Source organism: Rhizobium sp. SG741 (assembly GCF_012275435.1).
Lineage (GTDB): Bacteria > Pseudomonadota > Alphaproteobacteria > Rhizobiales > Rhizobiaceae > Rhizobium > Rhizobium lusitanum.
In genome coordinates this window covers 114,504-171,471 of record NZ_JAAZQP010000014.1, presented here as the reverse complement: position 1 = coordinate 171,471, position 56,968 = coordinate 114,504, and the positions used below count along the sequence as shown (strand labels likewise).

Annotated in this window: 54 protein-coding genes and 1 riboswitch (2 of these 55 only partly in view); of the genes, 24 read left to right on the top strand and 30 right to left on the bottom strand. The window is 59.2% G+C overall.

Annotated features, from left to right (window positions below; genetic code table 11):
- The 4 genes in view from FHT29_RS28770 to FHT29_RS28755 are tightly spaced (at most 35 nt apart) and all read left to right on the top strand, a layout consistent with a single transcriptional unit that may run on beyond the window.
- Positions 1-985 carry the 3' portion of a CoA transferase gene (locus FHT29_RS28770; protein WP_047561649.1) on the top strand. 173 nt of this gene lie to the left of the window's left edge, so 985 of the gene's 1,158 nt are visible here — the last part of the coding sequence; its start codon lies beyond the left edge, outside the window; it ends in the stop codon at positions 983-985.
- On the top strand, positions 982-1,758 hold the full coding sequence (locus tag FHT29_RS28765) for an enoyl-CoA hydratase-related protein (protein ID WP_168600700.1): 777 nt from the start codon (positions 982-984) through the stop codon (positions 1,756-1,758). The genes FHT29_RS28770 and FHT29_RS28765 overlap by 4 nt, the downstream gene beginning before the upstream one ends.
- Positions 1,759-1,793: 35 nt before the next feature.
- A complete protein-coding gene (locus FHT29_RS28760; protein ID WP_037191769.1) occupies positions 1,794-2,717 on the top strand; it encodes a LysR family transcriptional regulator in 924 nt (307 codons plus the stop codon).
- A gap of 12 nt (positions 2,718-2,729) precedes the next feature.
- The gene (locus tag FHT29_RS28755; protein WP_168600711.1) at positions 2,730-4,124 is read left to right on the top strand and encodes an amidohydrolase family protein; all 1,395 of its coding nucleotides are present in this window, start codon (positions 2,730-2,732) and stop codon (positions 4,122-4,124) included.
- Positions 4,125-4,142: 18 nt separating this feature from the next.
- Here the strand turns inward: FHT29_RS28755 and FHT29_RS28750 are convergent, their stop codons facing one another.
- The 3 genes from FHT29_RS28750 to FHT29_RS28740 form a co-directional block, all read right to left on the bottom strand.
- The gene (locus FHT29_RS28750) at positions 4,143-5,033 is read right to left on the bottom strand and encodes a dihydrodipicolinate synthase family protein (RefSeq protein ID WP_168600699.1); all 891 of its coding nucleotides are present in this window, start codon (positions 5,031-5,033) and stop codon (positions 4,143-4,145) included.
- 21 nt (positions 5,034-5,054) lie between these two features.
- Positions 5,055-5,396 (bottom strand): ferredoxin, encoded by a 342-nt coding sequence (gene fdxA, locus FHT29_RS28745; protein WP_168600698.1) that lies wholly within the window; start codon positions 5,394-5,396, stop codon positions 5,055-5,057.
- Between the two features lie 162 nt (positions 5,397-5,558).
- Positions 5,559-6,455 carry an EamA family transporter gene (locus tag FHT29_RS28740; protein WP_037191776.1) on the bottom strand — a complete coding sequence of 299 codons (897 nt, stop codon included), beginning with the start codon at positions 6,453-6,455 and terminating at the stop codon, positions 5,559-5,561.
- An 86-nt stretch (positions 6,456-6,541) separates the two neighbouring features.
- On the opposite strand from FHT29_RS28740, the gene FHT29_RS28735 reads away from it, so the two are divergent.
- Entirely contained in the window at positions 6,542-7,471 is a 930-nt protein-coding gene (locus tag FHT29_RS28735; RefSeq protein WP_168600697.1) for a LysR family transcriptional regulator, read from the top strand.
- 74 nt (positions 7,472-7,545) lie between these two features.
- Here the strand turns inward: FHT29_RS28735 and FHT29_RS28730 are convergent, their stop codons facing one another.
- From FHT29_RS28730 to FHT29_RS28715, 4 genes are all read right to left on the bottom strand, one after another.
- Positions 7,546-8,196 carry a glutathione S-transferase family protein gene (locus tag FHT29_RS28730; RefSeq protein ID WP_168600696.1) on the bottom strand — a complete coding sequence of 217 codons (651 nt, stop codon included), beginning with the start codon at positions 8,194-8,196 and terminating at the stop codon, positions 7,546-7,548.
- A 262-nt stretch (positions 8,197-8,458) separates the two neighbouring features.
- Complete coding sequence (locus FHT29_RS28725; RefSeq protein WP_168600695.1) at positions 8,459-9,223, bottom strand: ABC transporter ATP-binding protein; 765 nt, start codon at positions 9,221-9,223, stop codon at positions 8,459-8,461.
- Positions 9,220-10,257 carry an iron chelate uptake ABC transporter family permease subunit gene (locus FHT29_RS28720; protein WP_168600694.1) on the bottom strand — a complete coding sequence of 346 codons (1,038 nt, stop codon included), beginning with the start codon at positions 10,255-10,257 and terminating at the stop codon, positions 9,220-9,222. Before FHT29_RS28720 ends, FHT29_RS28725 begins: the two co-directional genes overlap by 4 nt.
- Positions 10,258-11,274: an ABC transporter substrate-binding protein gene (locus tag FHT29_RS28715; protein WP_168600693.1), complete on the bottom strand. Its 1,017-nt coding sequence runs from the start codon at positions 11,272-11,274 to the stop codon at positions 10,258-10,260. It lies immediately after the preceding gene.
- Positions 11,275-11,438: 164 nt separating this feature from the next.
- Positions 11,439-11,696: riboswitch (cobalamin riboswitch) on the bottom strand.
- A gap of 263 nt (positions 11,697-11,959) precedes the next feature.
- Here FHT29_RS28715 and FHT29_RS28710 point away from each other — a divergent pair.
- The 5 genes from FHT29_RS28710 (at position 11,960) to FHT29_RS28690 (ending at position 17,990) form a co-directional block, all read left to right on the top strand.
- Positions 11,960-12,667: a methyltransferase gene (locus FHT29_RS28710; protein WP_162693769.1), complete on the top strand. Its 708-nt coding sequence runs from the start codon at positions 11,960-11,962 to the stop codon at positions 12,665-12,667.
- Positions 12,668-12,687: 20 nt separating this feature from the next.
- Positions 12,688-13,143: a hypothetical protein gene (locus FHT29_RS35000; protein ID WP_168600692.1), complete on the top strand. Its 456-nt coding sequence runs from the start codon at positions 12,688-12,690 to the stop codon at positions 13,141-13,143.
- A gap of 212 nt (positions 13,144-13,355) precedes the next feature.
- On the top strand, positions 13,356-13,943 hold the full coding sequence (locus FHT29_RS28700; RefSeq protein ID WP_210255574.1) for a metalloregulator ArsR/SmtB family transcription factor: 588 nt from the start codon (positions 13,356-13,358) through the stop codon (positions 13,941-13,943).
- A 581-nt stretch (positions 13,944-14,524) separates the two neighbouring features.
- Positions 14,525-15,850, top strand: coding sequence for an MFS transporter (locus tag FHT29_RS28695; RefSeq protein WP_168600691.1), 1,326 nt, complete (start codon positions 14,525-14,527; stop codon positions 15,848-15,850).
- A gap of 505 nt (positions 15,851-16,355) precedes the next feature.
- Positions 16,356-17,990, top strand: coding sequence for an acyl-CoA synthetase (locus FHT29_RS28690; RefSeq protein WP_348644907.1), 1,635 nt, complete (start codon positions 16,356-16,358; stop codon positions 17,988-17,990).
- A gap of 107 nt (positions 17,991-18,097) precedes the next feature.
- Here the strand turns inward: FHT29_RS28690 and FHT29_RS28685 are convergent, their stop codons facing one another.
- The 4 genes from FHT29_RS28685 to blh are packed head-to-tail and all read right to left on the bottom strand — an operon-like array spanning position 18,098 to position 20,572.
- Positions 18,098-18,538 (bottom strand): YeeE/YedE family protein, encoded by a 441-nt coding sequence (locus FHT29_RS28685; RefSeq protein ID WP_047561670.1) that lies wholly within the window; start codon positions 18,536-18,538, stop codon positions 18,098-18,100.
- Positions 18,535-18,942 (bottom strand): YeeE/YedE family protein, encoded by a 408-nt coding sequence (locus FHT29_RS28680; protein ID WP_047561672.1) that lies wholly within the window; start codon positions 18,940-18,942, stop codon positions 18,535-18,537. Before FHT29_RS28680 ends, FHT29_RS28685 begins: the two co-directional genes overlap by 4 nt.
- Entirely contained in the window at positions 18,939-19,283 is a 345-nt protein-coding gene (bigR, locus tag FHT29_RS28675) for a sulfite-sensing transcriptional repressor BigR (RefSeq protein ID WP_037191802.1), read from the bottom strand. Before bigR ends, FHT29_RS28680 begins: the two co-directional genes overlap by 4 nt.
- Positions 19,277-20,572 (bottom strand): bifunctional sulfur transferase/dioxygenase Blh, encoded by a 1,296-nt coding sequence (blh, locus tag FHT29_RS28670; protein WP_168600690.1) that lies wholly within the window; start codon positions 20,570-20,572, stop codon positions 19,277-19,279. The genes bigR and blh overlap by 7 nt, the downstream gene beginning before the upstream one ends.
- A 452-nt stretch (positions 20,573-21,024) precedes the next feature.
- Between blh and FHT29_RS28665 the strand changes: the two genes are divergently transcribed.
- From FHT29_RS28665 to FHT29_RS28650, 4 genes are all read left to right on the top strand, one after another.
- Entirely contained in the window at positions 21,025-23,382 is a 2,358-nt protein-coding gene (locus FHT29_RS28665) for an Orn/Lys/Arg decarboxylase N-terminal domain-containing protein (RefSeq protein WP_168600689.1), read from the top strand.
- A 22-nt stretch (positions 23,383-23,404) separates the two neighbouring features.
- The gene (locus FHT29_RS28660; protein ID WP_037191807.1) at positions 23,405-23,965 is read left to right on the top strand and encodes a GNAT family N-acetyltransferase; all 561 of its coding nucleotides are present in this window, start codon (positions 23,405-23,407) and stop codon (positions 23,963-23,965) included.
- 11 nt (positions 23,966-23,976) lie between these two features.
- Positions 23,977-24,129, top strand: a complete 153-nt coding sequence (locus FHT29_RS28655) for a hypothetical protein (protein WP_210255568.1) — start codon at positions 23,977-23,979, stop codon at positions 24,127-24,129.
- 96 nt (positions 24,130-24,225) lie between these two features.
- Positions 24,226-25,188 (top strand): GlxA family transcriptional regulator, encoded by a 963-nt coding sequence (locus FHT29_RS28650; RefSeq protein ID WP_168598603.1) that lies wholly within the window; start codon positions 24,226-24,228, stop codon positions 25,186-25,188.
- A 7-nt stretch (positions 25,189-25,195) separates the two neighbouring features.
- Here FHT29_RS28650 and FHT29_RS28645 read toward each other — a convergent pair whose 3' ends face one another.
- Positions 25,196-25,846: an HD domain-containing protein gene (locus FHT29_RS28645; protein WP_037191811.1), complete on the bottom strand. Its 651-nt coding sequence runs from the start codon at positions 25,844-25,846 to the stop codon at positions 25,196-25,198.
- Positions 25,847-26,161: 315 nt separating this feature from the next.
- Positions 26,162-27,232, bottom strand: a complete 1,071-nt coding sequence (locus FHT29_RS28640) for a LacI family DNA-binding transcriptional regulator (RefSeq protein WP_244655298.1) — start codon at positions 27,230-27,232, stop codon at positions 26,162-26,164.
- Positions 27,233-27,696: 464 nt separating this feature from the next.
- Here FHT29_RS28640 and FHT29_RS28635 point away from each other — a divergent pair, with 464 nt between their 5' ends.
- The 6 genes from FHT29_RS28635 to FHT29_RS28605 all read left to right on the top strand — a co-directional run bounded on the left by FHT29_RS28635 (position 27,697) and on the right by FHT29_RS28605 (position 35,161).
- Complete coding sequence (locus FHT29_RS28635; RefSeq protein ID WP_037191814.1) at positions 27,697-28,659, top strand: sugar-binding protein; 963 nt, start codon at positions 27,697-27,699, stop codon at positions 28,657-28,659.
- A 117-nt stretch (positions 28,660-28,776) separates the two neighbouring features.
- The gene (locus tag FHT29_RS28630; RefSeq protein ID WP_168600688.1) at positions 28,777-30,318 is read left to right on the top strand and encodes a sugar ABC transporter ATP-binding protein; all 1,542 of its coding nucleotides are present in this window, start codon (positions 28,777-28,779) and stop codon (positions 30,316-30,318) included.
- 29 nt (positions 30,319-30,347) lie between these two features.
- Positions 30,348-31,343 (top strand): ABC transporter permease, encoded by a 996-nt coding sequence (locus tag FHT29_RS28625; protein WP_037191819.1) that lies wholly within the window; start codon positions 30,348-30,350, stop codon positions 31,341-31,343.
- 258 nt (positions 31,344-31,601) lie between these two features.
- Positions 31,602-32,894 carry a DUF882 domain-containing protein gene (locus FHT29_RS28620; protein ID WP_168600687.1) on the top strand — a complete coding sequence of 431 codons (1,293 nt, stop codon included), beginning with the start codon at positions 31,602-31,604 and terminating at the stop codon, positions 32,892-32,894.
- 424 nt (positions 32,895-33,318) lie between these two features.
- Positions 33,319-34,182, top strand: coding sequence for an AraC family transcriptional regulator (locus FHT29_RS28610; protein WP_168600686.1), 864 nt, complete (start codon positions 33,319-33,321; stop codon positions 34,180-34,182).
- Positions 34,183-34,282: 100 nt separating this feature from the next.
- A complete protein-coding gene (locus FHT29_RS28605; protein ID WP_168600685.1) occupies positions 34,283-35,161 on the top strand; it encodes an NAD(P)H-binding protein in 879 nt (292 codons plus the stop codon).
- A gap of 10 nt (positions 35,162-35,171) precedes the next feature.
- Here FHT29_RS28605 and FHT29_RS28600 read toward each other — a convergent pair whose 3' ends face one another.
- The 3 genes from FHT29_RS28600 to FHT29_RS28590 all read right to left on the bottom strand — a co-directional run bounded on the left by FHT29_RS28600 (position 35,172) and on the right by FHT29_RS28590 (position 38,637).
- Entirely contained in the window at positions 35,172-36,779 is a 1,608-nt protein-coding gene (locus FHT29_RS28600; RefSeq protein WP_168600684.1) for a DHA2 family efflux MFS transporter permease subunit, read from the bottom strand.
- A 1-nt stretch (position 36,780) separates the two neighbouring features.
- Positions 36,781-37,923, bottom strand: coding sequence for an HlyD family secretion protein (locus FHT29_RS28595; protein ID WP_168600683.1), 1,143 nt, complete (start codon positions 37,921-37,923; stop codon positions 36,781-36,783).
- A gap of 63 nt (positions 37,924-37,986) precedes the next feature.
- Positions 37,987-38,637, bottom strand: a complete 651-nt coding sequence (locus FHT29_RS28590) for a UdgX family uracil-DNA binding protein (protein ID WP_168600682.1) — start codon at positions 38,635-38,637, stop codon at positions 37,987-37,989.
- Positions 38,638-38,782: 145 nt separating this feature from the next.
- On the opposite strand from FHT29_RS28590, the gene FHT29_RS28585 reads away from it, so the two are divergent.
- The 3 genes from FHT29_RS28585 (at position 38,783) to FHT29_RS34765 (ending at position 40,366) form a co-directional block, all read left to right on the top strand.
- The gene (locus tag FHT29_RS28585) at positions 38,783-39,124 is read left to right on the top strand and encodes a hypothetical protein (RefSeq protein ID WP_168600681.1); all 342 of its coding nucleotides are present in this window, start codon (positions 38,783-38,785) and stop codon (positions 39,122-39,124) included.
- Positions 39,125-39,400: 276 nt separating this feature from the next.
- Entirely contained in the window at positions 39,401-39,658 is a 258-nt protein-coding gene (locus FHT29_RS28580) for a DUF2934 domain-containing protein (protein WP_168600680.1), read from the top strand.
- Positions 39,659-40,102: 444 nt separating this feature from the next.
- Complete coding sequence (locus FHT29_RS34765; protein WP_047561701.1) at positions 40,103-40,366, top strand: hypothetical protein; 264 nt, start codon at positions 40,103-40,105, stop codon at positions 40,364-40,366.
- Between the two features lie 325 nt (positions 40,367-40,691).
- Here the strand turns inward: FHT29_RS34765 and FHT29_RS28565 are convergent, their stop codons facing one another.
- From FHT29_RS28565 to FHT29_RS28500, 14 genes are all read right to left on the bottom strand, one after another.
- On the bottom strand, positions 40,692-41,237 hold the full coding sequence (locus tag FHT29_RS28565) for a hypothetical protein (RefSeq protein WP_348644906.1): 546 nt from the start codon (positions 41,235-41,237) through the stop codon (positions 40,692-40,694).
- A gap of 362 nt (positions 41,238-41,599) precedes the next feature.
- On the bottom strand, positions 41,600-42,073 hold the full coding sequence (locus FHT29_RS28560; RefSeq protein WP_168600708.1) for a transposase: 474 nt from the start codon (positions 42,071-42,073) through the stop codon (positions 41,600-41,602).
- Positions 42,074-42,273: 200 nt separating this feature from the next.
- Positions 42,274-42,612 carry a hypothetical protein gene (locus FHT29_RS28555; RefSeq protein WP_168600678.1) on the bottom strand — a complete coding sequence of 113 codons (339 nt, stop codon included), beginning with the start codon at positions 42,610-42,612 and terminating at the stop codon, positions 42,274-42,276.
- 20 nt (positions 42,613-42,632) lie between these two features.
- Positions 42,633-43,187 (bottom strand): ATP-binding protein, encoded by a 555-nt coding sequence (locus FHT29_RS34760; RefSeq protein WP_246703164.1) that lies wholly within the window; start codon positions 43,185-43,187, stop codon positions 42,633-42,635.
- A 4-nt stretch (positions 43,188-43,191) separates the two neighbouring features.
- Entirely contained in the window at positions 43,192-45,552 is a 2,361-nt protein-coding gene (locus FHT29_RS28545) for a SpoIIE family protein phosphatase (RefSeq protein WP_168600676.1), read from the bottom strand.
- Positions 45,549-46,724, bottom strand: coding sequence for a class I SAM-dependent methyltransferase (locus FHT29_RS28540; protein WP_047561708.1), 1,176 nt, complete (start codon positions 46,722-46,724; stop codon positions 45,549-45,551). The genes FHT29_RS28545 and FHT29_RS28540 overlap by 4 nt, the downstream gene beginning before the upstream one ends.
- Positions 46,721-47,236, bottom strand: a complete 516-nt coding sequence (locus FHT29_RS28535; RefSeq protein ID WP_168600675.1) for a ubiquinone biosynthesis methyltransferase UbiE — start codon at positions 47,234-47,236, stop codon at positions 46,721-46,723. The genes FHT29_RS28540 and FHT29_RS28535 overlap by 4 nt, the downstream gene beginning before the upstream one ends.
- A gap of 35 nt (positions 47,237-47,271) precedes the next feature.
- Positions 47,272-48,975, bottom strand: coding sequence for an EAL domain-containing protein (locus FHT29_RS28530; protein WP_047639057.1), 1,704 nt, complete (start codon positions 48,973-48,975; stop codon positions 47,272-47,274).
- Between the two features lie 518 nt (positions 48,976-49,493).
- Positions 49,494-49,844, bottom strand: a complete 351-nt coding sequence (locus tag FHT29_RS28525) for a hypothetical protein (protein WP_168600674.1) — start codon at positions 49,842-49,844, stop codon at positions 49,494-49,496.
- A 714-nt stretch (positions 49,845-50,558) separates the two neighbouring features.
- Positions 50,559-50,873, bottom strand: coding sequence for a curli-like amyloid fiber formation chaperone CsgH (gene csgH, locus FHT29_RS28520; protein ID WP_092574215.1), 315 nt, complete (start codon positions 50,871-50,873; stop codon positions 50,559-50,561).
- 61 nt (positions 50,874-50,934) lie between these two features.
- Positions 50,935-51,294: a hypothetical protein gene (locus tag FHT29_RS28515; RefSeq protein WP_047639060.1), complete on the bottom strand. Its 360-nt coding sequence runs from the start codon at positions 51,292-51,294 to the stop codon at positions 50,935-50,937.
- 191 nt (positions 51,295-51,485) lie between these two features.
- A complete protein-coding gene (locus FHT29_RS28510) occupies positions 51,486-52,616 on the bottom strand; it encodes a hypothetical protein (protein WP_113109004.1) in 1,131 nt (376 codons plus the stop codon).
- 190 nt (positions 52,617-52,806) lie between these two features.
- Positions 52,807-53,847 (bottom strand): hypothetical protein, encoded by a 1,041-nt coding sequence (locus tag FHT29_RS28505; protein ID WP_168600673.1) that lies wholly within the window; start codon positions 53,845-53,847, stop codon positions 52,807-52,809.
- Positions 53,848-54,279: 432 nt separating this feature from the next.
- A complete protein-coding gene (locus tag FHT29_RS28500; protein ID WP_081999545.1) occupies positions 54,280-55,476 on the bottom strand; it encodes a glycosyltransferase in 1,197 nt (398 codons plus the stop codon).
- Between the two features lie 372 nt (positions 55,477-55,848).
- On the opposite strand from FHT29_RS28500, the gene FHT29_RS28495 reads away from it, so the two are divergent.
- Positions 55,849-56,968 carry the 5' portion of a polysaccharide biosynthesis/export family protein gene (locus tag FHT29_RS28495; RefSeq protein ID WP_348644905.1) on the top strand. The gene runs 161 nt beyond the window's last position, so 1,120 of the gene's 1,281 nt are visible here — the first part of the coding sequence; the start codon lies at positions 55,849-55,851; its stop codon lies beyond the right edge, outside the window.

Genomic DNA, 56,968 nt, shown 5'->3' with positions numbered 1-56,968 from the left:
CAATCCCGTCTTCTGCTCGTTGAACCGTAACAAGAAGAGCCTGGCGCTGGACCTGAAAGATCCGGCGGCACAAAAGTCCGTGCTGACGCTGATCGAGACGGCCGATGTCGTCGTCAACAATTTCCGCCCTGGCGTCATGGAACGCATGGGCTTCGGCTACGAAGACCTGAAAAAGATCAACCCGCGCCTGATCTATGCCGTCGGCACCGGCTTCGGCTTAAGCGGCCCCTACCAGCACAAGGGCGGCCAGGACGTGCTGGCGCAGGCCGTCTCCGGCGTCATGCGCCGCAAGTCCGACAGCAGCCATCCGACGTCAATCTACGCGACGCCGCTCGCCGACTATTCGGCCGGCATGCATCTCGTCCAGGGGATTCTGCTCGCTCTCCTGCAGCGCGACAAATCAGGCGAAGGCCAGCAGGTGGCCGTCAGCCTCTACAATTCCATGATCGCCATGCAGATGCAGGAAGGCACGACGCATCTGATGCGGCAGAAGGACCTGAACTGGGGCGCCTTCCCGCTGACCGGCGTTTTCGAAACCACGGATGGCGCCATCGTCATGGTCGGGGCCTTCAAGCCAAATCCGCTGCGCGATATCTGCGAGGCGCTCGAAATTGAGGACCTGTCGCAGTATCCGCACTACAAGGATTTCGACGCCCAGATGGCGCGGCGGCCGGAATTGCAGGCGATCTTCCGCGACAATTTCGCCAAAAACAGTACGGCGCACTGGATCGAGCGGCTGGAGGGTGTCGATATCCTTTGCGCGCCGGTGCGCTCACTGCCGGAGGCGCTGAAGGACGAACAAACCGTCATCAACAAGATGATCCTTGAAGCCGGCGAGACGGCGGCTGGTCCGATCCGCCTCATCGGCTCGCCGATCGATATGTCTTCAGCGCAGGTGACCGTGCGGATCGCGCCACCGCGACTTGGCCAGCACAATGACGAAATCCTGGCTTCGCTTTCCGAACTCCAGGGAGACGCGGCATGAGCGTCGCCTTTTCAGTCGAGGATCGGGTCGCGCGCGTGACGCTCGACCGGCCGGACCGGATGAACGCCGTCGACGCCGAGACCGAGGCGGAGCTTGACGCGATCTGGTCCGAGATAGAACGGCGCGACGATATCAGCTGCGTTGTCCTGACCGGTGCAGGCGAGAGAGCCTTCTGCGCCGGCGCCGACCTAAAAGGCGGCAGCGGCAGTTCCGGGGTCGACTATTGGGCTGTCGGACGCGAGAACGGCTTTGGTGGCCTCGCTTTTCGCCGCTCACTCGACGTGCCTGTCATTGCCCGCGTCAACGGCTATGCGCTTGGCGGCGGCTTCGAGATGGTGCTCGGCTGCGATATCGTCGTCGCCGTGGAAACCGCCCGCTTCGGCCTGCCTGAGGCGCGCGTCGGCCGCATGCCGCTTGATGGCGGCATGATCCTGCTGCAGCGCAAGATCGCCTTCAATCGCGCCATGGCCGTCATGCTGACAGGACGGCAATTCAGCGCCGACGAGATGGCGGGCTTCGGCATCGTCAACGAGGTCGTGCCGGCTGCAGAGCTTGACGCCGCCGTCGATCGCTGGGTCTCGGATATCGTCGCCTGCGCGCCGCTGTCGTTGCGCGCCATCAAGCAGACGGTGAACCGCACCGCCCATCTGAGCCCGGCGGAAGCCCAGGCCCTGAGAACGCCGGCCCTGATCAAGGCACTGAAAAGCGAGGATGCCATGGAGGGTGTCGCTGCCTTCAAGGAGAAGCGCGCTCCGATTTGGCGCGGCAAGTAGGCATGCTATAGCTTCGAGATTGCCGAGGGCTTTTCATGCATGCCAGCATCCTGAAGTATTTCGCCGAGGTCGCGCGCTCCGGATCGATCCGCAAGGCATCCGACGAGTTGCATGTCGCAACCTCCGCCGTCAGCCGCCAGATCAAGAAGTTGGAGGACGAGCTCGGCACACCGCTGTTCGAGCGCTTCTCCGATGGCTTGCGGTTGACGTCGGCAGGAGAAATCGTGCTGCGGCACGCCAAGGAAACGCTGCATGAATACGAGATCATGAAATCCAATCTCGGCGATCTCCACGGCAAAAGCACCGGCCGCGTCCACATCGCCGCGCTCGACAGCCTCGCCATTCAGTTCCTGCCGGAATTCGTGTCCAGCTTCCACAAGAAGCATCCGGCAGTGGATTTTCGGATCCGCACCGACAACTACAACAATATTTTCCGCTTCCTCGCCGAGGGAGACGTCGATATCGGCGTGACCTTCGATCTCGCCCGTCCGCATGACATGAAGCTCATCCATGGCGTGCCCATGCCGTTGATGGTGATCGTTTCCAGAACCCATCCGCTCGCGCGGCAAAGGTCGGTGACCTTGCAGGAATGCGCCCAGTTCAACATGCTGCTGCAGCTCGACAACGAAGTCATGAGCTCGATGATCGCGGTGGAGCTCGGCGCGCTCAACCGAGTCGGCCGCACGCTGGTCGCCACAAACAATCAGATGATGCTCAAGCCCCTGATCCTCTCCGGCGAAGGCGTCGCCTTCTTTACGCCGCTCGGCCTCCTGCGCGAGCTGGAGGCGGGAGAGGCCGTCGCGATCCCGATCGCCGGCTCGAAACTGCACAATCTTGAGGTCGGCATCGTCGTGTCGCGCAGGCGCCAGCTCACCCACGCGACCGAGGTCGTCGCCAAGGCGATGGGCGAGGAGCTGGCGAAATTCGGTGAAAAGATCAATGCCGTGGTCGGAAGATAAAGGAAAGCGGTGATATCGGTGCGGTTGCTGCTCAATCCCGGCCATGCGCCGGCCCGAAGGATCGAGAGCGAGGCGGAGCTACCGCCGGCGCTGAAATCCGCCAACGTCGGATCCGGCGATCTGGTGTTGCCCTCGCCGGTCAACGCGCATGATCACGGCTACGGTATCCGCACACTGGATTTCGGCGCCCTCGACGATGCTTTGGAGGCGTGGATACCGGGTCTGAGACTGCGTCCGCGCACGGACCCTTACCTGGAGGCCTTTGTCGCCTTCGGCCGGCTCGCCAGAACCGGCGTCGGCGCCACCATGCATTGCCATAATTCACTGAATGTCGACCGTCTGGTCGACGAGGCAAAGGATGTCATACGCGCCGCCAGCGATATCGGCATTCGGCTTGCGCTGTCCTGCCCGCTGCTCGACCACGATGCCTGGGCCTATGACGGAGGGCCGCAACGGCTCAAATCCTTCCTGTCGGCAAGCGATTGGCAGGCCTTGGAGCCGACCATTCCTGCCTATGCGCCGATCCGCACGCAACTTGCAGCGGTCGAGGCAGTTGCGGCAGCAAACTCCAGCTCGCTGGTCGATGTGCAATATGGACCCATCGGGCCGCAATGGTGCTCAAACGCGCTGCTGGCGTCGATTGCGGAGGCGTCCGCCGTAAACAACAGGCGCATCCACATGCATCTGCTGGAAAGTCCGCGCCAACGTATCTGGCTCGACCGGCGCTTTCCTGAAGGCGTGGTCAACTATCTCGACAGGATCGGCTTCCTGTCGCCGCGCTTGGCAGTCGCGCATGGTGTGCAATTGCGCCCCGACGAATATGCGTTGTTGGCCGAGCGCGGCGTCCAGCTTGTCAGCAATCCTACAGCCAATCTGCGCCTGCGCTCTGGGGTGGCGCCGGTCGCTGCGATCGCCGAAGCCGGCGGCCCTGCCTTCGCCGTCGGCCTCGACGGCACCGGGTTTGACGACGATCAGGACCTCTGGCGGGAGATGCGGCTGCTCCATCTCCTGCATGGAGGCCGCGGACTGATCCGCCGGCTGACGGCAGGACAGCTATTCGACGCCGCCATCCGGACCGGCGCCCAGGTCATCAATGCACAAGACGCCGATGACTTTACCGTCGTGGACTATCAGGCCCTGATCGCTGACGCGCTATTCGACGACATCGACGAGGCGGAAGTCCTGCTGACGCGCATGAGCGCCGCATATGCCAAGGGACTGATCGTTTCGGGACGTGAGGTGATGCGCGACGGGCAATTGACCGGCGTCGATTTCGATGCCGCCCTGCGGGAGTTGAAAGCACAGGCGAAGACCGATTTGCCTAGGCTCGAGCAGCAACGCCCCCTCGTCCGCGCCTTGTCCGAAGCGACGAAAGCCTATTACGCGGCCTGGCCTGGTGTCTCCTGATGTTGCTCCACTGCAGCCTCATGCATCGACCGACGCTCCAATCCGCAATGCATCGAGGCTCTCGAGCCTGACCCTATCGGTGATCTGCAATTGCGGCGGAAGCACCTTGTTCCAAATCGCATTTCCGCTGCGTTTGCCGACGAGATATTTGACGGCGGGAATAAGGGGGTGGGAAGCAATGACTTGCCGCAGATTGCGAACGCGTTCGGAGAGCAACGCATCCTGCTGACCACGCCATAGCCGTTGCGACGAGCGAGGGTCGATGTTGACTGTCGCCGAGATGCAGCCGGCATAGCCATCGCGATCGGCATCGGCAAGCGCCGCCTCGCTGCTGGGAAAGACGGCAAAATCGCTGATCCTTGCAAGCTCGCGCGCATAGGCGAGATTGCCGGAGCTGTCCTTTGCGCCATTGATCCGCTCCGGAAAGGCCTGTGCGAGCCGCGCCGAAAGCGCTGGCGAGAATTCGATGCCGGTCAATTGCGGAAAATTATAGAGATAGATCGCGATCGGCGTCTCGGCCGTCATCCTCACGAGTTCGGCAAACCAGGCGAACAGCCCATCCTCGTCCACGGGCTTATAATAATAGGGCGGCAGGACGAGAGCGGCGGCAAAGCCGAGGTCGAAGGCCCGCCTCGTCAGCGCGACCGTGGTTTCCAGATCCGGTGTACCGGTGCCGACCATCAATCTGCCGCCGTCCAGCCCACGGGCCGCGGTCGCCATCAGCGCACTGCGCTGAGAGGCCGAGAGGGAATTGGCCTCCCCGGTCGTCCCCAGCACGTTCAAAAAATCGCAGCCATTATCCAGGCACCAGCGAGCATGCTCGATGAAAGCATCGCCATCGATATCGCCGCGATGGTCAAAAGGAGTTGGCACGGCGGCAATCACGCCGGCTATCCGGGTCTGCGTCACGAGAAGGCTCCTCACATGGTATCACAAGCGGTTTTCGGAAGGTCCGCGATAGGCGGCGACGAAGGGATGGTCCTGGCTGGTCGTCCGGCTCTTGTCCCAGCCGCCGGGGGCACCCCAGCCGGTCACTTCGTCGGCAAAGAAATCACGGTTGACGTCACGGAGGAGCAGCCGCTCCGCCGGCATTTCCTGATCCCACAGAATAGCGTCGACGGGACAGACGGAAAGACAGAGCCCGCAATTGATGCACTCCTGCGGCTGGATATAAAACATCCGGCCGCCTTCGTAGATGCAGTCAACAGGACAGGCGACGGTGCAGTCGCCATCCTTGATATCGATGCAGGGTTCGGTGATGACATAAGCCATGAAATTCGCCTCGCGGCGCGCTCTGCGGCCGCCTTGAGCCAAACTATGACAAACAAAGGCGTTCTGAAGAAGCGCTGATTTGCGGCTCTTTCATTGCCGAAACGGCAACGGTAAAACGGCAAACATGCAGCATGGTGCCGGCTGTCATCTACGCCACGCTCTCTACTTCCGCCGTCTCATGTTGACGACGACGACCCCAAAGATCGCCAGGGCGCCGCCGATCGCGCCGATTGTCGAGGGAGTTTCTCCCAGCCAGAGGAAGCCGATAAGCGTTGCTGTCGGCGGTACCCCGTAGAGGAAGTTGGATGCCCGTGCAGCCGAAAGCCGCTTCAGGGCGATGGCCCAGGTAACGTAGCCGACCGCGGTCGGAAAGATCACGAGATAGGCAACGCCCCAGTTCACATCTGCCGGCGCGGCGGCCAAGGCTCTGAGGGTGGCGGGCACGGCCGGAAGAAGCGGAATGGAGCCGATGAACAGCACCCAGGCAGTCACCGTCAATGCCGGCAGCCGCCCGAGAACGGGCTTTTGCAGGACGCTGGCGATTGCCGAGCAAAGAGCAGCGCCGAGGATCAGCATGGCGTTTGGATCGAAGCTGAACCCATCGCCCGTTCCGGCAGCGATCAACGCCACGCCGCCGAAGGAAACCGCCGTGCCGATCCACCCCCAGAAGCCGAAGCGCTCTCCGAGAGCAAACATGGCGATCAATGCCGTGAACACCGGCATGGTGTTGATGATGAAGCTCGCAGGCCCCGCCGGCACGGTCTGTTCGCCTGTATTCAGCAGCACCGCATAGGTGGCGATGAAAAGGATTGCGGCAATCGAGATCCGCAGGAGATCCCCTCTTGTCGGGACGCTCCATCTGAATGCCAGATAGCCAAGAGCGATGACGCCCGCCGTCACATAACGGGCCGTCGCAAGTTCTATCGGCGTCAGGGGCCCGAGACAGATGCGGATGACGACGAACGAAGAAGCCCAGAAGATGATCGTGACGACAACAGCCGAAAAGGCCACCAGATCAAACCTGCCCTTTACCCCCACGTCGCTCGTCAACATGCTCATGCTCGCCTCCCATCCATTTGCATGGGAGTGGAATAGGCCCCCAATACGTGCTTGAAAAGCACCGCAATCAATGATCAGCTGTGTTTATGGTTCACAGCTCGCAAGCACTGCCGCCGCTCGATACACTTGAAACCTTTGCACGCGCGGCACGCCTTGGCTCCTTTTCGGCAGCTGCCGAAGAAGGCGGCATCACCCATGGCGCCGTCTCAAGACAGATATCGCGGTTGGAGCGCTGGCTCGGTGTGCGGCTCTTTGCGCGGCAGCCGCGCGGCGTAAGCCTCACTCCGGAGGGCATGCGCTTCTTTGCCCGCGCTGAGGAGGCCCTTGCCCTTCTCAGCGACAGCGGCGAGCGCTGGCTTCCCCGGCGCAACAAGGCGACGGTTCGTCTTTCCCTCACACCTTCCGTCGCGTCGCTATGGCTGTTCTCCCGCCTGCCGAAGCTCGAAGGCAACGACATTCATCTCGAGCTGATCCTTGAACATCGTCTGGCGGACTTTGGCGAGGGAACGGATCTCGCCATCCGCTGCGGCAAGGGGCCGTGGGCCGGTGTGCGCGCTCTGCCCCTCTGGCACGAAAGATCCTTTCCGATCGCGGCGCCTTCGCTGGCGGAAAGGCTTGGGCAGAATCGCGATGCGCAATCGCTGCTCGCCATGCCGATCCTGCACGATTCGAACATCGAGGGCTGGCGGCGCTGGCTCGCTCCGGAGGGCGTCGAATACCTGCCGCGCGGACAGGACCGGCGGTTCGAGGACTACAATCTCGTCATCGATGCCTGCGTTCAGGGCGTGGGCGTTGCATTGGCACGACCGCCGCTATCGGATGCGGCAATTGAAAGCGGCAGGCTGGTACCGGTTTCCGACAGGGCTATAGACTACCACGTCTCGTTTCACCTGATCCGGCCCGACAATGCCCTGAGTGGCCCCGCCACGGAACTTGCAAAGCGCCTCCTCGGCGAAGCGGGCCATGACGAGATGACGATCGCAGCCTTTACCGCACCAACGCGGGCGCGCGCATAGGCGGACGCTATATTGTTCCGGTCTTATGCAGCAAGCGCCCCTAACGGCAACACCCGGTCGAAAGCTGAGCTTCGTCAGCCAGTCGACGCGGCGGTAAAAACCGCCAACTGAGCCTCGAAAGCACGCTTGTATGCGGGCCGCGCCTCACCGCGAGCAACATAGGCGGAGAGGTTCCGATATTCGTCCAGTAGACCCGAGCTTTTCAACCTGAGCAGCACCGACACCATCAGAAGGTCACCGGCGCTGAACTTGCCGTCGAGCCAGTCGGCATCGCCGAGGTGACCGGAAAGTTCGCTCAGCCGCTTGCGGATGCGTTCCTCGACCATGGGCAGGCGCTGCTCGTACCAGGTCTCGTCACGCTCCAGGAGCCTGGCGACTTCGCGATCGACGATCGGCGGCTCCATCGTGGTAAGCGCGGCAAACATCCATGTGATGGCGCGCGCCCGGGCCTTGGCATCGTCCGGCAGCAGGCCTTGATAGTGCTCCGCGATATGGAGCACGATCGCCCCCGACTCGAACAGGACGAGATCGCCTTCTTCATAGGTCGGAATCTGCCCGAAAGGATGAAGCGCGAGATGCGTGGGTTCCTTCATCGCTTTGAACGAAAGAAGACGAACGTCGTAAGGCTGACCGACTTCTTCGAGCGCCCAGCGAACGCGCATGTCACGCGCCAGACCCTTGCCGCGATCGGGCGACCGTTCAAAGGCGGTAATAGTAATCGTCATCGCCGTTCTCCATAGCTTGTCTGTCTTGAAGACGATTGGCTAAACGAGATTCCGACACGACATGCTCGAGATAGCCGTCACGGTCGGTTCAAATGCAGCTCAAGGAATGCGCTCCATGCACATCAGCCAGCATCCTTCTACACGCGCACGGCGCCGGTGAAAACGACATGGGCGGCGTGCAAAGACGACACTGCGAAAGTCGAACATTGGCCCGAACTCCATTCGCGTGGAACCACGCGGTATCGTGACTGTGCGAATACATTCAACCCGTCATGTATTGAATGTTGCAGCGGCCGTGGACCAAAGATTTCTGGACATGGGCGCGCACGCCGAAGACCCGGCCGATCAGTTCCTCCGTCAGAACATCTTCGGGAGCTCCGGCCGCAACCACCTCGCCCTCCTGCAGCACGGCTAGGCTGTCACAGAACATGGCCGCCAGATTGAGATCGTGCAGGGCAATGATGCAGGTGACGTCGAGCTTCGAGACCAGTCCCAGAATATCAAGCTGATGCTGGATATCGAGATGGTTCGTCGGCTCGTCCAGGAGCAGTTCGCTGGGGGTCTGCGCGAGGGCTCTGGCGATATGGACGCGCTGGCGCTCGCCACCCGACAAGGTCTGCCAGAGCTGCGCCGCCCTGCCCTGCATGCCCACACGCCCAAGCGCATCGAGGACGGCCGCATCGTCACGAGCGCTCCAGGCCGACAATGGGCCGCGATGCGGCGTGCGACCAAGGCGAACCACGTCCATCACGGTCACCTGCGTCTCCGTCGTCGCCTGCTGCTCAACCAGCGCGATCCGGCGGGCGATATCGCCGCGCGGGATGGCCGCGATATCGTTGCCGCCGAGCCGGATGATGCCGCTGCGTACTTTTCTCAAGCGGCAGATCAGCCGCAGGAGGCTGGACTTCCCGGAACCGTTCGGTCCGAGCAGACCGAGGACCTTTCCCTTCTCCACCGTCAGGCTGATGCCGTTGACGATCAGCGTATTGCCGGCCGCGAAGGTTACCTTGTCGACCGCGATGCTCATGCCGTCCTCCGGGCGCGATAGAGAATGATTGCGAAGGCCGGGGCACCGAACAAGGCGGTGACCACGCCGATCGGCAGGATCTGCTGAGGTATGATGATCCTCGAGACGATATCGGCGCCGACCATGAAGATCGCGCCGGCAAGCGCCGCCGCCGGCAGCAGCCGATCATGACTGGGGCCGACCAGAAAACGGGCCGCATGCGGGATGACGAGACCGACAAAGCCGATCGAGCCGACGATGCTGACGACCGCCGCCGTCATGAGCGCCGTCGTCCCAAGCAGGACGATCTGCGCGCGCCGCACCGCAATGCCGAGCGAAGCCGCAGCATCGGTGCCAAAGACGAAGGCGTCCAGAACCCGGACATGTCCCATGCAGATTGCAAAGCCGACAATGGCAACCGGCCCCGAAAGATAGACATCCGGCCAGCGCACGCCGCTCAACGAGCCGAGCAGCCAGAACATGACACCCCTCGCCTGCTCGGCATTCGCCGATGTGGTGACGATATAGGAGGTGAGTGCATTGAAGAGCTGCGAGCCGGCGACGCCGCACAGGATGATCCGCTCGCTTGTGCCGGCGACGCCCGTAGCCAGGAGGCCGACGAAGAGAAAGGCCGCGATCGCGCCGAGGAAGGCCCCACCCGAAAGGCCCAGGATTCCCGAGCCGAGACCGAGGATCATGACGCAGACCGCGCCGGTCGAGGCGCCTGCTGAAATGCCGAGCACATAGGGTTCGGCGAGCGGATTACGCAGCATGGCCTGCAGGATCACGCCGCTCAGCGCCAATGAGGCGCCGGCGCTGGCGGCCACAAGCGCCCGGCTCAGCCTGTAGTCCCAGACGATACCCTGATGGATCCGGCTCAACTCGAAATCCGTCCCCAGCAGCCGGTTGGCAACGGCCTTGGCTGTGGTGGCCAGCGGAATGGAAATCTCGCCGATCGACACGGCAAGGCTGATCATGAGCGCCAGAAGCACGATTGCGGCGATGGTGAGCGCCAATAGCGCCCACCGCTTCTGCCGTCTTGCGATCCCGCGCATCTATTGCGCCAGGCCGAAGGACTTGATGCCCTTGGCCAGGGTCTCGATGCCGTCGATGGTCCGGATGGTGGGATTCATCGACTGCGCGTCCATCATCACGAAGTGCTTGTTCTTGACCGCATCGAGCTGGCTCGTGACCGGGTCCTTCTCGAGGAAATCGAGTTTGACCTTGGGATCGTCGGCCGCGTAGCGTCGGCGATCCATCGTCGCGATGACGACCACGGCCGGATTGGCCTGCGCGATCGTCTCCCATCCCACAAGCGGCCATTCCTCCTCCGTCGTGACGACGTTCCTGGCGCCGAGTGTCTTGAGGATATAGGCCGGCGCACTGTTCTTGCCGGCGATGAAGGCATCGCCGTTGACTTCCTTGCTCGAGAACCAGAACACGATCGGCAGGTTCTTGGCCTGTGCGCCGGCAATTGAAGCCACTGCTTCCGCCTGACGCTTCTTGAGGTCAGCGATCAGCGCATCGCCGCGATCCTTGACGTCGAAAATCCGCGCGAGTTCATCGATCTCCTGATAGATCAGGTCCATCGTGAAGAGTTCCTTGCGCACGCCGTCACCGCCGTCGGCATTGACCTTGGCAACGCAGTCGGTCGGCGCGATGTAGGTGTTGATGCCAAGCCCGGAGAACTGCTCGCGCTTGCCGACCGAACCTTGCGGACCGACATGCCATTCGAATTCGGCGGCAACGAGGTCCGGTTCCTTGCCGACAACCGCTTCGAAACTCGGGTCATTATCGGCAAGACGCGGGATCTTGCCGTTGGCTTCGGCATATTGTGGCAGAACAGGCCCGACCCAGACGGCCGTTCCGACGATCTTGTCGGCAAGGCCGAGCGACAGCAGGATCTCGGTCATGCCTTGACCGATGGACAGGATCCGAGCTGGAGCCTTTTTAAAGGTGACCTGCTGGCCGCAATTGCTGATGGTGAGGGGATACTGGGTCGCTGCAAAACCGGGAGCTGCGAAGCCGGCAAGGCCGAGCGCAAATGTAATGGTCGTCAGAAAATGGCGCATGAAAGATCTCGATAGGGATGAAAAACTGAGTGACGTCAGCGCAACAGCGCTCAGGCACACCGCAGCCGGTTGCGGAAATCCCAATCAAGAACGAAGAGTGCCGGGTAATATCGAAGGCTCAGGTCAATCATTCTCTGTCCCTTTCCGGGCATCCCCGCCCGGCTGATTGGATCGTGATTGACGGCAGGTCTCCTGGCTCGCGGATGTCTGACAATCATCTGCCTTCCCGCGCCGTTTCCGCGCAGTGGCATGGTCCGAAGACCCTGGGAGATGACCAGCAAGCTGGTCGCTCCGGGATGACCGCAATCCGCTTACAGTTGCGGGGGCAGCCACGGTCTAGGTCCCCTTTGGGTCGCCCTCACCGTGTTCCCTATTAATCCCCGTAGAGTCTTCCTTGGGGAACCGTCGCATCCAGTTATGTCGGACGACCGCTCGCCGTCAAGCACATCCATCGACAAAAGCCGCGCAATGTTTCTTCTCTTCTCCACCTCGACGACGAGTTGCTCGACATTGAAGAACACACTCGTCTCGTTGTATGAGAATGAAATGGATGCGTTCACATCCGGCGAAGTTCATTTATCGATCTGCATAATGGAATTCATATCTAAAACGCCCTGCGGGCCAATATATCGACATTATCACTGCTCACCAGACGGCGTGAGCCTAACCAAAATGATGGATGAAAATGCAACAGGGGACGTTTCCGGTCGAGCTGGCTGAATTGGCAGCGGCGTTACAGGCAAAGTCGGGAATCTTCAAAGCCGATCAGGAGGCTTTGGCGCTCAGAGAAGAGGTCGAAAGCGCAGCAAGAATTTTCATATTTGACCACGAGACGCAGGCTGAGACTTTTACGAAGGCGTATGGAATTAAAAACGCTCTCAAATGCTGCCTGGCTTTGCTCTCCGCGAATATCGAACCGGTGAAATACGAAAACGTGCGCGACCTAGGCTGCGGCTCGGGCGTCTTCGGATTGACGTTCGCATTTCTCGCTACGAACCCGAGGCTGCACCTGACCTTCGTCGATCAATCGCCCCTACACTTGAACATCGCGCAAACGGTGCTGACGGATTCCGGTTGCGCCGGCAATTTCAGCTTTCTCAACCAGACCCTGCCTCCCGATTTGCCGTCGAATTCGGAGCTGGACCTCATATCCTATTGGTTTTGCGAAAACGGCCACGTGGCGAGCGATGCCAGTTTGATCGATCGCCTGATCGGTCGCGAAGCGATCATTGTAGACTACGAAAAGGTCATCTCGGGCATCGTCGACCATCTTCCAGAGCACCTTGTTGTAAAAGACCGCTGGTCGGTGGAATCGGACGTGCCCTTGCATATGAGGGACATCGTGGGAGATGAGAGCGTGAGGAGTTACGGGATCCACATCGTCAGGGCTTGATCCCATCACCGGGCATTTCGATGCATAGGCAGGCTATTCGGATCAGTCGATCGAAACAAATCCGGCGTCTCGCAATATCTCCTGCCCCTGTCGCGACAGCTTCCTTTCCTGTCCCTTTGCCGGAACAGCGGCGCGAAAGCGGTTTCCTCCCACTGACCGCTGCCGAGTTTCGCCGAACGAACCGCGATGCCGCAGAGCGCTTCGAGCTGGACGGCGATGTTGAGGGTCTGGTGCTGCAGGATGATGACGCGGTTCACGACATCCGGAATATGCACCTGACGGTCGATCTGATCGGTCACCACACGGTCAGCTCAGGCGGGCGTCGAGAACACTATGCTGCCGAGTTCAATAGCGATTTTCCCGACAGGGATCGGGCGGTGGAGTCTGATTATGGGATTCTCCTGGAAGAGGTCCAACCACTGGCATTATATTTTTCCGGATACAATGGTATCGCTCAGGCTCGAATATCGAGTTGATGGAGAGGCAATCCGGTCAGGCATCCGTGCGCGGTGAAATTGAATCATCATCCAAAGTCGAGTTAGAGGCGCCCATCGGGATTGATGGCTGTTCGAGGCTCGACTATATACCAAGCATGGCTTTGGAATATTACCTCGCTGGCTCGACTGACACGGAAGCGGAGAAGCGCCAGGGGCGGCCCGCATCCGAGCGGATTCTCACGCTTTTGAAGATGCGCGGTTCGCAAACCTCATCGGCGCTCGGCGCTGCTCTTGGAACAACCGGGGAGAATGCGCGCCAGCAGCTTGTCAAGCTGGCAGCGGATGGCCTCGTCGAGGCTCGTTCTCAAGCCAAGGGCGTCGGCCGGCCGCAACAGGAGTGGGAGCTGACGGAGCGCGGGCACGGATTTTTTCCCGATACGCATGGAGAGCTTGCCGTCAGCCTGATCAAGGCGGTTCGCAACACGCTCGGTGAAGCCGCGCTTGACCAATTGATTGCCGCAAGAGAAGGCGAGACGCGGGCCACCTATGCAGCCGTCCTCGAAGGCGTCGATGATCTCGAGGCGCGTATTGCAGCCCTTGCGGCGCAACGATCCGCCGAAGGCTATATGGCCGAATGGCGTCGGACGAATGAAGGCGACGCATGGCTCCTGATTGAGAACCACTGTCCGATATGCGCGGCCGCAACGACCTGCCAGGGCTTCTGCAGATCGGAACTGGCGGTATTTCGCGATGTCCTTGGCGACGGCTGCACGGTAGAACGTGAGGAGCACATTCTTCACGGCGCTCGCCGTTGCGCTTATCGCATTTCGCCGCACTAGACGCCGGCTGAGGCGCGACCGCCACGACAGAAATTTCGTTAGAGCGTTGTCAAGCAAGGCGGGACAATTATGCAAGAAGACTGGTCCACATTCATCGTTGGAAAAGGCAACGTGAACGAGGGTCTCGTCCGCATCGCGTTGTACATTTGTGTATTCGGGACGCTGTTTTGGTGGCTGATAGGCTAGTCGGCCGACCGTCGCCTTCATCAGCGGGCGTTCGATTCCGGCAGGACGCATGGTATGCTCCGGGACTTTGACCCTGCCCGCATGCGAATGCGGGTCGCTCGTCGCAAGCCCTATGTGAACGATCAAAACCAGTCAATCACACCCCCTCAAGAAGCAACATTGGGTGGATTTGGGAGCATCGCAACGGCGCTGCGTCCTCGTTTCACGGCTTTCCCCGGTGCTTCGATCACGCGAAACGACTCCTATTGACCTTTTTACAGATGAATATAGTCTGCGTATATGCAAACTGGCAAACCGCCATGGCGGGCCGATGTGGAGGTGCCCGACCTGTCAAGTCCGGTGTGAGGACGGAAAGCGGTCTCGGGCAGGAGGCGCCGCGTTCCGGGAGGAGTGACATGACAGACGACAATCCGGCGCTGCAGAGCGCCGTCCGCAAGGCGACCATCCGTCTTCTGCCCTTCCTGGGCTTGATGCTGATCCTTAATTTTCTCGATCGATCGAATGTCGGCTTCGCCAAGACGGCCTACCAGGCCGACACTGGTCTTTCGGATGCGGCCTATGCATTCGGGGCCGGTATTCTCTATCTTGGCTACGCCACCTTCGAAGTACCGAGCAACCTGATCATGCAGCGCGTCGGCGCCCGTCTCTGGCTCAGTCGGATCATGATCACCTGGGGTATCGTCTCGGCCTGCATGGTCTTTGCCCACACGGCGACGAGCTACTACATCGTCCGTTTCCTGCTCGGCGTCTGCGAAGCCGGCTTCTATCCGGGCGTGTTGCTCTATCTGACCTACTGGTTCCCTGCCAAGCAACGGGCGCGGGCGACCGGTCTTTTCTATCTCGGCGTGCCCCTGGCGCTGGTGATCGGCGCGCCCCTTTCCGGCTGGCTTCTCACCCATCACGATGTGCTGGGTCTTACCAACTGGCAATGGATGTTTGCGGTCGAAGGCCTGTCGGCCACGATCGTCGGCATCCTGGCGCTGTTCTTCCTGACGAGTCGCCCCGGCGAAGCGAAATGGCTGACCGCAGAGGAAAGAAAGGCGCTCGTCACCGTTATCGAATCGGAAGAGCGCGGCAAGCTCTCCGAGGTGAAGCATTCCGTCTTCAGCGTGCTTAGGGATTGGCGGGTCCTAACCTTCATCGGCATCTATCTCTTCATTCAGGTGGGCGTCGGCCCGATCACCTTCTACCTGCCGGCGCGGCTGGCGCAGGCCATGGGCGGCGGCGTCAATACCTGGGTCGGCGTGCTGCTGGGTCTGCCGTGGCTCTGCGCCCTGATCGCAACGCGCTTCTTCACTGTTTATGCCGACCGGCACGACAATCACCGCATCGTCTGCATCGCCATGCTGACGGTCGGGACCATTGCACTGGGTATGATCGGGCTCACCATGAACCCCTGGGTCATGGTAATCGCCGCCTGCATCGCGGTGCCGGGGCTCGCCTCATCGCAGCCGGTGTTCTGGAGCCTGCCCACCCGCTATCTCGGTGGCGTCGGTGCCGCAAGCGGCATCGCCTTCATCGTCTCGCTCGGCAATCTCGGCAGCTTCGCCTCGCCGCAGATCAAGGCCTATGTCGATGCCGCAACCGGCAATGGCGATATCGGCTTCTATATTCTCGCCGGCTGCTGCTTCCTGTCCGTAGTGCTCCTGCTGGCGCTCGGCCCGCACCGCCGCTGGATCGTCGACAGCCACCCGGCCGCCGGCAACAGCAGCACGCACTGAGATGACAATGGCGGCGGCCTGATTATCCTTACCCGACACCGTCGCCTTCATCCCGATCGCATCGGGATGAAGGCAGGGATCGATGATCGACGGATCGAGAGCGATCAAGCAAGGGTGCCTCAGGAGCGCTCCTACGGCAATGGACGGTGCCACCGACCGCGCCTGCAATGCCAGCACCTATCGACATCGCTTAGAGCGAGATTGCGGAAGCGCTGCGCAAGCCCCCAAATAAAGCGTGCCGGAGCTTTCGACGCTGGCCTCGAATGGCATTGACCGCAGCGGAAGCGTTTGGCGATCTTTCACGAAAAACCTTGATTTAAAAGGCTTCGGGCGTGATCACTAAGATCGACGTAACAATCAATCGTAACATGCTTGCGGAAGATATCATCCCGAAGCGAAGATGTTGCATATGATTGGGGGTGGAGGGGCGACGGTCGCCATCACAAAATATCATGAGGGGTACAGCGGCCGTCTAGTCTCATTGCAATCTGGGAGGAGCGCAACAGTGAACAAGTATGACGACAATCTGGGTCGGCGCGAGGCAAACCATAGCCCGATGACGCCTATATCCTATCTGGAGCGGGCGGCCCGCACATTTCCCGAGCGAACGGCAGTCATTCACGGAAGCCAGCGAATAAGCTATTCGCAATTCTGGAAGAATTGCCGGAAGCTCGCCTCCGCGCTTTCACGTCACGGCATTGGAAAAGGCGATACGGTGACCGTGATGCTGTCCAACACGCCACCGATGCTGGAAGCGCATTACGGCGTCCCGATGGCAGGCGGCGCCGCGCTGCACTCCATCAACACAAGGCTGGATGCGGACTCAATCGCATTCCAGCTCGACCATGCCGAATCCAGGGTCGTCATCGTGGATACCGAGTTTTCCGACGTCATGCGGCAGGCGCTGGAGAAAGCCGCGGTCACCCCGCTGGTGATCGGCTTCGACGATGCCGAATTTCCTGCGGACGCACCGTTCAAGAAGGGTGCGCCAATAGGGACCATGAATTATCAGGCGTTTCGAGCTGGTGGTGACGAGGCCTTCGAATGGGCCGAGCCCGTTGACGAGTGGGATGCCATTTCCCTGAATTACACATCCGGCACCACCGGAAACCCCAAAGGCGCAGTCTACCATCACCGCGGTGCCGCACTCGCATCGCTCGGAAATGTCATTCACGCCGGCATGGGCAAGCATCCCGTCTATCTCTGGACGCTGCCGATGTTTCACGCCAATGGCTGGTGCTTCACTTGGACGGTCGCCGTGCAGGCCGGCACGCATATCTGCCTGCGATGGGTGCGCGCCAAGCCGATATTCGATGCCATTGCCGATCACGGCGTTACGCATCTGTGTGGCGCACCCATCGTCATGTCCTCGCTGGTCAACGCGCCGGACAGCGATAGGCGCGCATTTTCCCAAAGGGTCGTTTTCAATACGGCCGCTGCACCGCCGCCGGAAGCGGTTTTGGCAGCAATGGCCAATGCAGGCTTCGAAGTGACACACCTTTACGGACTGACGGAAACGTATGGTCCGGCCGTGGTCAATGAATGGAACACTGCCTGGGATAACCTTAGCGGCGCCGAGCAGGCTGCCAAGAAAGCACGGCAGGGAGTTGCCTATATCGCCCTCTCCGAACTGAATGTCATCGATCCCGAAACCATGACCCCTGTGCCGGCGGATGGAACGACCATTGGCGAAGTCATGCTTCGCGGCAACATGGTGATGAAGGGCTACCTCAAAAATCCGGCGGCGAATGACGAGTGCTTTGCCGGTGGATGGTTCCACTCGGGCGATCTTGGCGTGATGCACGAGGACGGCTATGTCCAGATCAAGGACCGCTCGAAGGACATCATTATTTCCGGCGGCGAGAACATCTCGTCGATCGAGGTCGAGGATGCGCTCTACAAGCATCCGGCCGTAGCGGTAGCCGCTGTTGTGGCCAAGCCTCACGAGAAATGGGGGGAAACTCCGATTGCCTATGTGGAGCTCAAGCCCGGCGGGCAAGCAACCGAACAGGAGCTGATAGACCACTGCAAAACAATCATCGCCCGCTTCAAATGCCCCACGCGCATCGTGTTTGCAGAGATACCGAAGACGTCCACCGGCAAGATTCAGAAGTTCCTTCTGCGTCGGATGCCGATCTGACCTCATCGATGTCCAGTCGGTCGGAAGAACGCGGCACGACGTCCTTGCCTGATCTCAAAGAGCGGTGAAGCCGGCCGAGCCGATTGCTGCGAGAATGGAAACGGTCGTCACAGCCGCTTCCTCATCAAGAGCCGGTCATGGAGGATCATGCCCGCCGCCATGGCGACAACGAACAGCGGGACGGACGGCAGCCCGATCGAAAGCGCGGAGACAGCCGGCCCCGGGCAGAAGCCGGCACTTCCCCAGCCGATGCCAAAGATCGCAGAGCCCACGATGAGGCGCGTGTCGACGGCGGACTTTTCAGGCAGGTGGAACCGCGTGTCCAGGGCGGGCTTTTTCATGCGGCGCTGGAGCATGACGCCCGGCACCGCGATGAGTACCGCACCGCCGAGCACGAACATCAGGCTCGGATCCCAATGGCCACTGGCCAAATTGAGGAAGCCGAGGACGCGCGCGGGGTCGACCATTCCGGAGAGCGACAGGCCGAAGCCAAAGATCATCCCCGAAAGGAAGGCAACAGCGAGGCGCGCGTAGGATAGACCTGTCATCTCAGTATCCCCATGGTGGTCGCCGTGATGATTCCCGCGGCCAGGAAGGTCGCGGTCGCCGCGAAGGAGCGCTTCGAGAAACGAGCGAGGCCGAGAATCCCATGACCGGAGGTGCAACCTGAGCCCATGCGGGTGCCGATGCCGACAAGCAGCCCGGAGGCAAGCACAAGGTACCAAGGGGCCGCGATCGTCACTGCGGGGTAACGATCATAGGTTGCGGCGTAAAGGAGCGGGCCGGCCATGAGACCGACGACGAACGCGATGTTGGCTGGAACCTGATATCCGCCGAGGAGACGGCCGACGATCCCACTGATGCCGGCGATCCGACCGTTGACAACGAGCAGCAGAACGGCGGAGGCACCGAGGAGCATCCCGCCGAAAAGTGAGGGTAGATAAGGCGTCATCTCCGCCCCTCCGGTCCGCAGAAAATAGCGTAGAGCGCTTGGATGAGTTGCGCCGCCTTCTCTTCCGTCAGACGATAGAAGATCTGCTTGGCCTCCCGGCGTGTTTCGACGATGCCCGCCTCACGCAGCACGCCGAGTTGCTGGGAGAGTGTCGGCTGATGGATGCCAAGTTTCTCCTCCAGCGCGCTAACCGAATATTCGCCTTCGGCGAGCGCGCAGGCGAGCATCAGCCGCACGGGATGCGCCAGCGTCTTCAAGAGTGTCGCGACCTCGCCTGCCCGGCCTGCCATCTCCTCAGGCGCCAAAGCGGCGGGCGCCGATCTTTCGATTCCCGTCACCATGCGGCCCCCTCCAGCGCGTCAAGCGGGAATTTGAGGTAGCGCCGACCGTTATCCTCCGGTTCCGGCAACCGACCGCCGCGAATATTCACCTGAAGCGCATGGAGGATCAGCTTCGGCATCGACAACGTCCGGTCTCGTGCTTCGCGAAGCGCGACGAATCGGTCCTCCGTCATGCCAGACAAATGCGCGTTGTCGCGCTTCTGTTCGCCCACCGTGCTTTCCCACTTCGCATTTCGCCCGCCCGGCTGGTAATCGTGGCCAGTGAAGAGCCGCGTTTCGTCGGGAAGCGCCAGAATCCGCTGGATCGAGTTCCAAAGAGCCTTGGCGCTGCCGCCTGGGAAATCCGCGCGTGCCGTGCCTGAATCTGGCATAAAGATCGTATCGTGGATGAAGGCGGCGTCGCCGATGACATAGGTGACGGAGGCGAGTGTGTGGCCGGGCGAGAACATCACGCGGCCTTCAAGGGTACCGACACTGAATGTGTCGCCATCGGCGAAAAGCCTGTCCCATTGCGAGCCGTCCGTGGCCAACTCCGGCCAGTTGTAGATGCCCTTCCAGAGCTTCTGCACGTCGACCACGCGGGAGCCGATCGCCGTTGGCGCTTCGGTCTTCTGCTTCAGATAGTGTGCAGCCGAGAAGTGGTCGGCATGGGGGTGGGTGTCGAGAATCCATTCGACCGTAAGCCCCTCGGCCCGCACATAGTCCAGGATCGCATCGGCATGAACGGTCGCGGTCGTGCCGGACTTCTCGTCGAAGTCGAGCACGGGATCGATAATGGCGCAGGCTCTCGTCGCCGGATCGGTGACGACATACTGGATGCTGCCGGTGCGTGCATCGTAGAAACCCTTGACGCGCGGCGCTTTCCCGGCCTGCCGCTTAAGCCAGCCTGCCGCGCCGGACAGGTCAAAGCCGTGGCCTTTGCCGAAAAGTTCGATATCCTCGCTCTTCATCCGCCCATCGAGCACCTCACCAAGCGCGTAGAGCGTGAGCGCCCGTGTCCCGCTCTTGCAATGGGCCAGGACTGGCCCTTTCGCATCGGTTATCGCTTTCTGGAAGGCGCGGATATCGGCCTCGGTGATGGTCCGACCCGTGACCGGCACGAACGCATAGCCAAGGCCGGCCGATCGCGCAGCGGCGGATTCCGAGGCATTGCCCGGTTGGCCTGCCTCTTCACCATCCGGCCTGGCGTTAATGACGGCGGCGAACCCCTGTTCGACAAGGGAAACGAAGGCAGTAGGGTCTGGTTGATCCGACACCGTCACCAGGTCGCTGACGTTAACAAGGTTCATAACACGGCTCCAAACAATCATTATATAATTTCATATAATATATATTGATTGTTTACAAGACCCTTCATAGCCCCGGACCAGCATAAAGCGCTTGCCCGCCACACATCAGTGTAAACAGGCGCAGAACGCCGACCCGTTGAAAATCTCGACAACGATTTGAAATTGATAGCAAAATCAGGTCATCTGCGAGATCGTGACCGATGCCTGTCGTGATCCCCATCAGTCCGGAAAGCCGAATCTATTTCAATAGCTTAAGCGCCCTCTCGACGGGGTCTTTCTTCGATGCTTTTTCACAGAGGTAGCTGTCCCTTCGCGCCAAGTGCGGAGATTTGCAGTCCTCACAGCTCTGTCTCCGAAAAGACTGTTGCGGTCTCTCGGACATTCGGTACCCTGTCACAACCACGTCATGAAATGCGTCGACACCTCGTGCCGAATCAAGAACGGGTGGCCAGATGGAATATTTCAGACGTTTTAACTTTTTGTTCGCGACGCCGGCCTTCGACAACGAGGATTTGGAAGGAACCCGTTATAACCAGATCGTTGAGGAAATCGAACGCTCAGGTTTCGAGGTTGTGCGCGCGCGCAATCTGGAAGACGCAGAGATCGCCGTACAGACGGACGCCGCCATCGGCTGCATGATGGTCGACTGGGGCAAGAAGGGGCTCGAGGGCAAGACTGCCTCTCTCATCAATTTGATGCGCCGCCGCGGCCTCGAATTCCCGATCATCCTGCTTATCCGCCGTAAACGCTTCGAGGACGTGCCGGTGGAGGTGCTCGACTTCATCGACGGCTATGTCTTCCTCTCCGAGGAAACGCCTGCCTTCATCGCCAAGAACCTTATCAGCCGGCTCAAGCAATATGCCGAGACGTTGAAGACACCGTTTTTCGGCGCGCTGGTAGACTATGCCGAGGAAGGTAACCAGCTTTGGACCTGCCCTGGGCACAATGGCGGCGTGTTCTACAGCCGCAGCCCCATCGGTCGGGTGTTCATGGAGCATCTGGGTGAAGCGGTGTTCCGCGACGATCTCGACAATTCGGTGCTCGACCTCGGCGACCTGCTGACCCACGAGGGGCCGGCACTTGCTGCACAGAAGGAGGCAGCCAAGATCTTCGGCGCCGAGAAGACCTATTTCGTACTGAACGGCACCTCCACCTCCAACAAGGTTGCGCTCTCCGCACTCGTGACCGACGGCGATCTGGTGCTGTTCGACCGCAACAACCACAAAGCAGCCCATCACGGCGCTCTGATGATCTCCGGCGGCATTCCGGTCTACCTGCCGACCAAACGCAACGTCCATGGGCTGATCGGTCCGATAGATTTCTCAGCCTTGGACGAGGAGGCCCTGCGAGAGCGCATCCGTACTCATCCGCTGGTGAAAGATCCCGATGCCTATAAGAAGCCGCGTCCGTTCCGCGTCGCGGTGGTGGAGCAGTGCACCTATGACGGCACGATCCACAATGCCGAGATGATCCTCAAGCGCATCGGGCACCTGTGCGACTATATCCTCTTCGACGAGGCATGGGCGGGCTTCATGAAATTTCACCCGCTATATACCGGACGCTTTGCCATGGGCCTTGGTGATCTTGGCCCCGACGCGCCGGGCATCATCGCCACGCAATCTACCCATAAACAGCTCGCGAGCTTCTCGCAGGCGTCCCAGATACACATGAAGGATCGGCATATCTCCGGCCAGAAGCGCCGCGTGGAGCATCGGCGGTTCAACGAGAGCTTCATGCAGCACGCCTCGACCTCGCCCTTCTACCCGTTGTTTGCCTCGCTCGACGTGGGCGCGCAGATGATGAAGGGTCGCTCGGGCGTGGTGTTGTGGGACGACACGATCCGTCTCGGCATCGAGCTGCGCAAGAAGATCCGGGCCGTGCGACGCGAGTTCGAGGAAAAGGAGCATCGCCCCGAGCGTCGCTGGTTCTTCGAACCTTTCGTGCCCGACCGGGTGGCGATCCCGGATGTGTCCAGCCCCGGTGCGGTTCATGATGTGCCCTGGGAGAGCGTCACCACCGACCAACTCGCCACCAATCCTGCCTTCTGGCACCTGACTCCCGACGCGGCATGGCACGGGTTTTCCGGGATGGAACCGGGCTTCGCCATGACAGATCCCAACAAGCTCACCCTGCTCACCCCGGGCTTTGATCGGGCGAACGGCACCTATGCCGAGCATGGCATTCCAGCGCCTGTGGTCGCGCAATATCTGCGGGAAAACCGTATCGTGGCGGAGAAGAACGACCTCAACTCCCTGCTGTTCCTCCTCACCCCCGGCGTGGAAGCCAGTAAAGCCGGTACATTGATCAGCGGCCTCGTCGCCTTCAAAAAACTCCACGACGACAATGCGCTGCTGGAGGAGGCAATCCCCGAATTCTATCGCCGCCGGCCGGACCGCTATGCAGGGGTGCGGCTACGCGATCTGTGCGGAGAAATGCACCGCTTCTTCCGCCAAGCCAATGTCAGCGCGCTTCAGGCAATGCAGTTTTCCGCTGCACACCTACCGCCGATCGTGCTCTCGCCCCATGATGCGGCGCGCTGCCTGGTGCGCAATGATGTGGAGTATCTGCCGATCGACGCCATCGCCGGCCGCATCGCAACAACGCCGTTCGTGGTCTATCCCCCGGGCATCGCCACCATTGTGCCGGGCGAACGCTTGACGGACAAGGCACAACCCATGATCGATTATCTCAAGATGTTTGAGACCAGCTTCAACACCTTCCCCGGATTTGAGGTAGAGATTCAAGGGCTCTATCGCGAGACCGATGCATCTGGCCGCGTCCGGCTCTATACCTATGTCGTTGCCGAATAGGCTGGGAAATTCAGGTTCAATCATGGAGCAGGACAAAACAATCGTCATTCGCCCGTCCCGGGAAACCGACGTCGATGCCATGTTGGCGATCTATCGCCGCCACATTCGCCGCGGCATCGAGGATGGGGTGGACGATAGCGACACGCCGCAACCGGACGATCTGCGGGAGCGGCGCAAGAATTTGAAGAACCGCCGCTTCCCCCATGTCGTCGCGATCAAAGGCGGAGTGGTGGTAGGCTACGCCTATGTGGTGCTGTTCCGCAAACGCCCGGCCTATCGTTACACCGTCAAGCACTCGATCTATGTGCATCACGACCATATCGGCCAGGGCGTCGGGAGCCTGCTCATGCGCGGGCTGATCGACGCCTGCGCAGCCGCCGGTTTCCGGCAGATGATCGGTTATATCGATGCCGATAACGTTGCTTCGCTCGCCCTGCACGAACGGTTCGGCTTCGCGCGCGTTGGTTTATTGCCAGGCGTCGCCTATCGTTACGGCCGCTGGGCCGACAGCGTGATGGTCCAGCGCTCGCTCGGCTCCGGCACAACCGCTGCGCCGCCGCCGCCAGCGCTTTCAACCCGCTGAAACGAACGGGAATGATGCGCGATGAGTATGCTGACATCTCTATCCCAGGAGACGCGGCCGTCAGGGACCGCCCCTCGGTGTCGCCAGGCCAGTCCGTCTCGCTCAAGATCGATGTGAAGAAAGCGCATCTGTTCGAGCCGGTACGCGGCAACCGGCTGCCTTGAGCGGATCATCATGAATATGCTGGCATTTTAGCCGTGGCCGATTTTACATTGGCGTTACGCACCCAAAAGTGGCCAAGGGGCGTGATGGGGATGCGGATGCGTACGGTAGCAATGTTGATTTTTCCCGGCGTTCAGATGCTGGATGTGGCCGGACCTCTCGATGTCTTCGCCGAGGCGACCGTCTTTCTCACCGGCGACGATGGATACCAGGTGACATTGATTGGTCCCGACCGAGCTCCCCTTTGCGCATCGAATGGCATGACGCTGGTCGCGGATCTATCCTATGACGAAGCAGCCGGGCCCTACGACCTGTTCCTGATCGCGGGCGGCCCCGCCCTTCCGGATACCAAGTTCCCGCAAAACCTGATCGATTGCGTCCGCCGCCTGTCCGCCGCCAGTCGGATCTTCGGTTCGGTTTGCACCGGGGCATTCTGTCTGGGAGCGGCGGGGCTTCTCGATGGGCGCAAGGTTACCACGCACTGGCAAAATGCGCGGCGTCTTGCATCCACCTTTCCGAAGGCGGATGTTGAAGTCGACCGGATCTATCTGCGCGACGGGCCGATGATTACCTCCGCCGGAGTGACGGCCGGCATCGACCTTGCCCTGTCGCTGATCCGCGACGATCACGGATCAGCATTGGCGCTTTCTGTCGCAAAGCGACTGGTCGTCGTGGCCCAGCGTCAGGGCGGCCAATCGCAGTTCAGCCCCTATGTGGAAACGCTCTCGGACGAGAAATCTCCGATCTCCGTTGCGGCTGCGTTTGTCATGTCCAACCTGAGAGAGCGGCTCTCGGTGGCGGACCTTGCCACTGCCGCCTCCATGAGCGTCCGCAGCTTTGCGCGGGCATTCGTTGCCGGCACGGGACATCCCCCAGCCGAATTCGTCGAAAAGGCCCGCATCGACGCCGCGCGCAACATGCTCGAGCGAACGGACGACCCTCTCAAAGTGATCGCGTACGAATGCGGCTTCGGCAACCCGAAGCGCATGCGTCAGGTCTTTGCACGAAATCTCGGCATCTCGCCGGTGCAATACCGAGATCAGTTCAAGGCTCCGAAGTGAAGCCCGATCAACTTTCCCACGGAGAGCTGAGGATCATCTCGACAAAATCTCCGCGCTTGTAGGTCGGGTCCATCTTGGAAAGCACATCGGCCTTGACGTTGCCGAACGTCGTTTCAGGCTTACGGATCGTGCCAAGGCAGAAGGACGTCAGGATGCCGTGCTTGAACTTCAGCCCGCGCGGATGGCAACGGCAAACTTCTTCGCGCTGGCCATCGCTGACGTCATGATAGCCGATGCCCAGCACGTCCATTTCCACGCCGGCGGTCACGAGCGCCACGGTTGGTCTCTTGTGCTGCGGGATCCCGGGAGTGGTATGAAGCGCGATCGAATCCCAGACGTCATCGACATCGCGCTCGGAGACGTCATAGGAGGTCAGGAACGCTCGGGCTGCATTTGCGCCGTCGACCTCGAAGCGGTCCGTCTCGCTGGCATATTCGTCCATGATGCCCATGTCATGGAACATGGCGCCGATATAGAGAAGCTCCGGATCATAACCGAGCCCCTTTCGATTGCCCGCCAGGGCGCCGAAGAGGAAAACGCGACGCGAGTGGTGGTAGAGGAGATCCGTTTCCGTATCCCGTACCAGCTCGGTTGCGGCCCTTGTCATTGCGCTGTCCGGGATAGCGATGCCCGCGATCATCTTCGGTTCGTCTGCCATCGATGGGTTCCTTTGAGAAAGATTGAACGATACCGAGATCGAGGTTGCCGGGTGCTGAAAAGGCTGCGGGGCGAACCGTCTCGTTGGCCGCAACATGGCAGTCGGCACCCGCCCTCGGCAATCGATCCGAGGGGGCGGTTCCTGCCAATTCGAGCCCGTTTTCGGCCGATGGCATATGCTGAAGAAGTCGCCGTGCAGTTCAGGATTGCCGATGAAGCGATGCTGTGGCTTGGCGGCCAATGGGCTTAGCCCCTAGACAATCCACCGATGTGGAGAGCGATCTCGTCTTTCCGCGAAAGCCGAGCTGCCAATGCATCAGACTTTTCGCGCTCTGCGATTGGCCGCCCTTGCGCCAGCAATCGCATGCACACCGGCGGGGGCAGCGACGGACGCCCGTTTGACAAGCGAACATTCCAGCTTGGTAATCTGATAACGGCGCTCCCGCGGCAATATCGCTGTCTCAAGATGTTCGATCGCCCATTGGCCCATTGCCATGTGCGGAAGGACGGAGGTCGTCAGAGGAGGCACGAGATGACGGGAAATGTCTTCGTCATCGTAACCTATCACTGACATATCCTTCGGGATATGCAGCCCCGCCTCTTTGAGAGCCTCATAACATCCGATGGCGGTGCGGTCGTTCTGGCAGAAGATTGCAGTCGGGCGCTCGGCAAGCGAGAGCAACTTCATCGTCGCGGAATAGCCGGCACTCGCCGACCAGTCGCCCTCGATCACCAGTTCGGGGTCGAATGGAATGTCGGCCGTTGCCAGAGCCCTGCGATAGCCCGTCAGCCGGTCCTGAGCCGCCTGCATCCATGGCTCGCCGGTGATCGTCGCGATCCGATGATGGCCGTGCGAGATCAAATGCCGGGTGGCCGTCTGGCCGCCCGCGATTTCGCTCGGGATGACCGCCGGAAACGCATAGTCCGAGGTGTAGCAATTAAGGAGAACAAGCGGAATATTGAGGTCGTACAAATAGTCGGGGAGTTCCACCTCGCGGGTGAATATCGTCATGTAGATAAGGGCCGAAATCCCGCTATTGGTAAGCGCCTTTATTGCCCGCGGCTCCATGACCGGATCGCTCATCGTCTGGGCGACGAGCAGGACATTGCCGGCATTCCACGACGCCTGACGCGCGCCTTCTATGGCAACGACCGCCTCCGGGCTGGTTGCAAGCTGGTCGACCGCAAAGCCGATGACGCCATCCAGTTTCGACTGGGATGCAAGCGCCGGCGGCGTGGTAAACACCGGGGCGACATAACCGAGCTGACGGGCCGCTTCGATGACCCTGTCGCGGGTCTGTTGTGACAGGCGCATGCCGGGCGTATTGTTGAGGACGAAAGAGACGGCAGCCTGCGAACATCCGGCAGCCTTGGCTATGTCTGTCATCGTAACCCTGCTGCCCAGACGGCGGCCCTTCCGCTTCGGCGCCGTGTTGCCGTCGGCCGCTTGCCCACCGTCTGCGGCGATTGTTCTTTTCATAGCGATATCTCGTCTCCCCTGAAGCGAAACTGGCGGACATTTCCCCACCGCCTTGCCCCGCGCTAATTTTTATTAGCACTGTTGAGAGGATTTCGGCAACTGTCGAAGGGTAGAATAGCGAATTGTCAACGTATCAAAGCCGTCCTTTGCCCAAAAGCTTGATGGAAAACGACACTTGTGTCGCAACGTCGGAGGAAATGCCCCATGGTCATTAAGGTAATACTATTTACTAATTGAAATTAGTTGTATACCGTTGACCGCGTGGTTGGACGTGCCGTGTCTCGCTTGCGAGAGGCCCTAGGAGGGGGTTCAGGACCGGTCTGCCGCGAGTTGCAACTGGATCCTGCTAACGGGTCTATGGGAGGATTATCATGAAATACGTAACACGTGGTGCTGCCGCCTTTGCGGCAGGGCTGATGCTGAGCTATGCAACGGCCACGGTCGCCTATGCTGCCGACAAGCCGACGCTGGCATTCGTCGTCAACGGCGCGTCCGACTTCTGGAAGGCCGCCGAAGCCGGCGTCAAGAAGGCACAGGCCGAGCTGCCGGATTTCAACTTGGAACTGAAATATCCCGAGCAGTCTTCCGTCGCGATTCAGCAGCGATTGATGGAAGACCTGGTTTCAGCTGGCGTCAAGGGCATCATGGTTTCGGCTGTCGATCCCAAGACCTCGACGGATGGCCTGAACAAGATCGGCTCGCAGACCGCCCTGTTTACGACTGATAGCGATGCGCCGGATACGAACCGCGTCGCTTATATCGGCTCGTCGAATGTCGATGCCGGCAAGCAAGCTGCCGAAATCGCCAAAAAGGCCATGCCGAACGGTGGCAAGTGCATCGGCTTCGTCGGCCTGCTCGGTGCCGACAATGCCAAGGAGCGTATCAAGGGCATGAAGGACGGTATCGCCGGCACGAAGATCGAGCTGACAGACGTGCGCGGCGACGATATCGACCAGACCAGAGCCAAGAAGAACGTCGAGGATGCACTTGTTGCCAGCCCTGACGTCACCTGCATGGTCGGCTTCTATTCCTACAATACGCCACGCATCTACGAGGCGCTGCGCGAAGCGGGCAAGCTCGGCCAGATCACCGTCGTCGGCTTCGATGACGATCCGATCACGCTCGGCGGTGTCAAGGAAGGCACGATTGCCGCCACGGTGGTGCAGCAGCCCTACCTGTGGGCCTATCAGGGCATGAAACTGATGGCCGCCTATCTGAAGGGCGACAAATCGGGTATTCCTGCTGGAAAGCTGATCATCATCCCGACGAAGATTATCGGCAAGGATGACGTCGACGCCTATGCCGCAAATTTGAAGGCGATGGCCGGCAACTGAAGATCATCTCCTGTAACAGCGCCGGCCATTGATCCGGCGCTGTTACACCTTGATCGCGCGCGAAGCTGAGATCGGCATTCAAGCCGCATCGCATATCCTGCAGGCTCTATATCCGTTATGAACCAACGATCAGACACACTGGTATCAACAGAAACGACGGCGCCCTTTCTCAGCCTCTCGGGCATCGGCAAGACCTATCCTGGCGTCGTTGCGCTTGATGACTTCTCGATGGATGTCAGCCCCGGCGAAGTGATCGGGCTCGTCGGCGAGAACGGCGCCGGCAAATCGACGCTGATGAAGATCCTGGGTGGCGTCGTAAAGCCCGACCGCGGAACCATTCTGCTCGACGGAGCGGAACATGCTGCCCTTAGCGTTGAAAGCAGCATCGCGTCTGGAATTGCCTTTGTGCATCAAGAGCTCAACCTGTTCGAAAATCTCGACGTTGCAGCCAATATTTTCCTCGGCCGCGAGCCGCTGCGCGGCGGCCCCCTGAAGCTTGTCGACCGACGCCGCCTGCGTATGATGGTCGCGCCGCTCTTGAAGCGCGTCGGCGCGAATTTTTCGGCGGACACGCCGGTGGCCTCGCTGTCGCTTGCTCAACAGCAGATGGTCGAGATCGCAAAGGCGCTGTCCATCAACGCTCGCCTTGTGATCCTTGACGAGCCGACATCCAGCTTGCCGCTTGCCGAGACCGAAAAGCTTCTTGCCGTCATCTCGGCGCTCAAGGCAGATGGCATCAGCGTCATCTTCATTTCCCACCGCCTGCATGAGGTCGAGCGCGTCGCCGATCGCGTCATCGTTCTGAGAGACGGAACGCTCGCGGGGACGCTCCCCAAAAACCTGATCGATCACGACCGGATGGTAAAGCTGATGATCGGCCGGGCACTGACCGCGCGTGTTGCGGAAGCCCACCGGCCGCCGGGCAATGTCGCGCTGAAGGTCACGGCCATTCGCACCGCCGCTTATCCGACCCGGCCGGTCGATCTCGCCATCAACTATGGAGAGATCCTTGGGCTGGCCGGCCTCGTCGGATCGGGCCGAACGGAGCTCGCTCGTGTGCTCTTCGGGATCGACAAAAACTATGGCGGCTCCACGGCGCTTGATGGCAAAGACGTCAAGCTTACCTCTTCGACGAAAGCGGTCGCCAATGGCATTTTCCTGGTGCCGGAGGACCGCAAGCTCAACGGCATCCTTCTCGATCTGCCGATCTCGCAGAACATATCCCTGCCCAATCTTCCCGTTCACGCGCCTCGGTTCATGGTTTCGTCGGAGCGGGAAAATGCCGCTGCGGAAATCCAGGGCAGGCGGCTTGGTATCAAGGCGCCGTCCGTCTCGACCCGCACCGGCACGCTTTCGGGCGGCAACCAGCAAAAGGTCGTCCTGGCCAAGTGGCTATCGATGAACCCGAAGGTAATGATCTTCGACGAACCGACCCGCGGCATCGATATCGGGGCGAAGAATGAAATCTACGGCCTGATGCGCAAACTCGCCGACGCCGGCGTGGCGATCCTGATGATCTCAAGCGACATGGAGGAGGTCATCGGCGTCTCCGACCGTATCGCGGTCATGCATGAGGGGCAAATCGCCGGGATCCTCGAGAAAGATAAGTTCAGTCAGGAAAACGTGCTTTTGCTGGCCGTCGGCAAGGCGATACACTAACGGCTGCGGCCAAATCGAATGGATATACGATGAGTAAGAAAGATCTGGGCTTGCTCCTGTTGATCATCGCCGTCGGCATTGTCGTCGCGATCATCAATCCGCGGTTCCTTCTGCCGATCAACCTGGCCAATACGTCAAATCTCATCGGCCTTTTCGGGATATTATCGATCGGGCAAGCCTTCGTGATCATCACCGGCGGGATCGAACTTTCCGTTGGCTCCCTCGTTGCCTTCCTCGGCGTACTCTTCATCGATTTTGTCGCCGTCCAGAACATGCCCTGGCCCATCGCGCTGCCGGTGATCCTGATCCTCGGTGGCATTTTCGGTGCAATCCACGGCTGGCTCATTACACGGCTCAACCTCCAGCCCTTCGTCGTCACTCTTTGCGGCTTGTTGATCTATCGCGGGGCGGCGCGTTTCTATACGGCTGATGGCACGGCAGGTTTCGCCTTCGGCCAAAACTTTCCCGATTTGGAATTCCTGACCGCCGGCCGATTTTACGGCGTGCCGAACACCTTCATCGCGCTGGTGATTATCGCGGCCGTCATGTGGATCGTCCTTCATCGCTCCGTGTATGGACGCTATCTCTATGCCATCGGCAAGAACGAGGAAGCCGCGAAATATTCCGGCATTCGCACGGCCAAGATGGTGATGATAGCCTATGTCATATGCGGGGTGCTGACGGCGCTCTCCGCGATCTATTTCGCGATGTACACCCGTTCGATCTCGCCGGCGAGCCATGGGCAGTTCTACGAGCTCTACGCCATTGCAGCGGCGGTGCTGGGCGGCTTTTCGCTGCGCGGCGGCGAAGGATCTCTGATCGGCGTGGTCTTGGGCACGATCCTGCTGCAGGAGTTGCAGAACCTCGTCAATCTTCTCGGCATCCCCTCCTCGCTCAACTTCGCGGTCATGGGCGGCGTTATCCTGATTGGGGTGCTGATCGACCAGCAATGGACCGCAATCCGCGCAAGGCGGCTCCTGATATCGGCCGCCCGCCGGCCTGACGCGCGGCTGCCCGCCGAGTAAGCGCAGTCACCTTTAGGCCCGATTAGCCGCGCAGGCCGATGCTGTTCGGGCCGGAACCAGCCTGCTTCCGCATCGCCAAGCCGACGGTTCACGTCGCGTCTATGCGCCATAAACCATCCGTTAGGCATTTGTTGACCATAATTGGAGCGAAAGCGATGTCGCAGATGCGGCGCCTCTGATTTCCTGTGTCTTTTACCAAGGGCGAAAGTCGTATCCGTGCACCTAGCGATCCTTTCCATTCCGACGACAACTTTAGCAATGGCCCTGTCCTTCGTCGCTTGCAGAGTGGCGCTGATTGCAGTGCTGGTACTGGGCGCTTTAGCCGGAACTGCGCAGGCAGCGGCCGACGACCGAGCACTCAAGCTCTTCTTCACGCATACCGGCGAACGGGCAACCATCGTCTTCAAGCGCGGCGGCAAATTCGATCCGAAGGGCCTGGCGCAGATCAACCGCTTCCTGCGCGATTGGCGGAAGAACGAGCCGACCAGGATCGATCCGGACTTGCTCGATCTGGTCTGGGAAGTCTATCGCCGCAGTGGCGCAAGGGAACCCATTCACGTCGTCTCGGCCTATCGCTCGCCTTCGACAAACAGCATGCTGCGAAACCGATCGCGGAGTTCCGGTGTCGCGAAACACAGCCAGCACACGCTTGGCAAGGCGATGGACTTCTACATACCGGGCGTGAAGCTTGCGACCCTGCGCGCAGTGGCCATGCAGATGCAGGTCGGCGGCGTCGGCTTCTATCCGACATCCGGATCGCCGTTCGTGCATCTGGACGTCGGCAATGTCCGTGCCTGGCCCAGAATGTCGCGCCAGGAGCTCGCGCGGCTCTTTCCAACGGGGCGGACCATGCATCTGCCAGCAGATGGAAGGCCGCTGCCGGGTTACGAAGTCGCGGTCGCGGAATCAAAGAAACGCGTCCGCCTGGCGGGAAGCAGGATTGCGGCCATTGCGGACGAAGACGATGACGCCGAAACCCCGGCGACCTCCTCCGACCCTCTGGCCGGCAGAAGCCTTGTCACCGCCATGCTGCCGACGCCGCGAAGCCGGGCCGGCAATGGACTGGAGCTTCAACTCGGCAAACGGATAGCGGAAGAGAATGAAATTCGACCCTTCGCCGACCTCGCATCCTATACCGTCCCACTGCCGGCTTCGCGACCGAACAGCATCGTGGTGATCCCGACATCTGCCCCTGAAAGAACCGTCCCCACGGCCCTTGCGAGCCTGGTGGTGGGACGCAACCATGCGGGCAACCTGCTCGTTGCGGATCGCTCGGGAGCTTCGCTGAACGATGCCATGGCGAGGATGCAGCCCATGGCGGATCTGCCGACCACCGCCGCACAGGAGGTATCGGCCGGCGTCGGCGCCATGTCCACAGGGGCCCTTGTCGCATGGGCCTTACAGCCTCCGGGCACTGCGATGGAAATGACGCTTCCCGATCTGGTCGGTGCGCCGCTCCCCATGGAAGCAGATGCAACAGACGCCGGGCACAGTGCTTCCGCGGTTGCCGAGGATAAATTCGACAGCGAAAGATTTGGCTTCGAGGGCTGAACTTCGCTCGCGGCCGCGGTTTTGCGCATGAAAACCCGAGTGCCCGCGTTACCTCGTAAAGGCGCGGCTCCAAGGGCAAGAGCTTCGGCGGTGTCAATGTGCTCGGGCCCTGGATCGTCGCCAAGGATGAGCTCACCGATCCCTACATGCTCAAATCGGAACATCGCGCTCAATCCGACGTTAGCCTCATGAGGTTGCGGGTCGTGCCAAGCGGACGCGATGGCACCGAAGAATATGGAGATTTTTCCGCTTTCTCTCCATAGCCAACGAAATGGCAGGCGAGCTTCTCACCCATCCGATCGGCAACCTCTCCCAGATCTATAGGAGCTAGAACACGGCTCGACCGGATGCGCGGGCGTCCCTATATTCGAGAAATAAGGTCGCCCCAGACTGTGGGCGTCGGATCTAGCCGGAAGACGACATCATGGATCGGCTCAGCAACGCCAATGCCGCCAGTACCCTTCTTTCCAGCAGGGATCGCGGCTGGACAGGTCTGGAGGCAGAGTTCCTGCATATTCAGGCCGGCCGCACACATGTGCCCGGATCGCGAACGCACCGGCTGGGCATTCATTTTGGACGCGCCGTGAATGCCCACTGCCAGTGCGACGGCCGGCATTATCGCCGGCAGCAGAAACACGGCGATATCGACGTCGTTCCCGCGGGACTGGATGGCTGGTGGGAAGATGATCGCGATTGCACCATTCTGCGGCTGAACATCCGGCCGGAACTCCTCAATGCCGCCGCCCGCGAGCTCGGCCGGGATCCGGAAACCGTTTCGCTGGCACCTAAATTCCAGCTTCGTGATCCACGGATCGAGTCGATAGCCTGGGCCATCAAGGCGGAGATCGAGGCGATCATACCGTCCGACAGGACTTATGCGGACATGCTGGGCATGGCTCTCGCAATCCGCCTGGTGGAAAGCGACGGGCAAAAGCGGTTCGAGCCTGCCGACGCACGCGCGACATTGACCAGCCGACAACAACGACGTCTCGCGGAATTCATCGAGGATCATATCGATCAATCATTGTCTCTTGCCGATCTCGCCGCGGTCGCAGGGCTCAGTGTATCGCATTTGAAACCACTGTTTCGCGCCACCTTCGGCATGCCGGTCCATAGATATGTCCTGACGCGCCGGGTCGAGCGCGCCAGATTGCTTCTTATGGCTGCAAACATGCCCGTCGCTCAGGTCGCATTGGAGACCGGCTTTGCCCACCAAAGCCACATGGCGCACTGGATGCGGCGCATTCTCGGGCTCACGCCCGGCATGATAACCCGAATGCATTCCTGACATCGATTGTCGTCCGAACCTGCAATAGGCTGTCCGAACCTGCGCGAACCAGCGTGCGCCAATGGATAGGTTTGCTGGCAGACGAACAGGAGAAGACGCGATGCACGTCATTCTAGGCGCCACTGGGAAAATCGGCCGCACGACTATTGCCGCCCTGCGCAAAGCCGGGGCGCCGGTCCGCGCCGTGCTGCGCGATCCCTCGCAAGCGCGGGAGTTTTCCGACCTCGGCTGCGAGATCGCCATTGCCGACCTGCATGATCGCCGGGCCTTGGCCACGGCAATGAATGGCGCCCGCGCCGTCCAGATCATCTGCCCGGTCGATATTCGTGCGGAGCATGCGCATTCGCGAATGTTGCAACTGATCGATTCACTGGGCGAGACTTTGGCGGCAGCCAACCCTCAGCTCGTCCTCGCCATCTCCGACTACGGCGCGGAGCAGAGTTCCGGCACAGGCGTCACCTTGATCTTTCACGCGTTGGAGGCGCGGCTGCGAAAGCTGCCTTCCAGGCTTATCCTCCTGCGATCGGCCGAACATATGGAGAATTGGTCACGTCTTGCAAAAGCCGCCGCCGAAAGTGGCCGATTGCCGAGCTTCTATCGTCCGCTAACCAAGCTGCTCCCCACCGTCTCTGCCTTCGACGTGGGGACGATATCAGCCGCACTACTGCTGGATAACAGTACCGCAAAACTCAGAATCGTCCACGCTGAGGGTCCGAGACGCTACACGCCAAATGACGTCGCCGCCGCCATTGGCCTTCTGGCCGGCAGCAGCGTCGTCGCCCAGCCGCTGCCCGAAACGGAATGGCGGACCGTGCTGATACGAGCGGGTCTTTCCGAGGACTATGCACGGCTGCTGATAGAACTTTATGTCGCCCACAATGCCGGCAGGATAGATGCGGAAAGCGATGTAGGCGAGATCCGCCGTGGCAAGATTGAGTTGGTGGACGCGCTGCGGCCGCTTCTCGGCGCACAAAGGTGAGCTTACAGCCTCAATGCATTCCTCCACCGCCGCCTTCCTTCAGGTTGACGTTGCTGAGGATCAGAGCGAGCGGGATGGCGCAGAGTACTACCAGCATCAGCACGTGAAACACATCAATATAGGCCAGGAAGCTTGCCTGGGTTTGCACTTGCTGGCCGATCCAGGCAGTCGCCTGGGCTGTGGCATTCGCCGTCGTTGCTCCTCTTTCCGCGAAATAGCGCGACATTGTCTGCAGCGTTTCGTGGTAGGCGGGCGAGGACGGCACGATATGTTCCACCAGCCGGCTTTGATGCCATTGCTGGCGATGCGCCAGCACGTTGGAAGCGATACAGACGCCGATAGAGCCGCCGATGTTGCGGGCAGCATTGATCATGGCAGACGCCTGATTGGTCTGATCCCGTCTCAGGCCATAGTAGGAGGCCGAGGTGATCGGGATGAAGATCAGCGGCAGTCCGAGGCCGATATAGAGGCGAGACCAGACGAAGAAACCGAAGTTCAGGCCGGGATAAAGCCGCGTCAGCTGCCACATCGACACTGCGATAATCGCCGCGCCGACGGCGATCAGATATTTCGGCTGGATCAATGAATTCAGGCGACCTGTGACGAACATCATCACCATGGTGACGAGGCCGCCGGGCGACAGCGCCAAACCGGCCCAGGTTGCCGTGTATCCATAGTTCTGCTGCACGACCTGCGGAATGAACTGTGTGGTAGCGATCAGGATCGCGCCGGTTGCCATCATCACGATGAAACAGGATCCGAATTGCCGGGTGCCAAGCAGCCATCCATCGATGATCGGATTGGCCTGCGTCAGCACCCAGGGAATTGCGAGAGCAAACGCCAAAATACATATCGCCGTCGTCGCAATGATGAAGCCGGAACCGAACCAATCCTCCGTCTGCCCACGATCGAGGGTAAGTTCGAGCGAGCCGAGAAAGGTCGCGACCAGCAAAAAGCCGACGAGATCGAAACGGACTCCCTTCTTTCGGAACTCCTGACGTTTCTGCGCCGTCTCGGGGCTCTCCTTCAACAAGATGTAGACAAGGGCGAAGGCGAAAACGCCGACAGGGCCGTTGATAAGGAAGCACCAGTGCCAGGAGAAATTGTCCGACAGATAGCCGCCAAGCGTCGGACCCACGACCGGTGCGACCACGACGGCCACGCCGAAAAGCGCGAAGGCCTGGCCGCGCTTTGCCGGCGGAAAGGCATCGGCGAGGATCGCCTGCGAGGTCGGGATCATACCACCACCGGCAAACCCCTGGATGACCCGGAAAATCAGCAATGTCTGCAGGTTCCAGGAAAGACCGCACAGGATAGAGGCGATCGTGAATGTCGCGAGACACAGGAGATAGAACCGTCGCCGCCCGAACCGCTCGGAAAGATAGCTGCTGGCAACAAGCACGATGGCGTTGGACACCAGATAGGTCGTCACCACCCAGGATGCCTCGTCGGAGCTAACCGCAAGACCACCGGAGATATAGCGCAGCGCGACATTGGCAATCGTGGTGTCCAGCACCTCCATGAAGGTCGCAAGCGACACCACGATCGCGATCAGCCACGGATTGGTGGCGTGGGCGGCAACTCCTGTCCCGCCGGCGGCTGAGCTTGCCCCGCTCATCTCAGTTCCTCGGGCGAACCGTAACCGTCGGGACCACGGACATACCGGGACCGATGGCGACATCGGCAGGCCATGTGTCGACGATGATCTTGACCGGCACGCGCTGGGTAACCTTCACATAGTTGCCGGTGGCGTTTTCAGCGGGTAGCAGCGAGAACGCCGTGCCGGAACCGGGCTGGACGGAGGCGACCTTGCCGTGCAGCGTGTGATCGGGATAGGCGTCGAGCGTCACATCCACCGGCTGGCCCGGCCGCATGTCCGTCAGCTGTGTCTCCTTGAAGTTCGCGGTGATCCAGATTTCGTCGGGAACGAACATCGAGATCGCCTGCCCCGCCTCGACATATTGACCCTTGGCGCCGGTGAGGCGAACGACGCGACCCGGCTGGGCTGCGGTGATCGTCGTATAGCTCAGGTTTTGTTGCGCCTCCTCGGCCTGCGACTGGGCTTGCTTGAGGCTGGCAAGCGCACTGGATTTCTGGGCCTCCGAGACCGCCTTGTTCTTCAGCGCCGACGTGACGTTCGCCTGCATCTGTGCAAGGCTCGCCTGATCCTGCTGCAAAGTCGCGGTTGCCTGTTGCACCGACTGCACGCTGCCTGACCCACTCTTGACCAGCTGCTGCTGACGATTGGCTTCCTGCTGCGCATATTGAAGGGCGGCGGTTGCCGAATTTTGTTGCGCTCTTGCCACGTCGATAGCAGCGTCGGCCGCGTCGATTTGTGCGCTGGTGCTTTGGACCGAGGCATTGGCGACTTCAATCTGCCCATTCGCCTGATCGAGTGCGATCTGGTAATCGCGCGGATCGATCTTCAGGATGACGTCGCCAGCTTGCATATGCTGGTTATCGGTCACCGGAACATCCGCCACATAGCCGGAGACCTTGGCGGCAACCGAAAAACTGCGTGCATCGACGAACGCGTCATCCGTCGATTCGTAGGGATAGAAATAGACCCGCCAGGCAAACCACGACGCAACGATCGAGGCCGCCAGCACCACAATGCCGCACAAAACCCAGAAGGGGTGGCGACGGATGAAAGACGGCCGCTTCGTTTCCGGCGCAGGGGTTGGACTATCCGCATTCGCGGGGATCTTCTGCTTGGGCCGATTTGGCTTGGTTTCCATGATATTGGGTTGATTGTCAGCCATGACATGACCTTTGATTGTTGTCCTGCACGGTTCGGTTCCCGGCTGGTAGGCAGATGGCGGTGGTCAATGCCGCAGAAAACTTCGGATCTTCTTCAGATCTCGAATGAAGGCGAGCCGACTTCTTTCCTTCTCGTCCGGCTCCCTGATCCGCAAGAGCGCCGAAGGATGAATGGTCACCAGAATATCAATCTCCCCTGCCGGACGAATAATGTGACCGCGGTCGCGCATGACCTTGATCTTCGAGCCGAGCAGCGAGGATACCGCTGTTGCACCGAGCGCCACCACCAGCCTCGGCTTCAGGAGCTCAAGTTCAGCCCCCAGCCACCAGGCGCAACGCTGCACCTCCCCGGCATTGGGCCTTGCATGAAGACGCTTCTTGCCGCGCATCTGGTATTTGAAATGCTTGACGGCGTTGGTGACGTAGCAGCGGCCCCGATCGATATCAGCCTCTTCCAGACATTGATCCAAAAGACGGCCAGCCGGCCCGACGAACGGTTTTCCTGCCAGATCCTCTTTGTCGCCGGGCTGTTCGCCGACAAGTACGATCTCCGCATTCCGCGGCCCCTCGCCGAAGACAAGATGCGTCGCATCGCGATAGAGATCGCAGCGCATGCAGGCATCTGCATCGCGGCGCAGATCATCGAGCGTCGCCGCTTCGGCATGAGCGCGCGCGAGCGATGGGCCAGTGATGGACAAAGGAAGTTTTTCGAGCATTGGGGGCTCGCAACGGTTTTAAAAGCTATCGCAAGACGAACTGATCGCGGTTCTTTTTGTTCCATGCCGGCCCATTTCCTCACTCGGGAACCCTCACCTCCGATCTTCGTTATGACGGAGAAATCATGCACATGGAGGAGATATCATGAGCAGCGAAGGCAAGACCGGCTCCTACACGCTGACCGCGTTCTTCGACGATGAATATGATGCGGAGGCTGCGGCCGAAGCATTGATGGATGCCGGCATACCCAAGGATGCCGTCACCATGACGCCGGGTAACCGCCCTGACACGGACCCTATCGACCATCTCGGCTTCCTCGACGCGTTGACGGGAATTTTCTTCCATGAGGAGCAGCGCGCCGCCTATGCCACAGCTCTCGAACGCGGCGGAACGCTGGTGACCGTGCAGGTGAACGAGCAGCAGCACAACATCGCCCTGCCGATCCTGGCTGAGAAAGGCCAGATCGACCTCGACGAGCACGAGTGAGGGAGAGATTAGAGCCTGGTTGGCCGTCCAGGCACTGGCATAGGCGGCATGGGCACTTCCAGGCGGAACACTCGGGAACAATTGGTGCGGGTCAGGGTTCGTAGGGCTACCGACCGACGAAAGACATCATGACAGAGACGGACGTTCACGATGTCTTCGTCGTCGGCGCGCACAATGCGTATGTGATGGAAAATCAAGCATAGCATCATGAAGCCGCAGCCCATTGGACCGGCTGTCCTTCAATCAAGGTTCCACGTTGCCAGAGGAAGAGCAAACATGGCTGACGACAGATTTGCATGGATTAGCAAGCGTGCCTACGCCATCTGGGAAGCGGCCGGGCGTCCGTCTGGATGCGATCAGGAACATTGGAAGCAAGCTGCTGCCGAGCGCGATATCATGGAGCGTTCGCGAGCGTCCGTAGATGGAGAGGAGTTGCTTCTTAGATTTCGACAGAAGGCAACTCCTCCCAATCCGGATCAAGCTTTGCAACCAGAAGACGGAGATGAGCGCATCATGGTAGATCGTATTTCATAGCCGGCCTAATGGCTCACCGAAATGCAATGGGCGTCTCTATCGAAAAGATGGAATTGCTCCCAAGCGATGGTGAGACTGACAGACTGGCCAACGCTTAGTTGAACATTGCCCGGCAGCCGGACGGTCGTCTGATAGCCACCATGAACGACATAGGCATAGGTGTCGGAGCCGAGCCGTTCGATGGTGCAATTTTCAATCCCTCCGCCGTCGGCTCGACGGTCGGAGTAGCTGCATCGTGCTTACGAAAGCTACACAGGAACCATCTGGGAAGTGGCTGATCGAAAATCTGGATCAAACTGCGAGCGCAGAGTCTCCTTACGCGATTGATGAGGCGGACACGAAGTGGCCTCGGATCCCTCTCCGCAACATGGGCCCGGCACATAGTGACTCGTCACGAGGCGGGCTGATGCGTTTCGCAAGTGCCCTCTCTTTTGCAGAACAAAGATGAGGCATCTCAATAATGCATTTCAGGATATTCGCTATCGCCGCCTTGGCTCTCTCTTCCGCCGTGCCTGCCGTGGCCGCGGACATGACTTACGAGCCTTCATTATACCCATGAAGGCTGCCTTCATCACGCTGGGCCTGGCTGCCGCCACGATAATTGGCCCTATCACCCCGGCACTTGCTCAAGTCGTCATTCACCAGGATCAGTCGTCGGACGACTATTCCGCCCAGGATGACACGGAGCAGAATTTCCTTCATGCCTGAAACAACCATCACGATGCGCGTAACAGGTGGGGAGAGCGCCGCGGCAACTTCGGTCCGGACGATGTGATCCGTCTCCTGGGGGCCGTGGCTATCGCGTGAAAAACGTAAATCACGTCGAAATTCGCTACCTGGTCGAGGCAACGCGAGGCGACGACAATCTCCTGGTGAGCGTATCCCGCCGCGGAGAGATTATGGGCGTCGTCCATGATAGCAGCTATTGATGCCGATCATAACCAAGCCCCTCAGCTGCTATACGATCAAGCTGAGGAACACTCAGGATACATCAGCAGGGTAAACGCCACGGCCATTGAAGGACGCGGTTTCCTCATGTGACATCAAACCGCTCAAGCATCTTGTTAAGCCGCAAATTCTCGGCTCGAAGCTGTTCAGCCAGCAGCCTCTTGAGCCGCTTGTTTTCTGCCTCAAGCGCGGTCACTTCGTCCAAGGAAATCGGATCCTCGAAAGTCGCGGATTGCGCGCTTTGCTTCTCGTGTGCACCCGTGGAAGCCTGCGCATTCGCATGGGTGGAGCCGTGCCTGGTGCGTTTCCTCGCAGCGCGCCCCGAAGCCGCTTGAGGCTGCGGTGCCGGCTCGCTCTCCTGCATCTGTGCGACAGCTTCGACGTTCGGGCGATCCGCCTGCTGCTTCGGCGCGTCAAACTCCGTAGCCACGGTCGACGGTATCAACGTTTGTGCAACATCGAGATCGTCCGCATCTTCGCCGACAGAACCCGCATTGCTCGGATCAGGTAGCTTGTCTTCACCCGCATCCGGCGTGCGGGATACGTCATTCGAGCTGAACGGATGCGATGGCTTATCATGGACTTCGCGGGCCAGAGCCTTGAGGTCAGTGTCTCCCCAAATTGAGCTCACCCGTGTCTTTGACTGTCGTCGCCCCGACTTGACTTCAACAACGAAACTCCGTTGTGGCGTTCTCATATATTCCCAACCTTAAGCAACTGGTGAAAAACCGACGCCGATCGGCGCCGCTGTATTTTGCTGGCGGACAAATATAGCTCCTCACCGCGCGCTTCAACTGGTTGGAGCGCAAGGGCGACGTTTTGCCCAGCGCATCAACAGTCTCGTAGCTGACGTGATTCCACAAGCGAAACATTTGTCTTTTCGATTGTCCACCCTGATGGAGCTCGCTGGAGACGAGCCTACAAAATGCCGGCGTCAAACAATGCCCGGCACTCAATGGAGAGACTGACCGCCCGCTCCATTCCGATCTTGGATTAGTCCAGTCCTAGCCTCTTGCGCAGCTCCGCATTTTCTGCGCGCAGCTTTTCCGCCAGAATCTTGCGAAGCCTTTGGTTTTCTTCTTCGAGTTGAACGAGATCGGCCAACCCGTTGCCGACCGAAACAGGCTTCTCCCCCCCTTGGTCAACGGCCTTTGCTGTCCGTTTCCACTGATAGTAGGTTTGCTCCGATATGCCGGCGTTCTTGATCGCGTCCCTGAGCGTACTTGTACCCCCGGCGACCTGCGTTCCTATCAGCTTGAGCTTTTCGCCTCTTTCCTGCTCGCTATATCTCCTGGGCTTTGCAACTGGCACAGCCGACGTTGCATCAGTCGCCTTTGCTTCAGCCTGAACCGGTGTGGCAACCGCCTTCTGGCGTGGCGCTCTCTGCTTCTTGACCTTCGGCGTTTTCACCTCTGCCTCTATCCCCGTAACTGCAGCAAGCGGTCCCGTGTTAGTCTCGTCAGCCATCAGTGTTTCCTCCTTAGCCATTGCCTGTTGTCTGCCGAGTGAACGACAGAGTCAACTCAACCGCCAGCCCGGTGCTCCACGGATGATTGATCCGGGATCCATGCTGCGTGGTCATCCAGCCCTTGCGGATAAAATGTGTGCCGGACACATCAGAATATGTGACGTCAACATCACTTGGCCTAGCTCATTGCTTGAGGCCACTATGTCAGACGTAAATCCAGGCTTGGATGAAGCTTCTTCAGATTTGGCAGTGACTTCATCTGCCATGGAATCTGTGAAGAGCCGCAAACGGTAAGGTGAATGTCTGGATGCTTGCGCGCCTCGATCGTCAGTTTGGCAAGCAAGTTGATACCAGAAGAATTCAAGAAGTGCAGGCCGGTCAGATCGAAAGTAGCCTTACCACCGCCCTCGTCGAGCACTTTTTTAGCCAGATCATAAACCGGCGCATAGGCATCTGGACCCGCCAGGCGCATGGTTCCATCAAAATACAAGGTGGTGCCTTCGGACCAGACGCGGAACGCTTCTTCTTTGATTTCCATACAACATGCCTCTCGCGGGTTCACGATAGCGCAATTGCCATCGCAGCATAGGTTTCCAGCTTAGTTCGCCTGTGCGGCCGATCTTCCTCGAAACGCCAGGCTAGATGAACCTGGTAATCGCTCATCAAAGTCAACAGTCCCAATCCGGATGTGTTGCCACCTTCAAGCGCAGCAGCCTCGATCTGTTCTATGAGGAGCTCGTTCGGATCGCCGGCTATCACCCTCGACAACAATTGTTGAAATCGAGCGGTGGTATCGTCGTCGACGAAGTTCGCTATCCGCATTCTAAAGTTATGGGCATCCGTCAGAGCCTCGATAACGATCTCACCGGAAGCGCGAAACTTGATGGCGTTTTCGATCAGCTCATTCGTAAGATAGCCTATGTCATGCCTTATGGTCTTGTAGTGGCGTTCGGAAGACCGAAAGCCGAGCGCTATCGTTTCTGCGATAAAGTCCGAGGTTATAGCTGAATGCCGCCACGCGAGCCGTAGCGGTCCGTCAAGCAAGCGAAGCCGCAGAGCTTGGCTTGTATCGAAAGAAACGAGATTTTCTTGGCCATATAGTACGACTGTCATGCTCTCACCTATGCCGCATGACGACGAGGGTAATGTCATCATGAATCTTTTGCGTGCCGATGTAGGCCATCAGATCGTCGAGTATCCCCTTGACTACCTCTTCCGCGGTTCCGCCATGCAAGCGACGCGCATCCTGCAAAAGCCGCTCGAAGCCGAACAGTTCGCCGCTGGGGTTTTCAGCTTCGGTGACGCCATCCGTATGTAGGACGACCATATCACCTTTCTCAAACGATACTTCCCGCGTGTCGATGAACTGCGTAATATCGGCTTCGAGGCCAACCGGAAGACCGAGGTCGCCGGTATCTATGCGCTCGACCTCGCCGTTCTGGCGGATAATGATCATATCCTCATGTTGGCCCGATATCGTCAATCTCTTACCGTCATAGTCGAGGAAGGATAAGGTGATGTGCTTGTCCGTCTCGGTTCGTTCGATGTTCTTGAAAATCGTGCGGTTGAGGTCGGCCAGGAATTTTGCCGGATCCATTTCGCCGGCCTCCTGCAGCGCGCGAGCGATCGATTGAACCATCAGCATCAGCACACCGCTCTCAAGCCCGTGGCCGGTCACGTCGCCAATGCCGATCTTCAGATTGTTTCCGTGCTGCAGGACATCATAATAATCACCGCCGACCTCATCGGCCGGGCGCATGTAGGCGGCGATTTCCAGATGCTTGAAGGCTGTCAGCTCCTTGGCACGCGGCAAAACCATGCGCTGAATATGCCGCGCCACATCGAGTTCCGCACCAAGGCGCAGGTTCTCGCTCTTCAACTGATTGGCGAGCGTGGAGATCTCCTCCTTTGCCGCCTCTATCTCCTTCGTCCGCTCCACGACCAGCTTCTCGAGATTTTCGGTGTGAAAGCTGATCTCCTCGGCCATCCGGTTGAATGCGACGCCGGCTTCAGCCACCTCATCCCTGGTTGGAATGTCGACCCTGACGGAGTAGTCTTTTGCCTGGATGCGCTTGGCGGCACCCGCCAGCGCGCTGATACCGCCGGTGATGCGCTTCGACGCCGCAAAGACCGCAGCGGTGACGATCATCAGCGACACGAGAACCGCGAGGATCTGATAAAGCAAAATCCTGTTGGTCGCGCGTGATATCTCCTCCTTGGCCGCAATCAGCGAAGCATAGATCTCGCGCTCTGGCACGACGATTCCAAGCGACATGACCTCGCGCTGTATGGGCCCACTCACCCAGAGATTGGTGGGACGCAATTGCTTGACGACTACGAGATAAGGAACCTCTTCGCCGTGTTCGGTGAGCGAGATGTGCTGGATGGCACCATCGGCATCAAGCGGCATGGTCGCAATGGCCTTTTGCGTGCTGTTCCGCAGCGAGCGGTCGAGACCGGTGACGCCCTTGTTGGCGGCGTCGTTCGCCGCTCGCAAACCGATGGCCTTCTCTCCGACCGGATTGATTGCGACGACATTTCCATTCGACATGGTCAAGAAGCCGAAGCCGCTTTGGGCAACCTTCACATTCTCGACGATCTCGGCAAGCTGAGTAAGGGTGATATCGGCGCCGGCGGCACCTGCCACTCCATGCCTGTCCGCTGTCCAAAGCGGATGGAAGAAGCTGACGATCAGTTTTCCGGTAATCGCGTCCGTGTAGGGAGCGGTCTGGTTAATGTAATCGGCAACCGGCCGCGACGAGGGAGACAAAGCCCATTGCTGCCAGGATTCATAAAGGCCAGGAAAAAAGAAAGTCCAGAAATCAGCACTGTTGTGGCCTGGGTAGAGCCGGTCGAATGTCTGCGCCTGCGTCGTGTAAGGCGCAGTCCGGAAGATCGGGCGCTCCCTGGGACCGATATAGTACATTTGCAGCTTCGACGCGCCGTTATGCAGCAGCGATGGAGCGACAAGATCAAGTATGGCGCTCGTCTCAATGTCGGCCTGTACCTGCGGAAAGGGATGGTGGTCCTTGTCCAGCATGTAACCCCAAACACTGATGACGGAGGGCCCTCCCGGAAGATTTTGCGCCCACTGGCCAACGGGATCGTAGGTCACCGTCACGGCATCGGGGGCAGCTTTGGCCAAGGCTGTGCCGACATTTCCATTCCTTGTGGGATGATCGATCTGACCCTGGAGCACCCCTGCCAGCGCGCTCACATCGGAATGCACCTGGTCGAGAAGCAGACCGACCTGGGCGGCCGTGGAATTGGTATAGGAGCGGATATAATCCTGGCTCGCCTTTTCCAGGCCTTCGCCCACTTGGGCGGTCGCGTTGCGGGAGAGACGCTGCACATTCCAAAGTGCAAGACCGCCGCTGACCAGCAGGTCGAAAAGGACGGCACCTCCGACAACGATGAGGAATTTGGCGCGAAAGGAACGCAGACCGAGTCTCGGTTTAGCGGTTGGTGGCATCGTCATAGCGGCTTTTGTCCCGATGAGGCCCAGATAGGCCAGCCGGCATAGCCTCTTGGGTGAAGCGCGGCAAAGATGTGGTCCTCGAATCCCTGTTTAAACCGATCGATGAATTCAGGTGAATCGCCTCTCCTGACCGCCATCTCATCGGCATAGACATTCCGCCATGCCGTGATGATGTCAGCGAAGTCCTGGGGATCGTCGTCGAGATTGGTCACCATGAAACTTTCCATCTGCACGTTCCTGAAACCGGCATCCAGCAACATGCGACGACCTTTCGGTCCCATTTCGACATCCATGTCGAAATGAGCGAATAGCTTGGCAACCTCGTTATACGTCCACTGGATGCTCTCGGCTTTCGGCTCTCCAAGGCAATGGGAGTTCTTCTCGTTGGTGATGTAAACCCTGCCACCCGGTTTGCAGATACGATAGAGCTCCCGCAGCAGCACATCCGGGCGGTCGAAGATTTGCAGAGAGTGCCGGCAGGTCACAAAGTCGAACTGGTTGCTCTCGAACAGCATCTGCGATGCGTCACCATAGGTATATTCGATGTCCTGGACGTCGAAATTTTCCGCCACTGTGCGGGCGTAGGCGAGGCTTGGAATCGAGTGGTCGAGTGCAACGATCCGGGCCGGTTTGAAGTCCTTTCTCAAGAGCATCGCAAAATCGCCGATCCCGCAGCAAATATCGGCAATATGCATACCCTCGCGAAGCCCGTGGCGCGGCAATATCTCGCGCTCATGCCGCCAGGTCATCTTGGTTTGAGTCCTGAGGATCGGGATGAAACTCTGGTTCTCGACGAATGTCTGACCCGGATAGAAGGCAGAGTCGTAAATCTCGACGGTGATATTGGGCGAGAGATCGTTTAGATGGCGGAACAACCGGGACGCCCATGCGACGACGCTCGACGCGACCACGGTAAGCTTGATATCCGGCCTTGAGCGGGTCGCGTCGATGAGGACATGCGCCAAGGCGCGGAACGCCGTGTTGTTCATATGGGTGACACGCTTCAAATTGATATAGCAGACGCCCTTCACCGTTTCGACGCCGTTTCGCAGTAGGGCCAGATCATCGGCGAGTTCCGAGACCGAATGGGGTCTGAGCACTCCGCAGAGAGAGAACTCCTGATTGTTGACGTCGAATTGCGCCGTGAAGCGGTGGGACGAATAGGTGCTCAATTGAGTAGCCTTTCGAGCGGCAGATCCACGACAAAGGTCAACATTCCGGTATCCCTATAGTAGAGCGTGATGTCGGCGTCGTAGTTGATGGCCAGACCGAGAAGGATCGCATGCTCGGCTGGCGCGGCACCACTCGTGATCACATCGAGATAATTCGCAAGCGCCTCGTCGCTCTTCAAGCCCGTCACGACCGCATCGTAGAAGCGACGTTTCTCAGGCGAACAGGGAAAGGTCAGTTCTATCCGCTCCGTTTCGTCGCGGCGGTAGAAGCGACAGACAAAAGCACCATCGCGCTCCCGCGCGTGGAACGACATCTCGAAGAGTTCATTCAGGGCCGACGAAAGCACATTGGCGTGGCGGATGGGATCGTGACGATCAAGACTGACCATACGGGCGACATAGGTCGAGCATTGATCGCAGTTCAGCCAATCCGCCGTAAAGGCGGCCATCTTCATTTCCAGCTCGAGCATCGGCTCGAAGGCAGCATCTGCCGGCGTTTCCGTGGTGTTCAAGCGAAACCTCCTAGATGGAATGTGCCTCAGAAAAATCAGGGTCTGGCCTCGACCTCATCAAAGGTCACGGCCGGATGCACGCGCGCCCTTTGCTTTATAAAGTCATGAAGCCGGTCGACATCGAGCGGCGGACTGAGAAAATATCCCTGCAATCGGTCACAGCCTTCGCCCTGGAGCCAGGCGGCCTGTTGCGCCGTCTCGACCCCCTCCGCGGTTACGCGCATGTCCAAGCCATGTGCCAGGGTGATCACGGAGCGAACAATGGTCTGGCTCTTTTTGTCCTGCAAAAGGTCCCTGATAAAATACCGGTCGATTTTGATGTTATCGAACGGGAAATTCTTGAGGTAACTCAGGGAAGAATACTCGGTCCCAAAATCGTCTAGTGAAATCTGGATTCCGAGCACGTTGAGCGTGTTCAGAGTATCGAGATTGTTGATGGTGCGCTCCAATAAAACGCCTTCAGTGATTTCGAGTTCCACGCGCTCGGCGGGAAATCCGACCACGTCGAGTGTTTGCGAGACCCGATCGGTGAAACCCGGCGTCAGGAATTCCGCAGGGGAAAGATTGACGGCCAGGCTGTAGTTCACCGGCCACGTAAGGGCCTCCCTACATGCTTCCTCGAACATCCACTGGCCGATTTCACTCATCAGGCCGTCGGCCTCTGCCATGGGAATGAAGGCTGCCGGCGGAATGATCCCCAGGGTGGGATGCCGCCAGCGTATCAGCGCCTCGAAGCCGACGACGGTGAATGGAGGCTCGACCAGCGGCTGGTACTCGATGAAGAACTCATCGTGTTGGAGCGCCACGCGCAGACTGCGACGCAGCAACTCCCTTTGCTCCACCACGACCAGCATGCTCGGATCGAATGTTCGCGCCCGACGCCGGCCTTCCTTCTTGGCCGCATAGAGAGCAACGTCGGCAGCTTTCATCAGCTGCTCTCCCTCATTGCCGTCTCGTGGCGCGACGGCAACCCCGATACTGACGCCGACGAACAACGAGATACCGTTGACGACAAACGGCTTCTTGAATTCGGCGACCAGAGCGTCCGCCAATCTTTCAGCCTCGAAGAGTTGTTGCGAACCAACCTGTATGATGGCGAACTCATCGCCGGCGAGGCGGTAAACCGTCCCATTTCGACCGAGGGTTTTTTTTATTCTTTCGGCGGCAAGTTGAAGGATGACATCTCCGGCGCCGTGCCCCAACGTATCATTGACGGGCTTGAAGTCGTCCAGATCGAGCTGCATCAGGGCAGGTCCTGCTTCTCCGCTGGCCGGCAGCAGCTTTTCCAACTCCGCGCTGAATTGGCGGCGATTCGGCAATCCGGTTAAAACATCATGTGTTGCCTGATGAATGAGCCGTGCCCGTTCACCGTCTTCAGACGACGTTTTCTTCTTGGCATCCGCACCGTCGATCTCGATGACCAAAAGACCGGTCCGGATATAAAACAACAACAGGTCGCATTTCTTGGGCATTGAAGCGTCGAGCCGGATGGTTCGCGGTTGGCCGGTATCAATCACCAGCTGGACGATGGCCGCAAGGGCGGGCTTCGCCAAGGCAGGATAGGCCTGCCGCAACGTTATGCCTGTCCGAGATCCAAGACCAACATGCTCCTTAAACTTCTTGGAGGAATCGACCAGTTTGAGATCGAGGTCCCAGAGTGAGATCAACGCGTCGAAACCGCTCTCAGATTCGGACTCTTGTGGAATGAGCTGCGACCGATCCACACGGCTTTCGGGCATAGGGCCTAGTCCTCCCAAAACAGCCACCCGGCGTGTGGCCGCTATCCAACTTGAACTAGCCCGTTCGCATCGGCGCTTATGCATCCATTATCGCAGTCACATCAATCGTACGGGCGCAGGCATAACTTTATCGGCGCTTGGCGACTATTTTAAATTAACATATTACCAGATGTTTAATTAGAAAATAGCTAATTGGCGCTACAACATATACGGGCGAAAAAGCTGTTGACAAATCGCTAACGGAGCCACGCTCGCCGGAACCCTTATCGATAGTCAAAAGCAACCTTCTCGACCTCGCCGAAAGCCAGCGTCGTTCTGCAAGCATGTGCAGCACGCTTTTGTGCAAGTTTAAAGCGTGAGTATATTTTAACATGAAAGAATCGAAAGGCGTTGCCTGTGCTTCCAGGCACTTCCTATAGCATCATCTGGCTGCTTGCGCCTGCCTATCTCAGCCCTGTCCCTGCTGAACGCTCAATGGCGGCTCCACCGATCAAGGTCGCCATTAACGGGCATCGGAATTAACTGTTCGAATGACGCCGGTTGGGAAGAAGTTGCCGGCCGGATTGATCGACTGCCCGGTAGGATCTGTCAGCATAGTTATTCGTGTCATTTGTGCCGACGCTGGAGGCCGGCCGGTTCCGATTTGCATCCCTCAGTGATCGCGGGGAGATCTCGAAACTCAAACCGTCATCGAAGCCGAGATCGATATCGCCTATCTCCAATACACCCCAGAGGACTTCTCTTCGGCTGGGATTGATGCCGGGGCTGCCGGTCTTGTCGCCGGCCATGACGATGGCAGTTGGATGCTCAACGATGCCGGCACGTCGGGCTGGGAGGATCCGGGGCGTTCCGATGTCTCGTGCCTGCATTGCAATTGCTCCCTTTTTTAATGTTATTATTGAGACCGCTGTTTGGTTGAGTACCGCATGCCGGATTGTCAGGATGACAAAGTGCCGATCTGCAAGTCATTATTCAGATACGAAGCAAGCCGGCGAGTGAGCCCGCTTGCCTCAATAAATCGGGCCTCTTGATCCGAATTTAGCGACGACACTGCCGGACCTGTCAAATCAGCAAAAGGAAGGGGGAGAGCGATGGACGCGCCGTGAGCATGACACCAATTGCGCAAGCAACTTAATCACTTAGACTATATCCAGCAGGTTCATATTCGACGCCCCCTCCAAAGACAGGACATTTGGTCGGAATTGCACGTTGCATCTAATCGATTTGGAGGTACGTCCGACCGCCTGCTCTAGTCCTTGTTGATGTGATGCTCCACATCGGGAATGCTCGTCGAGCCTGGTCGCATCGACCTTGTCTCCCGCCCGCATATCCTCCGCCCCGCATAGCCTGAATGAAAGGTGGAAAGTCAGACGGCGCGGATACCCCATCATTGCCGAGGAGATCGATGGTGACGGCGCGCGGAATGCCAGTACAGGTCAAGCTTATGCTTGCGTGTGATCCATTATCATGCACCCAACAAAAAAAGCCCCCGAGCGAGCCGGGGGCTTTGGCGAGCGTCTTGAAAGTTACAATATCTGCGCGATTTTCTTCGGACCATGGCTCGGTGCCTCATCGCGTCTCGCTTATTTTTTTTCCGGCAAGGCAAAACGGCAAATCAGATTTCCGGATGCATCGAAGACCTGCAGCTCCGCGGCCCAGCTACTGGGTGTGCTGCCGACGATAGTCTTGGACAGATCCTCGCGATGTCCTCCCTTGGCAGAAAACTCTCCCCCTTGCATGTTGGAGGACACGCCTCCCTCCGAAGTCGACTGGACCTGAAACTGGTAGCTTCCCTCGCGTGCCTTGGCGGGGATCAGCACGGCGGCAAGATGCGTCATGCCACCGATATCCTGGTACTCGATCTTGCAAGTGTCTGCGGGCGGTAGGGCGTTTACCATCGAACTTCGAGCTCCTTACAGTTTGGGAGAGCCGGGCGAAGCGCCGGCTCTCCCAAGCGCATTAGTGCTGGACCGTCACGGACATGTTGCCCTTGCCAGACTGATCCGTTTCAGAATAGTTGGAATGACCGAACTGGACAGTCGCCGAGAGGTTGGCCTTGCCAGCCTGGTTCGTATAGGACTGATTGGCCTTGCCGAACTGAGCCGTTGCCGAGATATTGTTTTTGCCACTCTGCAGCGATTGGGCGTAATTTCCTTTGCCGACCTGACCGATGCCAGAAAAATTGCCGTGGCCGACTTGTCCGGTTGCAGCCATATTGCCTGTGCCGCTCTGCGACGTTACAGACACGTTGCCGCCGGCAAAGGCCGCAGTCGAGGCAAATACGATAGCGGCGGAAAGAATCAGAGTTTTCATGGACATGGATGTTCCCCTTTCAATATCCGTCCCCATTGACGGTTATTGCAGGCTATCGACGTCCCCGGCGTTCTGCAGTGCCTCAATCAGGCTAAGCTAATAGCGGTTTTAAGAGATGACTTGGGCTGACGTTCATGAGGGGCTGCCTCAACACTTCGCAGCGTAGGTAAAACAGCCTGCCGCCTGGTGGAGATGGACTATCCGATAAAGAGAGACAGCGTTGACAGAAAAGAGAGCAGTTGCCCCTGTCGATGAAATCCATGCCGCGCCATGATCGAAGTCAGCTGATTATGGACCGTGTTCTTGGCGACGCCGCGAGCATGAGCGATCTCTGCTGGGGCATTTCCCTGCGCAAGTTCGCAGGCAAGGCTGGCCTCGGCCGTGGTCAAACCAAGCACGCTGCCGACGACGGCGGGTGTCAATCCGTTGCGGTCCCCCATCTTGCAGAAACTCAGCATGGACTTGGCGTCGTTGCCGAAACCGAGATTCGCAAATGGCGTCACATTGAGCGACTTGGATCCAAGAGGCTCAACTTTCAACAACCAACCAAAACCACCTTCCGCCTCCTTTACCCAGGCGATATTGGCATGGCCCGTTTCAGCATGCTGCTGCGATCGCGCCAGAAGCCTGTCGATCTCCTGACGCAGAGCCGATGAAGCCACCGTGAGAAAGCCTTCCGATCTTTTCAGGAACGAACCGTTCTTCTCGATCAGACGCTCGAAGGCCCTGTTGCTTTCGATAATCCTGAAATCATCGCTGACAATGACGCGCGGCGTCGCGGACTGGGAAAAGAAGTGGTCGAGCCGTTCAGCCTTCTCCCGATCCTTCAGCATTTGTCGATGAATGCCCATTGCGATTTGAAGATGTGGGGTCAGTGCCATGAGCAATTCATTGGCAAGCCTGACATCGGCCTGATCTTCGTAGCTGAAGATCAGGCCGAGAATGAAACGCCGTTGCCCTTCTTTGGTAATAATGGCAATGACCAGCTGCCCCTCGCAATCAAACATGTCGGCAAGATATGCCTGCCAGGTGGAGCCATTCCGCTTGATATCAAGGGCGACGGTTCCACCCTGGCCGAGACTTGCTGTTACGGTATGGACGATGTCGACGAAATCGGCTCTGATGAGCAGATTCCTGTCCACGTGCTTGCTGACGACACTGGCATTCTGTTCCGCGCCGGGGCCTATTCCCATGAAAAAGGCGCTGGTTGCGCCTGTAATCTTCCTGATTTCGCCAACGACATCGCTCCATCCCTCGGGGTTGCAAACGGCCTCATAGATCGTTTGAATGATGTAGAGATGCATCCTTCGTTTGAATTCTTCGGCCATGTTTCTCTCCCCGAATTATTCTGGCGATTTGTCAAAAGGACACGGCAGCAGCGCGGTCATCATATGGGCTGCTGCATGCGTCCGGCGGCAAATCGGGCGATATTCGAGACCAGCTATCTCTATCTGCTTCGTCTCCTGTGTGTCTTTGCTGACAAAATTGCCGGCGCGTCCGAAAGCGCTCGCTTCTATTTCAGAACCGCGCCGCCAAGGACACTCCTACTCCATATTGGCTGGTATTGTACCGTTTGATATCGCCCGCTGTCGGCCGTGGTGCGCCGAATGTTGACTGAACGCTGCCGGACACGCGGAGTTCAACGCGCTCCTCCAAGGGGAAGATGAGGCTGACTTCCATGCCGGTGAGCCCCATCACACCGCTGTCGCGCCGCACGCTTGCCGCATCTTCGATTGCAGCCACCTGAGGCAGGACGACTGTGTGGGTCAGTCTCGATCGCGCCCCGAAGAACGCCATACCCGCCGTGCCGCTGACACCGATCATGAAAGGAGCGGGCGGATGGAAACGCGCGTCGAAACCAAAGACGGGGCCGCCAGCCTCGACGTTAAACTTGCCGGCCTCCGACAGGCTTACGGTCGGTATGCTTGCGCCCGAAACGCTGCTGGCCAGGTCGAAGGCCATGCCGTTTCCATAGCTTTCGCGGCTACGGCGATAAGTCAATCCAGCCTTGAGCGTGAAATCCCTGTCCGGCGCGAGTGGCTTTGCAAGCCAGACGGTCTGGGTATAGCCTGTCGCATGGACGAAAGACCATGTGCGGACGGTGCTCGCGCCAAAATCTCCGACACCCGCGAAAATCAAACCCTGGCCATCCGCAAAGGCGCCGTAGGACGCAGCGCTCGGTCCCCTGCCGTCAGTGACCAGCGCCGCAAACGCAGCGCCGGCGGCAGTCGGGCTCACCGCATATTGCGTTACGGAATTCGGACCCGCCGGAGAGGAGGCGGAACTGGAAATTGCGGTCGTCGCACCGGTGCTATCGGTGAAATTGACATTCGCAAGCGCTGATGCGCCGGAGCTGTCCGTAATTGTGGAGAGATCGATTTCGCCGGAACCCGGCGAGCCAACCGTGATAATGAACGGGTTGCTCGAAATAGCGTTCGTCGAACTGGAATGCCCAGAAAGATCAAAATAGCTTCCGGTCCACATCAGGGAAAAGGCATCGGGGTCAGGCGATAGACGAACGCCTGCCGAAAATCCCGTTGTCGGCCCGGAAGCCGTCACGCTCTTCTCTCCCATTGGAAGCGTGCCGGAACCTACGGACGGAATTGAGAATTGTTGCCAGGAAAAGTCGACCTGGCCGGCGAAAACGGCTTGGTCCTGGGCCGAAGCCTGTTTTGCGCAAACAGCAAAAATGGCCAGCAAAGAGCCCAGACAAGCCTTCGATCCCAAAGTGAGAATACGCGTTTGATCCCCCCACAGTATGAAAAACGAGATTCTCTTATCGCAAGCTATCATAAAATATCGGTGAACATGCTATTTCTTTGTACGCCTTTTGGATGGGGAACAACAACCGCCTACGCCAAAGGTATAATGACCATGCGGATCCATCCGCTGAACTCGCTCCCCGCTTGTTCTTCTTGCCGACGGCGGTTTCAAGCTTGCGGCTTACACATGAGAGCAGCATGACCGCTCGCAATCGAGAGGCTACCGGATCTATTGAAGCGTTGCACTACGTGGCTCGGTGACGAGCGCCGGCAACTGCGCTTCGAACGCGCGTTGCATGGCGGCGATGTTGTAATCTCTGCGGTGCTGGACCGTCTTTCGCATCATCAGTTCCTCATCGATGATGGCCTGCATACCCACCATGAAATTGCGAAGACTGAATTGACCTGCATGCGCCCGCAGCGCCTCGGGATGGAAGAGATGCTCATTCTCCTCGAAATCACGCACCGCCTTGATCAGGCCTTCGACGGATTGCTCGCCAAACAGCATGCCGCTGAGGCCCGGAACGACCGTTTCCAGTGCGCCGCCGCTGCCATAGGCGATGACGGGCCTGCCGCTCGCCATGGCTTCGACTGGAACAATGCCGAAATCCTCCTCGCCCGGAAAGATCAACGCACGGCAGCGGGAAAGCTTTTCCTTCAACACCGCAAACGGCGCGCGCCCGAGAAAGGTGATGGTGGGGCCTGCGGCTCGCTTCAGGCGCTCCATCTCCTTGCCTTCGCCGATCACCACCAGCTTGCGGTTCATCCGGGTGAAGGCCTCTACCGCCAGGTCGATACGTTTATAGGGGATCAATTGGCCGGCGCAGAGATAGAAGTCGTCGATGACAGCTGACGGCGTAAAATCGTCTACGCTGACGGGCGGATGAAGGACGGTTGCCGGGCGGCGATAATACTTGCTGATGCGGTCGCTGACATGGTGCGAATTGGCGACGAAGCGATCCACACGCAAACTTGTGCTGACATCCCAGGACCGCAGTAGCGGCGCCAGCACGGGCAACATCAGCCGCGACGCCAGACCGGCATGGGACCGATAGAAGTGATAGTGATCCCAAAGGTAGCGCATCGGTGAATGGCAATAGCAGACATGTGTTGCGTGCGGCGGGGGGATAATGCCCTTGGCCGGACCCGATTCGCTCGAAATGATCAGATCGTAATCGGTGAGATCGAAGCTCTCCAGCGCAAAAGGCATCAGCGGTAGGAGCGATTGGTATGCTTTGATGGCGCCCGGGATACGCTGCAGGAAGGATGTGGTGACCTTATGCTTGCGGATTTTCTCGGAGACGCGACTTTCATCATAGACAAGGGTGAAGATGTCGGCATCCGGGTACATGTCGCAGAGGGCTTCGACCACCTTTTCGCCGCCGCGCATCGACACAAGCCAATAATGAACGATTGCTACCCGCATTGTTCTTTTCCCTCCTTGGGTCGCAACAACATTGTGCGGGCGGCAACCTTTGCGACAGAACCCATATCGGTCCGCCATCGCATCCAAATGGCCGAAGTGGGCAGCCGAAAGAGTTAACTGACGATGAAAGCCTGCACGCAAGGATGTGCAAGCCGGCCTAGGGATGTTCGAGGCGCCTGTTTGTCCTGCCAGAAGTGATTAGCCCAAGCGCTGCCGCGGGGTATTTACACGTTATGCGTTCAGCTGATGATCTCGTTGCATAGCGCTTGTCCCGGTTTGTGGCGACGCAAGCGACATAACAACGAGATCTCGCCCATGCTTCCAACTTCCGTTTTCTCTCCCCGATTCGGCCGCAAGCCCTCTGGAGCCCTGGTGCCATGGGTGTTGGCATTGGCGCTTTCCGGGGCAGGTTTGCTCGACACAACCAGCGCTGCGGCCGACACGGCCTACCACATCAGACCGCAGACGCGGATCAAGGTGGCGATCGTCGAATGGATCGCCGCGACAGGCGAATACAAGGAATGGACGGCGCTGAACGGCGAATATGTCGTTTCGCAATCCGGTACAATCTCTATCCCGATGATCGGGGAAATGCAGGTCAACGACAAGACGACCAGCATCGTCAGCGCCGACATCGGCGACAAGCTGAAGCAGATCACCGGTCTTGCCGTCGCGCCCACCGCCTCGGTCGAGGTGGTCAAATATCCGATGATCTACGTCTCCGGTGCTGTCGAAAAGCCAAGCGAACTGGAGTTCCGTCCGGGCCTGACAGTCAAACAGGCCATCGCCATGGCCGGTGGTAGCCAGCGCCATTCCAGTCAGACGGGCGACTATTCCGAGGCGCAGCAGATCAGCTATGCCGGCGAGATCAATCGCATGGAGCTGCAATTGAAGCAGCTCAGTGCCCGGCGCGCTCGTCTGATGGCCGAACTCAACGATCAGCCGACCATCACATTCCCGCCGGAGATCAAGGCCGCACCGGATGGGTCGGTCATCAAGCAGATCATGATAAGCGAGATCGATCTGTTCAATGCCCGTGCCGACGCCCTGCGTCAGCAGCTCGTATCCGCGGGGGACCTCGAGACGCTGCTGCACAACGAAATCAACATTCTCGATGAGAAGATGAGCTCGCAGGACGAGCAGGTGAAGATCGCCCAGGACGAGTTGAGCGATATTACGAAGCTGGTCGACACCAAGATCCTGACGACGTCACGCAAGACCTCGCTGGAGCGGATCGTTGCCGAGATGCAGGCCGGCAAGCTGGACCTCGTCGTCGCGTCGATGCAGGCCAAGCAGAAGCTGAGCGAAACCGAACGCGACGCCCTGAACCTCAAAGGTCAGCGCAAGACCGAAGCCGGGCAGCAACTGCAGACGACCGAGACAGATATCGAGGACACGAAACTCAAGCGCAATACGACGCTGCAGCTGCTCCAGATCGCCGGCGCGTCGCTCTCCCGCAGCCAGAGTATCCAGTCGCTCGATCTTCAGCCGC

What these genes read in the sequence shown, in the direction of transcription:
- FHT29_RS34765 (WP_047561701.1), top strand. Translation starts at nt 40,103, where the DNA reads ATGAGGCATCTCAATAATGCATTTCAGGATATTCGCTATCGCCGCCTT.
- FHT29_RS28680 (WP_047561672.1), bottom strand. Translation starts at nt 18,942, where the DNA reads ATGACGCCTTATCTACCCTCACTTTTCGGCGGGATGCTCCTCGGTGCC.
- FHT29_RS28595 (WP_168600683.1), bottom strand. Translation starts at nt 37,923, where the DNA reads ATGGCTGACAATCAACCCAATATCATGGAAACCAAGCCAAATCGGCCC.
- FHT29_RS28590 (WP_168600682.1), bottom strand. Translation starts at nt 38,637, where the DNA reads ATGCTCGAAAAACTTCCTTTGTCCATCACTGGCCCATCGCTCGCGCGC.
- FHT29_RS28700 (WP_210255574.1), top strand. Translation starts at nt 13,356, where the DNA reads ATGCGCGGTTCGCAAACCTCATCGGCGCTCGGCGCTGCTCTTGGAACA.
- FHT29_RS28665 (WP_168600689.1), top strand. Translation starts at nt 21,025, where the DNA reads ATGGAATATTTCAGACGTTTTAACTTTTTGTTCGCGACGCCGGCCTTC.
- bigR (WP_037191802.1), bottom strand. Translation starts at nt 19,283, where the DNA reads ATGGTGACGGGAATCGAAAGATCGGCGCCCGCCGCTTTGGCGCCTGAG.
- FHT29_RS28685 (WP_047561670.1), bottom strand. Translation starts at nt 18,538, where the DNA reads ATGACAGGTCTATCCTACGCGCGCCTCGCTGTTGCCTTCCTTTCGGGG.
- FHT29_RS28740 (WP_037191776.1), bottom strand. Translation starts at nt 6,455, where the DNA reads ATGAGCATGTTGACGAGCGACGTGGGGGTAAAGGGCAGGTTTGATCTG.
- FHT29_RS28555 (WP_168600678.1), bottom strand. Translation starts at nt 42,612, where the DNA reads ATGGAAATCAAAGAAGAAGCGTTCCGCGTCTGGTCCGAAGGCACCACC.
- FHT29_RS28500 (WP_081999545.1), bottom strand. Translation starts at nt 55,476, where the DNA reads ATGCGGGTAGCAATCGTTCATTATTGGCTTGTGTCGATGCGCGGCGGC.
- FHT29_RS28585 (WP_168600681.1), top strand. Translation starts at nt 38,783, where the DNA reads ATGAGCAGCGAAGGCAAGACCGGCTCCTACACGCTGACCGCGTTCTTC.
- FHT29_RS35000 (WP_168600692.1), top strand. Translation starts at nt 12,688, where the DNA reads ATGCATAGGCAGGCTATTCGGATCAGTCGATCGAAACAAATCCGGCGT.
- FHT29_RS28530 (WP_047639057.1), bottom strand. Translation starts at nt 48,975, where the DNA reads ATGCCCGAAAGCCGTGTGGATCGGTCGCAGCTCATTCCACAAGAGTCC.
- FHT29_RS28720 (WP_168600694.1), bottom strand. Translation starts at nt 10,257, where the DNA reads ATGCGCGGGATCGCAAGACGGCAGAAGCGGTGGGCGCTATTGGCGCTC.
- FHT29_RS28695 (WP_168600691.1), top strand. Translation starts at nt 14,525, where the DNA reads ATGACAGACGACAATCCGGCGCTGCAGAGCGCCGTCCGCAAGGCGACC.
- FHT29_RS28560 (WP_168600708.1), bottom strand. Translation starts at nt 42,073, where the DNA reads ATGGCTGACGAGACTAACACGGGACCGCTTGCTGCAGTTACGGGGATA.
- FHT29_RS28640 (WP_244655298.1), bottom strand. Translation starts at nt 27,232, where the DNA reads ATGACAGACATAGCCAAGGCTGCCGGATGTTCGCAGGCTGCCGTCTCT.
- fdxA (WP_168600698.1), bottom strand. Translation starts at nt 5,396, where the DNA reads ATGGCTTATGTCATCACCGAACCCTGCATCGATATCAAGGATGGCGAC.
- FHT29_RS28730 (WP_168600696.1), bottom strand. Translation starts at nt 8,196, where the DNA reads ATGACGATTACTATTACCGCCTTTGAACGGTCGCCCGATCGCGGCAAG.
- FHT29_RS28610 (WP_168600686.1), top strand. Translation starts at nt 33,319, where the DNA reads ATGGATCGGCTCAGCAACGCCAATGCCGCCAGTACCCTTCTTTCCAGC.
- FHT29_RS28510 (WP_113109004.1), bottom strand. Translation starts at nt 52,616, where the DNA reads ATGGCCGAAGAATTCAAACGAAGGATGCATCTCTACATCATTCAAACG.
- FHT29_RS28725 (WP_168600695.1), bottom strand. Translation starts at nt 9,223, where the DNA reads ATGAGCATCGCGGTCGACAAGGTAACCTTCGCGGCCGGCAATACGCTG.
- FHT29_RS34760 (WP_246703164.1), bottom strand. Translation starts at nt 43,187, where the DNA reads ATGACAGTCGTACTATATGGCCAAGAAAATCTCGTTTCTTTCGATACA.
- FHT29_RS28760 (WP_037191769.1), top strand. Translation starts at nt 1,794, where the DNA reads ATGCATGCCAGCATCCTGAAGTATTTCGCCGAGGTCGCGCGCTCCGGA.
- FHT29_RS28545 (WP_168600676.1), bottom strand. Translation starts at nt 45,552, where the DNA reads ATGACGATGCCACCAACCGCTAAACCGAGACTCGGTCTGCGTTCCTTT.
- csgH (WP_092574215.1), bottom strand. Translation starts at nt 50,873, where the DNA reads ATGGTAAACGCCCTACCGCCCGCAGACACTTGCAAGATCGAGTACCAG.
- FHT29_RS28635 (WP_037191814.1), top strand. Translation starts at nt 27,697, where the DNA reads ATGAAATACGTAACACGTGGTGCTGCCGCCTTTGCGGCAGGGCTGATG.
- FHT29_RS28765 (WP_168600700.1), top strand. Translation starts at nt 982, where the DNA reads ATGAGCGTCGCCTTTTCAGTCGAGGATCGGGTCGCGCGCGTGACGCTC.
- FHT29_RS28525 (WP_168600674.1), bottom strand. Translation starts at nt 49,844, where the DNA reads ATGCAGGCACGAGACATCGGAACGCCCCGGATCCTCCCAGCCCGACGT.
- FHT29_RS28710 (WP_162693769.1), top strand. Translation starts at nt 11,960, where the DNA reads ATGCAACAGGGGACGTTTCCGGTCGAGCTGGCTGAATTGGCAGCGGCG.
- FHT29_RS28630 (WP_168600688.1), top strand. Translation starts at nt 28,777, where the DNA reads ATGAACCAACGATCAGACACACTGGTATCAACAGAAACGACGGCGCCC.
- FHT29_RS28650 (WP_168598603.1), top strand. Translation starts at nt 24,226, where the DNA reads ATGCGTACGGTAGCAATGTTGATTTTTCCCGGCGTTCAGATGCTGGAT.
- FHT29_RS28515 (WP_047639060.1), bottom strand. Translation starts at nt 51,294, where the DNA reads ATGTCCATGAAAACTCTGATTCTTTCCGCCGCTATCGTATTTGCCTCG.
- FHT29_RS28625 (WP_037191819.1), top strand. Translation starts at nt 30,348, where the DNA reads ATGAGTAAGAAAGATCTGGGCTTGCTCCTGTTGATCATCGCCGTCGGC.
- FHT29_RS28735 (WP_168600697.1), top strand. Translation starts at nt 6,542, where the DNA reads ATGGTTCACAGCTCGCAAGCACTGCCGCCGCTCGATACACTTGAAACC.
- blh (WP_168600690.1), bottom strand. Translation starts at nt 20,572, where the DNA reads ATGAACCTTGTTAACGTCAGCGACCTGGTGACGGTGTCGGATCAACCA.
- FHT29_RS28605 (WP_168600685.1), top strand. Translation starts at nt 34,283, where the DNA reads ATGCACGTCATTCTAGGCGCCACTGGGAAAATCGGCCGCACGACTATT.
- FHT29_RS28580 (WP_168600680.1), top strand. Translation starts at nt 39,401, where the DNA reads ATGGCTGACGACAGATTTGCATGGATTAGCAAGCGTGCCTACGCCATC.
- FHT29_RS28715 (WP_168600693.1), bottom strand. Translation starts at nt 11,274, where the DNA reads ATGCGCCATTTTCTGACGACCATTACATTTGCGCTCGGCCTTGCCGGC.
- FHT29_RS28660 (WP_037191807.1), top strand. Translation starts at nt 23,405, where the DNA reads ATGGAGCAGGACAAAACAATCGTCATTCGCCCGTCCCGGGAAACCGAC.
- FHT29_RS28600 (WP_168600684.1), bottom strand. Translation starts at nt 36,779, where the DNA reads ATGAGCGGGGCAAGCTCAGCCGCCGGCGGGACAGGAGTTGCCGCCCAC.
- FHT29_RS28655 (WP_210255568.1), top strand. Translation starts at nt 23,977, where the DNA reads ATGATGCGCGATGAGTATGCTGACATCTCTATCCCAGGAGACGCGGCC.
- FHT29_RS28620 (WP_168600687.1), top strand. Translation starts at nt 31,602, where the DNA reads ATGGCCCTGTCCTTCGTCGCTTGCAGAGTGGCGCTGATTGCAGTGCTG.
- FHT29_RS28645 (WP_037191811.1), bottom strand. Translation starts at nt 25,846, where the DNA reads ATGGCAGACGAACCGAAGATGATCGCGGGCATCGCTATCCCGGACAGC.